This window comes from Pseudomonas sp. Gutcm_11s (assembly GCF_028649395.1).
GTDB lineage: Bacteria > Pseudomonadota > Gammaproteobacteria > Pseudomonadales > Pseudomonadaceae > Aquipseudomonas.
Genome location: NZ_JAQSUW010000014.1, coordinates 412,985 through 469,093, shown reverse-complemented (window position 1 = coordinate 469,093; position 56,109 = coordinate 412,985). Strand labels below are relative to the sequence as shown.

51 protein-coding genes (2 of these 51 only partly in view) are annotated in these 56,109 nt (G+C 65.5%); 40 read left to right on the top strand and 11 right to left on the bottom strand.

The window, feature by feature from the left end:
- From algG to PTT45_RS13040, 7 genes are all read left to right on the top strand, one after another.
- On the top strand, positions 1–1,111 hold the 3' portion of the coding sequence (algG, locus tag PTT45_RS13070) for a mannuronan 5-epimerase AlgG (protein WP_337961741.1). It extends 377 nt beyond the left edge of the window; 1,111 of the gene's 1,488 nt are visible here — the last part of the coding sequence; its start codon lies off the left edge, out of view; the stop codon is at positions 1,109–1,111.
- Complete coding sequence (locus tag PTT45_RS13065) at positions 1,108–2,523, top strand: alginate O-acetyltransferase (RefSeq protein WP_273813719.1); 1,416 nt, start codon at positions 1,108–1,110, stop codon at positions 2,521–2,523. The genes algG and PTT45_RS13065 overlap by 4 nt, the downstream gene beginning before the upstream one ends.
- Before the next feature lie 66 nt (positions 2,524–2,589).
- Positions 2,590–4,083 (top strand): MBOAT family O-acyltransferase, encoded by a 1,494-nt coding sequence (locus PTT45_RS13060; RefSeq protein ID WP_273813718.1) that lies wholly within the window; start codon positions 2,590–2,592, stop codon positions 4,081–4,083.
- Positions 4,084–4,095: 12 nt separating this feature from the next.
- On the top strand, positions 4,096–5,247 hold the full coding sequence (locus tag PTT45_RS13055) for an alginate O-acetyltransferase (protein WP_273813717.1): 1,152 nt from the start codon (positions 4,096–4,098) through the stop codon (positions 5,245–5,247).
- A 17-nt stretch (positions 5,248–5,264) separates the two neighbouring features.
- On the top strand, positions 5,265–5,915 hold the full coding sequence (locus tag PTT45_RS13050) for an alginate O-acetyltransferase AlgF (protein ID WP_273813716.1): 651 nt from the start codon (positions 5,265–5,267) through the stop codon (positions 5,913–5,915).
- 8 nt (positions 5,916–5,923) lie between these two features.
- The gene (locus PTT45_RS13045) at positions 5,924–7,033 is read left to right on the top strand and encodes a mannuronate-specific alginate lyase (protein WP_273813715.1); all 1,110 of its coding nucleotides are present in this window, start codon (positions 5,924–5,926) and stop codon (positions 7,031–7,033) included.
- A 66-nt stretch (positions 7,034–7,099) separates the two neighbouring features.
- Positions 7,100–8,542, top strand: a complete 1,443-nt coding sequence (locus PTT45_RS13040) for a mannose-1-phosphate guanylyltransferase/mannose-6-phosphate isomerase (protein ID WP_273813714.1) — start codon at positions 7,100–7,102, stop codon at positions 8,540–8,542.
- Positions 8,543–8,602: 60 nt separating this feature from the next.
- Here PTT45_RS13040 and acnA read toward each other — a convergent pair whose 3' ends face one another.
- On the bottom strand, positions 8,603–11,344 hold the full coding sequence (gene acnA, locus PTT45_RS13035) for an aconitate hydratase AcnA (RefSeq protein ID WP_273813713.1): 2,742 nt from the start codon (positions 11,342–11,344) through the stop codon (positions 8,603–8,605).
- Between the two features lie 130 nt (positions 11,345–11,474).
- Here acnA and rlmM point away from each other — a divergent pair, with 130 nt between their 5' ends.
- Together rlmM and tusA are read left to right on the top strand one after the other, a co-directional pair.
- Complete coding sequence (gene rlmM, locus PTT45_RS13030) at positions 11,475–12,527, top strand: 23S rRNA (cytidine(2498)-2'-O)-methyltransferase RlmM (protein WP_273813712.1); 1,053 nt, start codon at positions 11,475–11,477, stop codon at positions 12,525–12,527.
- A 124-nt stretch (positions 12,528–12,651) separates the two neighbouring features.
- A complete protein-coding gene (gene tusA / locus PTT45_RS13025) occupies positions 12,652–12,891 on the top strand; it encodes a sulfurtransferase TusA (RefSeq protein ID WP_043307492.1) in 240 nt (79 codons plus the stop codon).
- A gap of 7 nt (positions 12,892–12,898) precedes the next feature.
- On the opposite strand, the gene PTT45_RS13020 is transcribed toward tusA, so the two are convergent.
- Positions 12,899–14,272, bottom strand: coding sequence for an MATE family efflux transporter (locus PTT45_RS13020; RefSeq protein WP_273813711.1), 1,374 nt, complete (start codon positions 14,270–14,272; stop codon positions 12,899–12,901).
- A 128-nt stretch (positions 14,273–14,400) separates the two neighbouring features.
- Between PTT45_RS13020 and pdxB the strand changes: the two genes are divergently transcribed.
- Positions 14,401–15,531 (top strand): 4-phosphoerythronate dehydrogenase PdxB, encoded by a 1,131-nt coding sequence (gene pdxB, locus PTT45_RS13015; RefSeq protein ID WP_273813710.1) that lies wholly within the window; start codon positions 14,401–14,403, stop codon positions 15,529–15,531.
- A gap of 10 nt (positions 15,532–15,541) precedes the next feature.
- Here pdxB and PTT45_RS13010 read toward each other — a convergent pair whose 3' ends face one another.
- Entirely contained in the window at positions 15,542–15,718 is a 177-nt protein-coding gene (locus PTT45_RS13010) for a PA1571 family protein (protein ID WP_273813709.1), read from the bottom strand.
- Positions 15,719–15,833: 115 nt separating this feature from the next.
- On the opposite strand from PTT45_RS13010, the gene PTT45_RS13005 reads away from it, so the two are divergent.
- The 6 genes from PTT45_RS13005 to PTT45_RS12980 are packed head-to-tail and all read left to right on the top strand — an operon-like array spanning position 15,834 to position 21,299.
- A complete protein-coding gene (locus PTT45_RS13005; protein ID WP_273813708.1) occupies positions 15,834–16,946 on the top strand; it encodes an ATP-NAD kinase family protein in 1,113 nt (370 codons plus the stop codon).
- Positions 16,947–16,960: 14 nt separating this feature from the next.
- On the top strand, positions 16,961–17,359 hold the full coding sequence (locus PTT45_RS13000) for a GFA family protein (protein ID WP_273813707.1): 399 nt from the start codon (positions 16,961–16,963) through the stop codon (positions 17,357–17,359).
- 2 nt (positions 17,360–17,361) lie between these two features.
- Entirely contained in the window at positions 17,362–17,934 is a 573-nt protein-coding gene (locus PTT45_RS12995) for a DUF1287 domain-containing protein (RefSeq protein ID WP_273813706.1), read from the top strand.
- Between the two features lie 33 nt (positions 17,935–17,967).
- Positions 17,968–18,408 (top strand): thiol-disulfide oxidoreductase DCC family protein, encoded by a 441-nt coding sequence (locus tag PTT45_RS12990; protein WP_273813705.1) that lies wholly within the window; start codon positions 17,968–17,970, stop codon positions 18,406–18,408.
- A complete protein-coding gene (locus tag PTT45_RS12985) occupies positions 18,405–20,183 on the top strand; it encodes an ABC transporter transmembrane domain-containing protein (RefSeq protein ID WP_273813704.1) in 1,779 nt (592 codons plus the stop codon). The genes PTT45_RS12990 and PTT45_RS12985 overlap by 4 nt, the downstream gene beginning before the upstream one ends.
- A 9-nt stretch (positions 20,184–20,192) precedes the next feature.
- Positions 20,193–21,299, top strand: coding sequence for a saccharopine dehydrogenase family protein (locus PTT45_RS12980; protein WP_273813703.1), 1,107 nt, complete (start codon positions 20,193–20,195; stop codon positions 21,297–21,299).
- A gap of 7 nt (positions 21,300–21,306) precedes the next feature.
- Here PTT45_RS12980 and rhtA read toward each other — a convergent pair whose 3' ends face one another.
- The 3 genes from rhtA to PTT45_RS12965 form a co-directional block, all read right to left on the bottom strand.
- Positions 21,307–22,164 carry a threonine/homoserine exporter RhtA gene (gene rhtA / locus PTT45_RS12975; protein ID WP_273813702.1) on the bottom strand — a complete coding sequence of 286 codons (858 nt, stop codon included), beginning with the start codon at positions 22,162–22,164 and terminating at the stop codon, positions 21,307–21,309.
- 79 nt (positions 22,165–22,243) lie between these two features.
- Positions 22,244–22,525 (bottom strand): pyrimidine/purine nucleoside phosphorylase, encoded by a 282-nt coding sequence (ppnP, locus tag PTT45_RS12970; protein ID WP_273813701.1) that lies wholly within the window; start codon positions 22,523–22,525, stop codon positions 22,244–22,246.
- 67 nt (positions 22,526–22,592) lie between these two features.
- Positions 22,593–23,135: an exonuclease domain-containing protein gene (locus PTT45_RS12965; protein WP_273813700.1), complete on the bottom strand. Its 543-nt coding sequence runs from the start codon at positions 23,133–23,135 to the stop codon at positions 22,593–22,595.
- A gap of 169 nt (positions 23,136–23,304) precedes the next feature.
- Between PTT45_RS12965 and PTT45_RS12960 the strand changes: the two genes are divergently transcribed.
- Complete coding sequence (locus PTT45_RS12960) at positions 23,305–24,177, top strand: NAD(P)-dependent oxidoreductase (protein ID WP_273813699.1); 873 nt, start codon at positions 23,305–23,307, stop codon at positions 24,175–24,177.
- A 76-nt stretch (positions 24,178–24,253) separates the two neighbouring features.
- Here the strand turns inward: PTT45_RS12960 and PTT45_RS12955 are convergent, their stop codons facing one another.
- Positions 24,254–24,595, bottom strand: coding sequence for a DMT family protein (locus tag PTT45_RS12955; protein ID WP_273813698.1), 342 nt, complete (start codon positions 24,593–24,595; stop codon positions 24,254–24,256).
- Between the two features lie 95 nt (positions 24,596–24,690).
- Here PTT45_RS12955 and PTT45_RS12950 point away from each other — a divergent pair, with 95 nt between their 5' ends.
- Genes PTT45_RS12950 through PTT45_RS12940 form a run of 3 tightly spaced genes read left to right on the top strand, consistent with a single transcriptional unit; the run spans position 24,691 to position 27,887 of the window.
- Positions 24,691–26,910, top strand: coding sequence for an alpha-glucosidase (locus PTT45_RS12950; RefSeq protein ID WP_273813697.1), 2,220 nt, complete (start codon positions 24,691–24,693; stop codon positions 26,908–26,910).
- 58 nt (positions 26,911–26,968) lie between these two features.
- Positions 26,969–27,220, top strand: coding sequence for a YkgJ family cysteine cluster protein (locus PTT45_RS12945; protein ID WP_273813696.1), 252 nt, complete (start codon positions 26,969–26,971; stop codon positions 27,218–27,220).
- Positions 27,221–27,278: 58 nt separating this feature from the next.
- The gene (locus tag PTT45_RS12940) at positions 27,279–27,887 is read left to right on the top strand and encodes an START domain-containing protein (RefSeq protein ID WP_273813695.1); all 609 of its coding nucleotides are present in this window, start codon (positions 27,279–27,281) and stop codon (positions 27,885–27,887) included.
- Between the two features lie 90 nt (positions 27,888–27,977).
- On the opposite strand, the gene gltA is transcribed toward PTT45_RS12940, so the two are convergent.
- The gene (gene gltA, locus PTT45_RS12935; RefSeq protein WP_273813694.1) at positions 27,978–29,267 is read right to left on the bottom strand and encodes a citrate synthase; all 1,290 of its coding nucleotides are present in this window, start codon (positions 29,265–29,267) and stop codon (positions 27,978–27,980) included.
- Positions 29,268–29,616: 349 nt separating this feature from the next.
- Between gltA and sdhC the strand changes: the two genes are divergently transcribed.
- The 16 genes from sdhC (at position 29,617) to PTT45_RS12855 (ending at position 48,822) form a co-directional block, all read left to right on the top strand.
- Positions 29,617–30,003, top strand: coding sequence for a succinate dehydrogenase, cytochrome b556 subunit (gene sdhC, locus PTT45_RS12930; RefSeq protein ID WP_192398340.1), 387 nt, complete (start codon positions 29,617–29,619; stop codon positions 30,001–30,003).
- A complete protein-coding gene (gene sdhD, locus PTT45_RS12925; RefSeq protein WP_273813693.1) occupies positions 29,997–30,365 on the top strand; it encodes a succinate dehydrogenase, hydrophobic membrane anchor protein in 369 nt (122 codons plus the stop codon). The genes sdhC and sdhD overlap by 7 nt, the downstream gene beginning before the upstream one ends.
- A 3-nt stretch (positions 30,366–30,368) precedes the next feature.
- On the top strand, positions 30,369–32,144 hold the full coding sequence (gene sdhA, locus PTT45_RS12920; protein ID WP_273813692.1) for a succinate dehydrogenase flavoprotein subunit: 1,776 nt from the start codon (positions 30,369–30,371) through the stop codon (positions 32,142–32,144).
- Between the two features lie 11 nt (positions 32,145–32,155).
- Positions 32,156–32,875: a succinate dehydrogenase iron-sulfur subunit gene (locus PTT45_RS12915; protein ID WP_273813691.1), complete on the top strand. Its 720-nt coding sequence runs from the start codon at positions 32,156–32,158 to the stop codon at positions 32,873–32,875.
- 243 nt (positions 32,876–33,118) lie between these two features.
- The gene (locus tag PTT45_RS12910; protein WP_273813690.1) at positions 33,119–35,950 is read left to right on the top strand and encodes a 2-oxoglutarate dehydrogenase E1 component; all 2,832 of its coding nucleotides are present in this window, start codon (positions 33,119–33,121) and stop codon (positions 35,948–35,950) included.
- A 73-nt stretch (positions 35,951–36,023) separates the two neighbouring features.
- Positions 36,024–37,241 carry a 2-oxoglutarate dehydrogenase complex dihydrolipoyllysine-residue succinyltransferase gene (odhB, locus tag PTT45_RS12905; RefSeq protein ID WP_273813689.1) on the top strand — a complete coding sequence of 406 codons (1,218 nt, stop codon included), beginning with the start codon at positions 36,024–36,026 and terminating at the stop codon, positions 37,239–37,241.
- 69 nt (positions 37,242–37,310) lie between these two features.
- Positions 37,311–38,747 (top strand): dihydrolipoyl dehydrogenase, encoded by a 1,437-nt coding sequence (gene lpdA / locus PTT45_RS12900; protein WP_273813688.1) that lies wholly within the window; start codon positions 37,311–37,313, stop codon positions 38,745–38,747.
- A gap of 182 nt (positions 38,748–38,929) precedes the next feature.
- The gene (gene sucC / locus PTT45_RS12895; protein WP_043307443.1) at positions 38,930–40,096 is read left to right on the top strand and encodes an ADP-forming succinate--CoA ligase subunit beta; all 1,167 of its coding nucleotides are present in this window, start codon (positions 38,930–38,932) and stop codon (positions 40,094–40,096) included.
- The gene (sucD, locus tag PTT45_RS12890) at positions 40,096–40,983 is read left to right on the top strand and encodes a succinate--CoA ligase subunit alpha (protein WP_021699802.1); all 888 of its coding nucleotides are present in this window, start codon (positions 40,096–40,098) and stop codon (positions 40,981–40,983) included. Before sucC ends, sucD begins: the two co-directional genes overlap by 1 nt.
- Positions 40,984–41,272: 289 nt before the next feature.
- Positions 41,273–42,586: a branched-chain amino acid transport system II carrier protein gene (gene brnQ / locus PTT45_RS12885; protein WP_273813687.1), complete on the top strand. Its 1,314-nt coding sequence runs from the start codon at positions 41,273–41,275 to the stop codon at positions 42,584–42,586.
- Positions 42,587–42,745: 159 nt separating this feature from the next.
- The gene (locus PTT45_RS12880; RefSeq protein WP_273813686.1) at positions 42,746–43,552 is read left to right on the top strand and encodes an alpha/beta fold hydrolase; all 807 of its coding nucleotides are present in this window, start codon (positions 42,746–42,748) and stop codon (positions 43,550–43,552) included.
- Positions 43,549–44,412, top strand: coding sequence for an alpha/beta fold hydrolase (locus tag PTT45_RS12875; RefSeq protein ID WP_273813685.1), 864 nt, complete (start codon positions 43,549–43,551; stop codon positions 44,410–44,412). Before PTT45_RS12880 ends, PTT45_RS12875 begins: the two co-directional genes overlap by 4 nt.
- 49 nt (positions 44,413–44,461) lie before the next feature.
- Positions 44,462–45,115 carry a glutathione S-transferase family protein gene (locus PTT45_RS12870; RefSeq protein WP_273813684.1) on the top strand — a complete coding sequence of 218 codons (654 nt, stop codon included), beginning with the start codon at positions 44,462–44,464 and terminating at the stop codon, positions 45,113–45,115.
- An 8-nt stretch (positions 45,116–45,123) separates the two neighbouring features.
- The gene (locus PTT45_RS12865) at positions 45,124–45,927 is read left to right on the top strand and encodes a DUF4892 domain-containing protein (RefSeq protein WP_273813683.1); all 804 of its coding nucleotides are present in this window, start codon (positions 45,124–45,126) and stop codon (positions 45,925–45,927) included.
- A 51-nt stretch (positions 45,928–45,978) separates the two neighbouring features.
- The gene (locus PTT45_RS12860; protein ID WP_273813682.1) at positions 45,979–47,052 is read left to right on the top strand and encodes an AI-2E family transporter; all 1,074 of its coding nucleotides are present in this window, start codon (positions 45,979–45,981) and stop codon (positions 47,050–47,052) included.
- Between the two features lie 192 nt (positions 47,053–47,244).
- Positions 47,245–48,822 (top strand): YdgA family protein, encoded by a 1,578-nt coding sequence (locus tag PTT45_RS12855; protein WP_273813681.1) that lies wholly within the window; start codon positions 47,245–47,247, stop codon positions 48,820–48,822.
- A gap of 56 nt (positions 48,823–48,878) precedes the next feature.
- On the opposite strand, the gene xopAW is transcribed toward PTT45_RS12855, so the two are convergent.
- The 3 genes from xopAW to PTT45_RS12840 all read right to left on the bottom strand — a co-directional run bounded on the left by xopAW (position 48,879) and on the right by PTT45_RS12840 (position 51,509).
- Complete coding sequence (xopAW, locus tag PTT45_RS12850) at positions 48,879–49,643, bottom strand: XopAW family type III secretion system calcium-binding effector (protein ID WP_273813680.1); 765 nt, start codon at positions 49,641–49,643, stop codon at positions 48,879–48,881.
- A gap of 115 nt (positions 49,644–49,758) precedes the next feature.
- Entirely contained in the window at positions 49,759–50,775 is a 1,017-nt protein-coding gene (locus PTT45_RS12845) for an ATP-binding protein (RefSeq protein WP_443218180.1), read from the bottom strand.
- A complete protein-coding gene (locus tag PTT45_RS12840; protein WP_273813679.1) occupies positions 50,775–51,509 on the bottom strand; it encodes a response regulator in 735 nt (244 codons plus the stop codon). The genes PTT45_RS12845 and PTT45_RS12840 overlap by 1 nt, the downstream gene beginning before the upstream one ends.
- Before the next feature lie 269 nt (positions 51,510–51,778).
- On the opposite strand from PTT45_RS12840, the gene kdpF reads away from it, so the two are divergent.
- The 4 genes in view from kdpF to kdpC are tightly spaced (at most 51 nt apart) and all read left to right on the top strand, a layout consistent with a single transcriptional unit that may run on beyond the window.
- Positions 51,779–51,868 carry a K(+)-transporting ATPase subunit F gene (gene kdpF, locus PTT45_RS12835; RefSeq protein ID WP_081963146.1) on the top strand — a complete coding sequence of 30 codons (90 nt, stop codon included), beginning with the start codon at positions 51,779–51,781 and terminating at the stop codon, positions 51,866–51,868.
- Between the two features lie 8 nt (positions 51,869–51,876).
- Positions 51,877–53,565 carry a potassium-transporting ATPase subunit KdpA gene (kdpA, locus tag PTT45_RS12830; RefSeq protein ID WP_273813678.1) on the top strand — a complete coding sequence of 563 codons (1,689 nt, stop codon included), beginning with the start codon at positions 51,877–51,879 and terminating at the stop codon, positions 53,563–53,565.
- Positions 53,566–53,577: 12 nt separating this feature from the next.
- A complete protein-coding gene (kdpB, locus tag PTT45_RS12825) occupies positions 53,578–55,623 on the top strand; it encodes a potassium-transporting ATPase subunit KdpB (RefSeq protein ID WP_273813677.1) in 2,046 nt (681 codons plus the stop codon).
- 51 nt (positions 55,624–55,674) lie between these two features.
- On the top strand, positions 55,675–56,109 hold the 5' portion of the coding sequence (gene kdpC, locus PTT45_RS12820) for a potassium-transporting ATPase subunit KdpC (protein ID WP_273813676.1). 141 nt of this gene lie beyond the right edge of the window; 435 of the gene's 576 nt are visible here — the first part of the coding sequence; its start codon is at positions 55,675–55,677; its stop codon lies off the right edge, out of view.

Sequence of the window (56,109 nt, the reverse complement as noted above, 5' to 3'; positions counted from 1 at the left end):
GCTGGTGGTGATGCCTGGCGCGACCCTGCACATCGATCAGGCGACCAAAGATTTCCGCCTGTCCAAGGATCGCGGCGCGTTTATCGTCAACGACGGCAAGCTGTTCGTCACCGACACCCGCGTCACCGCCTGGAACGAGGCGAAGAAGGAACAGGACTGGTTCGCCAAGAAGGGCGAGTTCCGCCCCTTCATCAACTCCTGGGGCGGCACCGAGACCTACATCGTCGGCTCGACCATCTCCAGCCTCGGTTACACCAAGAGTAAGTCCTACGGCTTCTCGATCTCGCAGTACAGCCCGTCGATGAACCCGAAGATGAAGCGCGGCCATCCCACCGGCTGGCTGCTCAACTCGATGTGGGATGACATGTGGTACGGCTTCTACTGCTACGAGGCCGACGACGTGGTGATTCGCGGCAACACCTACCGCAACAACCTGGTCTACGGCATCGACCCGCACGACCGTTCGCGGCGGCTGATCATTGCCGAGAACACCGCCTACGGCACCAAGCAGAAGCACGGCATCATCATCTCGCGCGAGGTCAACGACAGCTGGATCTTCAACAACCGTTCCTACGAGAACGAGCTGTCCGGCATCGTCATCGACCGTAGCAGCGTGAACAACGTGCTGGCCTACAACGAGACGTACCGCAACAAGTCCGACGGCGTGACCATCTACGAGAGCGGCAACAACCTGCTGTGGGGCAACAAGGCCTACAACAACCAGCGCCACGGCATCCGCGTGCGCAACAGCATGAACGTCAAGCTGTACGAGAACCTGGTGGTTACCAACGGCAAGCTCGGCGTCTACGGCCACGTGAAGGACCTCAGCAATACCGACCGCGACATCCTGCTCGACCCCTTTGAGACCAACATCTCCATGCTCATCGTCGGCGGCAAGCTGGTGGCCAACGCCTCCGGGCCGATGGGGGTGGATTCGCCCCTGAGCCTCGAGCTCTACCGCGTGGAAATGCTCTCACCGACCAAGAGTGCCGGCATCACCCTGCCGGGCATCCTCGGCCCCTTCCAGGACAAGATCCTCGACCTGATGGTGCGCCAGGACAAACCGGTACTGATCGATTACCTCGGCAAGGACATGGAGGCCGCACGATGAGCCTGTTTCCAAGCGTTCGCAGCAGCATGGCGCTGGGCCTGCTGCTGTCCGCATCGACCGCCTTCGCGGCGGAGTTTCCCCAGTACGACATCGAGCTGATCGACGGCCTGTGCCCGGCGGCGCACAACCCGGCCAACTACAACACCAAGGAACTCGACTTCCACAGCATGCTGATCGACGGGCAGAACGGCTGGCTGTTCCGCACCAAGAACGACCTACGCACCGACATCGGCACCACGCCGCAAGGCTACGCCCAGCTCAAGCGCTTCCGCGATGCGCTGAAGGCGCGTGGTACCGAGCTGCTGATCGTGTTCCAGCCGACCAAGGGCCTGGTGGTGCGCAACAAGCTGACGCCGGAGTGGTACTCCAAGTTCGACTACGAGACGGCGAAGGCCAACTACATCAAGACCATCGAGAACTTCCGCAAGGCGGGGATCTGGGCGGCCGACTATTCGCCGCTGTTCGACGAGCAGGGCAAGAAAACTGACTTCTTCTTCAAGGACGACCACCACTGGACCCCGCGCGGCGCCAAGGACACGGCCAGGCTGACGGCCGAGGTGCTGAAGCAGATTCCGGCCTACGCCGACATGCCGAAGAAGGAGTTCGTCACCAAGCGCGTCGGCATCCTCGGCAGCCCGGGCAGCTCCGGCGAGGCGGCGGGCAAGATCTGCAACAACAGCTACGACACCGAGTACGTCGACCGCTTCACTACCGAGCCGGCGGACGAAAGCTCCGGCGACAGCCTGTTCGGCGACGAGTCCAGCGCCGACGTGGTGCTGGTCGGCACCAGTAACAGCGGCGTCGCCTACAACTTCGCCGGCTACCTGGAGCAGTACAGCGGCGTGTCGGTGATGAACATGGCTGTCACCGGTGGCGGCTACGAGGCGGCCATGCTGCAGCTGCTGGCCAGCGAGGAGTTCCAGAAGAAGCCGCCCAAGGTGGTGGTCTGGGAGTTCGCCACCCACTACGACATGTCGCTGCGCGACTTCTACCGCCAGGCCGTGCCCATGGTCGACAACGGCTGCGTCGGCCAGCCGGCGCTGATGACCGGCAAGGTCAAGCTGCACCCGGGCAACAACCAGGTCCTGCTCAATGGCACCAATGGCCTGAAGGAGCTGCGCAGCGCCGACCACATGATCGACGTGCGCTTCAGCGACCCGGCCATCCACGAGGCCAAGAGCACCGTCTGGTACTTCAGCGGGCGCAAGGAGGGCTACAAGCTGGAGCAGAGCGAGCGCATCGATACCGGTGGCCGCTACCTGTTCGAGCTGCGCGACGAAAACGACTGGGCCGACCTGACCCTCATGGGTCTGGAAATGGAAGCGCCCGAGAACATGCCGGAAGGCCTCACGGTGGAAGCCACCGTGTGCAAGCGCCGCACCAGCGGCCAGCACCTCGCCAGCAACCCATGATTCTGCCTTGTTCCGGCCCGGCCGCTGCGGCGGCCGGTGGCAAACCCATTCCCAGGAGAAGCTAGGATGGTTTTCTCGTCGAACGTGTTTCTGTTCCTGTTCCTGCCGATTTTCCTCGGCCTGTACTACCTGAGCGGCAATCGCTACCGCAACCTGCTGTTGCTGGTCGCCAGCTACATCTTCTACGCCTGGTGGCGGGTGGACTTCCTCGCGCTGTTCGCCGCCGTCACCGTGTTCAACTACTGGATCGGCCTGCGCATCGGCGCCGCGGGCGTGCGTACCAAGGCCGCGCAGCGCTGGCTGATTCTCGGGGTGGTGGTCGACCTCTGCGTGCTGGGCTACTTCAAGTACGCCAACTTCGGGGTCGAGAGCTTCAACATGGTGGTCAGCTCGTTCGGCATGGACCCCTTCGTGCTGACGCACATCCTGCTGCCGATCGGCATCTCGTTCTACGTGTTCGAGTCGATCAGCTACATCATCGATGTGTACCGCGGCGATACGCCGGCGACCCACAACCTGATCGACTTCGCGGCCTTCGTGGCGATCTTCCCGCACCTGATCGCCGGCCCGGTGCTGCGCTTCCGCGACCTGGTGGACCAGTTCAACCACCGTACCCACACCGTGGACAAGTTCGCCGAGGGCTGCACGCGCTTCATGCAGGGTTTCATCATGAAGGTGTTCATCGCCGACAGCGTGGCGCCGATTGCCGACCACTGCTTCGCGCTGTCCGACCCGACCACGGGTGAGGCCTGGCTGGGCGCGGTGGCCTACACCGCGCAGCTGTACTTCGACTTCGCCGGCTACAGCAGCATGGCCATCGGCCTGGGCCTGATGATGGGCTTCCGCTTCATGGAGAACTTCAACCAGCCCTACATCAGCCAGTCGATCACCGAGTTCTGGCGGCGCTGGCACATCAGCCTGTCCACCTGGCTGCGCGACTACCTGTACATCAGCCTGGGCGGCAACCGCGGCAGTACCTTCCAGACCTACCGCAACCTGTTCCTGACCATGCTGCTGGGCGGCCTGTGGCACGGCGCCAACTTCACCTACATCATCTGGGGCGCCTGGCACGGCATGTGGTTGGCCATCGAGCGTGCCCTGGGCACGGACGCTGCGCCGCGCACCATCAACCCGCTGAAATGGGCGTTCACCTTCCTGCTGGTGGTGCTCGGCTGGGTGATCTTCCGCGCCGAGAACCTAGATGTGGCCTGGCGTATGTATTCGGCCATGTTCGAGTTCTCCGACTGGGGGCTGTCCGAGCTCACCGTCGCACAGCTCACCAGCCTGCAGATCGCCACCCTGGTGCTGGCCTACGGCGTGATCGCCTTCTTCGGCATCCGCCAGTTCTACGCCAATCCGCTGACCAGCCAGGCGCCCAAGGCCAAGGCCGGCGAGGAGGGCGGTGTGGCTCCGCTGGGCGGTGCCACTGCGGTGGCCGCCGGCGTGGCTCCGGCCTACGCGGTCGCGCTTGGCCGGCTGCTGGTCCTGCTGCTGTTTGTCGCCTCGGTACTGAAGCTGTCGGCGCAAAGCTTTTCACCCTTCCTGTACTTCCAGTTCTGAGGAGGAGCCGACATGCGCACCATCCATATCCTCTACAGCCTGACCTTCGTCGTGGTGCTCGCGGCGCTGTCGCTGGCTTCGCTGCCGAATCTGTTCCGTTTCTCGGCGGCCTCGGAGACCACCTTCCTCAACGGCAAGCTGACCCACGCCATCGAGAAACACTATGACAAGGGCTTCCCGGTCAAGGAGCTCGGTACCAATGCCTGGGCAGCTCTGGAGTACGGCCTGTTCGGCGAGGGCCGTCCCGGCGTGGTGATCGGCCGCGAGGGCTGGCTGTTCACCAGCGAGGAGTTCAAGCCTGCGATCAAGCCGAGCCAGGTCGAAGACAACTGGAAACTGATCAGCGGCGTGCGCGACGAACTGCAGCGCCGTGGCATCCAGCTGCAGGTCGTGCTGCTGCCAGCCAAGGCGCGGCTGTATCCGGAGTTCGTTGCCGGTCAGCGCCCGGTGGCCCAGCAACAGGCGCTGTACGAGCAGGCTCGCCAGCGTCTGGCCGGTCTCGGCCTGCAGGGCGCCAACCTGTACAGCGTGCTGGAGGAGGGCAAGGACCAGGGCCTGGTGTTCCTGCGTACTGACACCCACTGGACCCCGCTGGGCGCCGAACTGGCGGCTCGTGCGGTGGCCGAGGACCTGCTGCAGCGCAACCTGTGGCACAGCGGCGAGCTGACCTACGAGACCCGCCAGGTCGGCAGCGAGACGCACAAGGGCGACCTGCTCAGCTACCTGCCGCTGGACCCGTACTTCGCCGCGATGCAACCGGCGAAGGAACCCTTGGAGAAACGCGTGACCGAACAGAGTGACGAGGGCGGTGGCGATCTGTTCGGCGACAGCGCACCGCAGATAGCTCTGGTCGGTACCAGCTACAGCGCCAATCCCAAGTGGAACTTCCTCGGCGCGCTGCGCCAGGCGCTGGGCGCCGACCTCTACAACTACGCCGAGGATGGCCACGGCCCGCTGGTGCCGATGCTGCGCCTGCTGGCCAAGGGCGAGGAGGAGACCCAGGGCCTCAAACTGGTGCTGTGGGAGGTGCCGGAGCGCTACCTGGCCCTGTCCAGCGACCTCAGCGAATTCGATCCGCAATGGCTGGCCCAGCTGGGCTCCGGCCAGGAACCGGCCGAACGACTGGCCGTGAAAGGCTCCGCCAAACCCGTGGCGGCCCAATGAGTACTCATGAAAGGAAGATGACCATGCAAACCACCCTTCGCAAGCTGGCCCTGGGACTGGGCTGCCTTAGCCTCGCGGCTGCCATGAACGTCGCCCATGCCGACGAGGGCGGCCTCTACGGCCCGACCGCGCCGGCCGGCTCGGCCTTCGTGCGCGCCTATAACGCCGGTTCCTCGGAGCTCAACCTGAGCCTTGGCTCGGTCAACATCAAGGACGTATCGCCGCGCGGCAGCAGCGACTTCTCCTTCCTCCCGGCCGGTAGCTACAGCGCTAGTGCCGCAGGCAAGAGCCTGCCGGTGAACCTCAAGGCAAACCAGTACTACACCCTGGTGCAGATGCCCGGCGGCGACCTCAACCTGGTCGAGGACCCGGCCTTCAAGAACCGCCAGAAGGCCCTGGTGCGGGTGCAGAACCTGTCCGATACCCCGGTCACCCTGAAGACCGCCGACGGCAAGACCGAGGTTGTTCCGGCAGTGGCGGGCAAGGGTCGTGGTGATCGCGAGATCAACCCGGTCAAGGTGCGCCTAGCACTGTTCTCCGGTGACAAGAAGGTCAGCGACCTCAACCAGGTCGTGCTCGAGCGCGGCGAAGTGGCTGCGCTCTACGTCACCGGCAGCGGCTCCAGCCTGACCCCGGTGTGGGTACAGCGTCCGGCGGGCGCAGAGTAATGCGGCCGATGCCGACGCGTCTGGGCCTGTCCGTCGCGGTGCTGAGCGCATTGCTGACGGGCTGCTCGCCGAGCCACACCGGTGGTTCGGCGGGCTCCTCTACGCTGGTGGCGCCGACCGGTTACTACCGGGCCGCGCCCGAGGCGGAGGGCAAGCCGCGCGAATGCGAGAAGCCGCCACAGCCCTATACCGGCAGCCTGAACTTCCCCAGCAAGTACGAAGGCTCTGGCAAGGCGCGTGACCAGCTCAACCGCGGCGCCGAGCAGCGCTATCTCAAGCTCACCGGCGACATGCGCGAGATGGAAATGGGCGTCAACCGCATGGTCGGCCGCTACTTCAAGTACGGCCGCCCGCAGGAAGTCGATTGCGCCATGCAGTGGCTGGAGGCCTGGGCCGATGCCGGCGCGCTGCTCAACGACGAGCACAACCACACCGGCATGTCGGTGCGCAAATGGACCCTGGGCAGCCTGACCGGCGCCTACCTGCAGCTTAAGTTCTCCACCTCGCAGCCGCTGAAGGCCCACGCCGCGCAGAGCCAGAAGGTCGAGGCCTGGTTCGGCAAGCTGGCCGACAAGGTGGTGAGCGACTGGAATGCCTACCCCAAGGAACGCAGCAACAACCACAACTACTGGGCGGCCTGGTCGGTGATGGCGAGTGCCGTGGCACTCGATCGCCGCGATCTGTTCGACTGGTCGGTTGAACAATATCGCCGCGGCGTGGATCAGATAACCAATGACGGCTATCTACCCCGCGAGCTGGTGCGCGAGACCCGCGCGCTGTCCTACCACAACTACAGCATCGCGCCGCTGCTGATGGTTTCCGCCTTCGCCAAGGCCAATGGCCTCGACCTGCGCGGCGAGAACGATGGCGCCATGCTGCGCCTGGTCAAGAACGTGGAGAACGGCCTCCGCGACCCACAGAAATTCCAAGAAAAAACCGGCCATGAGCAGGCAGATGTCGACCTGCAACAGAGCAGCCGGTTTGCCTGGCTGGAGCCTTACTGCGCGCTGTATCCGTGCTCGCAGAGCACCAATGCGTGGCGACGCTCGATCGAGCCACTGAGCACCTACCGGCTCGGTGGCGACCTGACCCAGCTGTTTTCCGGGCAACTGCCTTGAGTTCGGCCCTGATGTTCAACCCCGGGCTTGGCCCGGGAACGACAGAGATTTGAAAGGAGAAACACCATGATTCCGGTAATCCTCTCTGGCGGTAGCGGTTCACGCCTCTGGCCCCTGTCCCGCAAGATGTACCCCAAGCAGTTCCTCGCCCTGACCGGCGAGCAGTCGCTGTTCCAGCAGACGCTGAAGCGGCTGAGCTTCGATGGCATGCAGAAGCCCCTGGTGGTGTGCAACGTCGAGCACCGTTTCATCGTCAACGAGCAGCTGACCAAGATCGGTATCACCACGCAGAGCATGGTGCTCGAACCCTTCGGTCGTAACACCGCGCCGGCGGTGGCCATGGCTGCGCTGCAACTGCTCGCCGAGGGCCGTGACGAGCTGATGCTGGTTCTGCCGGCCGACCATGTGATCGATGACGAGCTGGGCCTGCGCAAAGCGCTGGAGCTGGCGCGCATCGCTGCCGACGAGGGCGAGATGGTGCTGTTCGGCATCCCGGCCAACAGCCCCGAGACCGGCTTCGGCTACATCAAGGCGGCGCGTCTGGAGGAGGGCGACGACCTGGTGCCGGGCGCCTATCGCGTCCAGCAGTTCGTCGAGAAACCCGATCACGAGCGCGCCAGCGAGTTCGTGCGCAGCGGCGGCTACTACTGGAACAGCGGCATGTTCCTGTTCCGCGCCAGCCGCTTCCTCGACGAGCTGCGCAGCCACGAACCGGACATCTACGACACCTGCGTGCTGGCCCTGGAGCGCAGTAAGGCGGTGGACGGTGTGGTCAACATCGACCCCGGTACCTTCGAGTGCTGCCCGGACAACTCCATCGACTACGCGGTGATGGAGAAAACCAGCCGCGCCTGCGTGGTACCGCTGGCCGCTGGCTGGAACGACGTGGGTAGCTGGTCCTCGCTGTGGGACGTGCACGAGAAGGACAGCGACGGCAACGTGCTCAAGGGCGACGTGGTGACCCACTCCAGCCACAACAGCTTCGTGCACGGCACCTCCAAGCTGGTGACCCTGATCGGCATGGACGACGTGGTGGTGGTCGAAACCAAGGACGCGGTGATGATCGCCCACAAGAACGCCGTGCAGGACGTGAAGAAGCTTGTCAACGTGCTGGACTCCCAGGGCCGCCAGGAAACCCAGAGCCATTGCGCTGTGTACCGCCCCTGGGGCAGCTACGACTCGGTGGACAACGGCAACCGCCACCAGGTCAAGCACATCACCGTGCGCCCCGGCGCGCAGTTGTCGCTGCAGATGCACCACCACCGCGCCGAGCACTGGATCGTGGTGTCCGGCACGGCTCAGGTGACCTGTGACGACAAGGTGTTCCTGCTCACCGAGAACCAGTCGACCTACATCCCGATTGCCTCGGTGCATCGCCTGGCCAACCCCGGCAAGATCCCGCTGGAGATCATCGAGGTGCAGTCGGGCAGCTACCTGGGCGAGGACGATATCGAGCGCCTGGAAGACGTCTACGGCCGCACCCAGCTGCAGTCGGCGTCGGTCGGTTGATGTAGTTTGCGTGCATGAAAAAGGGCGGCCAGTGGCCGCCCTTTTTCATGTCTCCCGCGACTACTCCTTGAGCAGCTGGCGCAGCACGTAGTGCAGGATGCCGCCGGCCTTGAAGTACTCCACCTCGTTCTGCGTATCGATGCGGCAGAGCACCTCGACCTGCTGCTGGGCGCCGTTTTCGCCCTGGATATCCAGGGTCAGCTGCATGCGCGGGCGCAGCTCGGCACCTTCCAGGCCACGGATGCTGATCCGCTCGTTGCCGGTGAGGCCCAGGCTCTTGCGATCCTGGCCATCCTGGAACTGCAGCGGCAGCACGCCCATACCCACCAGGTTGGAGCGGTGGATACGCTCGAAGCTCTCGGCGATCACCGCCTTGACCCCCAGCAGGTTGGTGCCCTTGGCTGCCCAGTCGCGCGATGAGCCGGTGCCGTATTCCTTGCCGGCGAAGATCACCAGCGGCACGCCCTCGTCGCGGTAGCGCATGGCGGCATCGTAGATGGCCAGCTTGTCGCCGCTCGGTACATGGCGGGTGTTGCCGCCTTCCTCGCCGCCAAGCATCTCGTTGCGGATGCGGATGTTGGCGAAGGTGCCGCGCATCATCACCTCGTGGTTGCCGCGCCGCGAGCCGTAGGAGTTGAAGTCCACCGGCGCCACGCCGTGCTCGCTGAGGTAGCGGCCGGCGGGGCTGTCCTTCTTGATGTTGCCGGCGGGGGAGATGTGGTCGGTGGTCACCGAGTCGCCGAGCAGGGCCAGGACGCGCGCGCCGTGGATGTCGCCGATATGTGGCGGCGCCCCGGCGATGTTCTCGAAGAACGGCGGGTGCTGGATGTAGGTGGAATCCGCCTGCCACTCGTAGGTGGCGGCCTGTGGCACGGCAATGGACTGCCACTGGGCATCGCCGGCGAACACCTCGGCGTACTCGCGGCGGAACATGGCGGTATCGACCTTGGCCACGGCCTCGGCGATTTCCTGCTGGCTCGGCCAGATGTCCTTGAGGTACACCGGCTGGCCATCCTTGCCGGTGCCGAGCGGGTCCTCGCTGAGGTTGACCCGCACGCTGCCGGCCAGGGCATAGGCGACCACCAGCGGCGGCGAGGCCAGCCAGTTGGTCTTCACCAACGGATGCACGCGGCCCTCGAAGTTGCGGTTGCCGGACAGCACCGAGGCCACGGTCAGGTCGCTCTGCTGGATGGCCTTCTCGATCGGCTCGAGCAGCGGGCCCGAGTTGCCGATGCAGGTGGTGCAGCCATAGCCGACCAGGTCGAAGCCGAGCTGGTCGAGGTAGGTGGTCAGGCCGGCGGCCTTGAAGTATTCGGTGACCACCTTGGAGCCGGGGGCCAGCGAGCTCTTCACCCAGGGTTTGCGCTGCAGGCCTTTCTCCACCGCCTTCTTCGCCAGCAGGCCGGCGGCCATCATCACGCTGGGGTTGGAGGTGTTGGTGCAGGAGGTGATAGCGGCGATCACCACCGCGCCATGCTTGAGCCGGTGGGTGACGCCCTCGTAGTGGTAGTCGGTCTCGCCGACCAGGGCGGCGTTGCCGACCGCGACACCGCCGCCGCCTTCGCTGAGCAGGCGACCTTCCTCCTGGGCTGGCGGCTTGAGCTGCAGGTCGACCAGTTCATCGAAGGCGCGTGGCACGCGGGACAGCAGCACGCGGTCCTGCGGGCGCTTGGGTCCGGCCAGGCTGGCCTCGACCTCGCCGAGGTCCAGTTCCAGGCTGTCGCTGAACACCGGCTCGTGGCCGGGCTCGCGCCACAGGCCCTGGGCCTTGGCGTAGGCCTCCACCAATTGCACGCTGTCCTCGGGGCGGCCGGACAGGCGCAGGTAGCCGAGGGTAATGTCGTCCACCGGGAAGAAGCCGCAGGTGGCGCCGTATTCCGGGGCCATGTTGGCGATGGTGGCGCGGTCGGCCAGCGGCAGGTCGGCCAGGCCGTCGCCATAGAACTCGACGAATTTGCCCACCACGCCCTTCTTGCGCAGCATCTGCGTCACGGTGAGCACCAGGTCGGTGGCGGTGATGCCTTCGCGCAGCTTGCCACTGAGGCGGAAGCCGATCACCTCGGGAATCAGCATCGACACTGGCTGGCCGAGCATGGCCGCCTCGGCCTCGATGCCGCCCACGCCCCAGCCCAGCACGCCGAGGCCGTTGACCATGGTGGTATGCGAGTCGGTGCCGACCAGGGTGTCGGGGAAGGCGAAGGTGACGCCGTCCTCGTCCTTGGTCCACACGGTGCGGGCCAGGTATTCCAGGTTCACCTGGTGGCAGATGCCGGTGCCCGGCGGCACCACGCTGAAGTTGGCGAAGGCGCTCTGGCCCCAGCGCAGGAAGGCGTAGCGCTCGCCGTTGCGCTGCATTTCGATGTCGACGTTCTGTTCGAAGGCGGCGGACGAGGCGTACTTGTCGACCATCACCGAGTGGTCGATGACCAGGTCCACCGGCGACAGCGGGTTGATCTTCTGCGGGTCGCCACCGGCGCCGGCCATGGCCGCGCGCATGGCGGCCAGGTCGACCACCGCTGGCACGCCGGTGAAGTCCTGCATCAGTACCCGCGCCGGGCGGTACTGGATCTCGTGGTCGCTGCGCCGATCCTTGAGCCAGTCGATCATCGCCTTGATGTCGTAGGCGCTGACCGTGGCGTTGTCCTCGAAGCGCAGCAGGTTTTCCAGCAGTACCTTGAGCGACATCGGCAGCTGGCCCATGTCGCCGAGGCTCTTGGCGGCCTCCGGCAGGCTGTAATAGTGGTAGGTCTTGTTGCCTACCTGCAGTTCACGTCGGCATTTCAGGCTATCCAGCGAGGGCATGGTTGCACTCCTGTTCGGTTGAGCTAGTGAAACTAGACCGTCAGGCCAGCTCCTGCCATTGGTCTGGACCGGTTGGGCGCGCCGAGGGTTCCCGACTTCGCTATCATGCGCGGCCTGAGGAGAACCACCGATGAACGTCGTACTACTGCACTGCCGCCCCGGTTTCGAGGGCGAGGTCTGCTCCGAGATCAGCGACCATGCCGCGCGCCTGGGCGTGGCCGGCTACGCCAAGGCCAAGCCGAACAGCGCCCACGCCGAATTCACCTGCATGGAGCCTGGTGGCGCCGAGCGCCTGATGCAGGCGGTGCAGTTCAAGCGCCTGATCTTCCCGCGCCAGTGGGCCCGGGGCAGCTACCTGCCGCTGCCGGAGACGGATCGCATCAGCGTGCTGCTGCAGGCCCTGGCCGACTACCCGGTGTGTGGCGGCCTGTGGCTGGAGGTGTTCGATACCAACGAGGGCAAGGAGCTGTCGAACTTCTGCAAGAAGTTCGAGGGCCCGCTGCGCAAGGCGCTGGAGAAGGCTGGCCGCCTGGTCGAGGACGCGAGCAAGTCGCGCCTGCTGCTGACCTTCGTCAGCGGCCGCGAGGTGTTCCTAGGCCTGGCCGAGGCCAACAACCAGGCGCAATGGCCGATGGGCATTCCGCGCCTGAAATTCCCGCGCGAGGCGCCGAGCCGCTCGACTCTCAAGCTGGAAGAGGCCTGGCACACCTTCATTCCGCGCGAGCAGTGGGACACGCGGCTGTCGGACGAGATGACCGGGGTCGACCTGGGCGCCGCGCCTGGTGGCTGGACCTACCAGCTGGTGCGCCGCGGCATGCTGGTCACCGCCATCGACAACGGGCCGATGGCCGAGAGCCTGATGGACACCGGCCTGGTCACCCACCTGATGGTCGACGGCTTCACCTGGAAGCCCAAGCAGCCGGTGGACTGGATGGTCTGCGACATCGTCGAGAAGCCTGCACGCACCACGGCGATGATTGAGGAGTGGGTTGGCGGGGGGCATTGCCGCGAGGCGGTGGTCAACCTCAAGCTGCCGATGAAGCAGCGCTATGCCGAGGTCTGCAAGTTGCTGCAGCGCCTGGAGGATGCCTTCGCTGCGCGCAAGATCAAGGTTTCCATCGCCTGCAAGCAGCTCTATCACGACCGCGAGGAAGTGACCTGCCACCTGCGCCGGCTGGGCTGAAACGCGCGTGGCCACTGCTGCAGGTCGCAGTGGCTAGCGCCTGGTTCGTCTGGAACCGATGCACCAGGGCAGACCCGGCGGCGCGCTTGGGTAATAATGCCGGCCTGCTTCCGGAGTTAGATTCATGTCCCTGCAACCCGACGCCATCCTCGACGCCACCGGCCTGTTCTGCCCAGAGCCGGTGATGATGCTGCACAACAAGGTGCGCGACCTGCCGGCCGGTGGCCTGCTGCAGGTGCTGGCCACCGACCCCTCGACCAAGCGCGACATTCCCAAGTTCTGCATGTTCCTCGGCCACGAACTGCTGGAGCAGGGCGAGGACGGCGGCACCTACCAGTACTGGATCCGCAAGAAGCTCGACTGAACCAGGCCTAGCGCGCGGCGCGGATGTGCCGGCGCGCGCTGCGGGTCAGGCGCACGGCGAGCAGCACGGCGGCACAGGTCAGACCCACCACCAGACCCTGCCACAGGCCGCTCGGCCCCGACGGCTCGCCCAGCCAGTCGGACAGGCCCAGGGCATAGCCCACCGGCAGGCCGATGCCCCAGTAGGCGACCAGGGTGATCAGCATGGTCGCGCGAGTGTCCTGGTAACCGCGCAGGGCGCCGGCGGCGGTGACCTGCACGGCGTCGGAGAACTGGAACAGCGCCGAGTACACCAGCAGGGTGGCGGCCATGGCGATCACCGCCGGGTCCGGGCTGTAGATATTGGCGATCTGCTCGCGCAGCAGCAGAACCAGACTCGCCGACAGGCAGGCATAGCTCAGCGCCGTACCCATCGCCACCCCGGCGGAGAAGCGTGTATCACGCGGCGTGCCGCGCCCCAGCGACTGGCCGACCCGTACCGTGGCGGCCATGGCCAGGGAGTAGGGGATCATGAAGATCATCGAACTGAAGTTCAGGGCGATCTGGTGCCCGGCCACCACGGTGGCGCCGAGGCCGCCGATCAGCAGGGCGATCACCGAGAAGATGCTCGACTCGGCGAAGATCGATATGCCAATCGGCGCGCCGATCGAGAGCAGGCGGCGGATCACCGGCCACTGCGGCCACTCGAAGTGTTTGAATAGCTCGCTCGGCTTGTAATAGGGCGCGTGGTTCACCCACCACAGCATACCTAGCAGCATGCACCACATCACCGTGCCACTGGCCCAGCCGCAACCCACGCCGCCCATGGCCGGGAAGCCGAGGTGGCCGTAGATCAGGATGTAGTTGAGCGGGATGTTCAGCAGCAGGCCGCCGATGCCCAGCATCATGCTCGGCCGGGTATGGCCGAGGCCGTCGCTGCAACAGCGCAGCACGTGATACAGGGCCACAGCCGGGAAGCCGAAGGCGATGCCGCGCAGGTAACCCATGGACATGGCGGTGAGCTCGGCGTCCACATCCATCAGGTGCAGCAGCGGCTCGGCATTCCACAGCAGGGTGGCGCAGGCCAGGCCCACCGCCAGTGCCAGCCACAGCGCCTGGCGCACCAGTGGGCCGATCTCCTCCTGTTTACCGGCGCCATAGCGCTGCGCCACCTTGGCCGTGGTGGCCAGCAGGGTGCCATTCATCAGCAGGAACACCGGTATCCACAGCGAGTTGCCCAAGGCCACGGCAGCCAGGTCGCGTGCGCTGACCCGGCCCGCCATCACCGCATCGACGAAGCCCATGGAGGTATGGGCCAGCTGGGCAATGATGATGGGGGTGGCCAGTGTCAGCAGGGCGCGAATTTCGGCCAGGGTGCGGGCGTAGCGGGAGAGGGCGAGCATGGGGAGTCCGGCGGGATGGAGCTGGGAAGGCGCGCAAGTCTATACCTGCCCCCGCGGTCAGAAAAGCGCGGCTTACCGCGACAGGTGCTCTGCGCCTAGAATGACGGCTCGTGATTGGAGCCCCGCACATGCAGATTGTCGCCGACGAAAACATCCCGCTGCTCGACGAGTTCTTCGCAAGCTTCGGCCCCATCAGCCGCCACCCCGGTCGCAGCATCGACCGCGCCGCATTGGGTGACGCCGAGGTGTTGCTGGTGCGCTCGGTGACCAAGGTCGACCGCGCGTTGCTGGAAGGCAGCAAGGTGCGCTTCGTCGGCACCTGCACCATCGGCACCGATCATCTCGACCTGGATTACTTCGCCGAGGCCGGCATCGCCTGGTCCAGTGCCCCCGGCTGCAACGCCCGTGGCGTGGTGGACTACGTCCTGGGCTGCCTGCTGGCCCTGGCGGAGACGACGGGACGCAAGCTACCCGAACTCACCTATGGCGTGGTCGGTGCCGGCCAGGTCGGTGGTCGCCTGGTCGAAGTGCTGCGCGGGCTGGGCTGGAACCTGCTGGTCTGCGATCCGCCGCGCCAGGCCGCCGAGGGCGGTGACTTCGTCGACCTGGACACCATCCTGCGCGAGTGCGATGCCATCAGCCTGCACACGCCGCTGGATGCCGGTACCCGCCACCTGCTTGGTGCCGAGCAGCTGCGCCAGCTCAAACCGGGCGCCTGGCTGATCAATGCCAGCCGCGGCCCGGTGGTCGACAACGCGGCGCTCAAGGCTCATCTGCAGAATGGTGCCGACCTGCAGGTGGCGCTGGATGTCTGGGAGGGCGAGCCGCTGGCCGATCCCGAGCTGGCCGCGCTGTGTCGCCTCGCCACCCCGCACATCGCCGGCTACAGCCTGGACGGCAAGCTGCGCGGCACGGCGCAGATTTACCAGGCCTACTGCAAGGCCATGGGGTTGGAGGAGTCGGTACGACTGGACGACCTGCTGCCGCCGGCCTGGCTCGGTGAGCTGCTACTGCACGAGGATGCCGATATCGGCTGGGCGCTGGCTACCCTGTGCCGCGCGGTATACGACCCGCGCCGCGACGATGCCGATTTCCGTCGCAGCCTGGTTGGCGATGCGGCGCAGCGCAAGACGGCTTTCGATGCCCTGCGCAAGCACTATCCGTATCGCCGTGAAATCGATGGCCTGCAGGTGCGTCTGGAAGGGGATGCGCCGCACTTGGCGGCGCTGGCGGCGGCGCTGGGTTGCCACCCGCGCTGAGGCGGGTGCGTCAGTGCCAGTGATGAGGCGTCTGCCAGGACTTGTCCAGCGCCTGGCAAGCCTGCTGGATCATCTGCTCGGTGATGGGCACTTCACGGCCCTGGGCGTCGATGATCGAACCGCCTGCCGGCTGCTGTGGATTGCTCGGGTTGGAACGAGGTTGCGGGGACTGCTGTTGCACTTTCATGACTGTTTCTCCTGGCTATGTGGCAAGTCTAGGCAGGGCAGATGAAGGCGCTGTGACAGCGGGCGCGAGAGGTTTATTCGGGGCACCGAACGGTGCGCCGTGATTTGGAGTGGTTATGAGTGTTTTCCACCTGGGGCTGATCATCAACCCTCTGGCCGGCCTCGGCGGACCAGCGGCGCTCAAGGGCAGCGATGGCGTGGCCGCCGAAGCCCTGGCCCGTGGCGCCGAGCCGCGGGCGGCGGAGCGCACACGCATCGCCTTGGAGTGCCTGCGGCCGGTAGCCGAGCGCCTGGAGTTCGTCACCTTTCCCGGCCCCATGGGGGCGGATCTGCTGCGCGACATGGGCTACGCCCATCGGGTGCTCGGCAGCCTAGCAGAGGGGCCGACTAGCGCCGCCGACACCCAGGCGGCGGTAGGTGCCCTGCAGGATGCCGGCTGCGCGCTGATCCTCTTCGCCGGCGGTGACGGCACGGCCCGTGACGTATGCGCCGCGGCCAGCGAGACGCAGCCGGTGCTGGGCATTCCGGCCGGGGTGAAGATCCATTCCGCGGTCTACGCCATCAGCCCGCGTGCGGCCGGACAGATGGCCCTGCGCCTGATCGAAGGCGGCCTGGTGCGCCTGTCCAGCGGCGAGGTGCGCGATATCGATGAGGCGGCCCTGCGCGATGGCAAGGTCAACGCCCGCCGCTTCGGCGAGCTGTGCGTGCCGGTCGAGGGCGAGTTCATGCAGCACGTCAAGCAGGGCGGCATGGAGTCCGAGGAGCTGGTACTGGTGGACCTGGCCGACTGGCTGCAGGAAAGCTGGGAGGACGACGTGCGCTACGTGTTCGGCCCCGGCTCGACCCTGCATGGCCTGGCGCAGAACCTCAATCTGGAGACCACGCTGCTGGGCGTGGACGTGATCGAGAATGGCGAAGTGATCGCCCGCGACGTCACCGAGGCGCAGCTGTTCGAGCTGATCGACGGCCATCCGACGCGCCTGCTGGTCACCGCCATCGGCGGCCAGGGCCATATCATCGGTCGCGGCAACCAGCAGATCAGCCCGCGGGTGCTGCGTGCCATCGGCCTGGAGCACCTGCGGGTGGTGGCGACCAAGCGCAAGCTCGGCACCCTGGAGGGCCGGCCGCTGCTGGTGGACAGCGGCGACCCGGCGCTTGACGAAGCCTTCCCCGATGCCGTGCGGGTCTGGTCCGGCTACCGGGAAGAGCTGCTCTATCCATTGCGTTGAAACAGGAGAGGGTCATGCATCAGGGAAGCTGCCTGTGTGGCGAGATTCGCTATCAGATCGAGGGTGAGCTTGCGCCCATCCAGCTGTGCCACTGCAGCCAGTGCCGGCGGGCACAAGGTACGCCGTTTGCCAGCAATATCCCGGTCGACGAAGCAGCGTTCCATCTGCTCAGCGGCGCCGAGCGCCTGCAGGTCTTCGAGTCCTCGCCAGGCAAGCAGCGGGTGTTCTGCTCGCGTTGTGGCTCGCCAATCTACAGCCGCACCAGCCGGCTGCCGGGCGTGCTGCGCATCCGTGTCGGCAGCCTGCAGGGAGAGGTGGCGAGCCGGCCAGGCTGGCATATATATGCCGACTCCAAGGCCAACTGGTGGGAGTTGCATGACGACTTGCCCCAGTACGCCGAGCGCAAGGAGTGACGATGCGCCATCTCCTGCTTCTGCTGCTGTTCGCGCTGGCTCCGGCCTGGGCAACGACCATCGACCCGCAACGCCTGATCGTCGCGGCCCGCAGTCAGGTTGGCGTGACCCTGAGCTACGACCCGCTCTACCGGCAGCTCGGTTACCCCGGCGGCGACGTGCCGATGGCGACCGGCGTATGCAGCGACGTGGTCATCCGCGCGCTGCGTGTACAGGGGCTGGACCTGCAGAAGAGCGTGCACGAGGACATGCGTGCGCACTTCTCGGCATACCCGAAGAACTGGGGGCTGAAGCGCCCGGATCGCAACATCGACCATCGCCGCGTGCCCAACCTGATGACCTGGTTCAAGCGCCAGGGCATGGCCTTGCAGGTGAGCGACAAGCCTGCGGACTATCGGGCCGGCGACATCGTCACTTGGGACCTGGGTCGCGGCCTGGGCCATATCGGCATCGTCTCCGACCGGGCCAGTCCGGCCGGCGTGCCGCTGATCCTGCACAACATCGGGCGTGGCACGCAGGAGGAAGACCTGCTGTTCGCCTACCGCATCACCGGCCACTACCGCTTCGGCCAATGAGTTAGCATCGGCGCAGAGTTTCCGGAGATTGCGATGGCCCTACCACCTCATATCCAGGCCGGCGAGCGCGTGGTGCTGTTCGACGGTGTTTGCCGGCTGTGCAACGGCTGGGCGAAGTTCCTGATCCGCCATGACCGCAAGCGGCTCTTCCGCCTCTGCTCGGTGCAGTCCGCCGAGGGGCAGGCCATCCTCGCCTGGTTCGGCTTGCCCACCGACGAGTTCGACACCATGGCCTACGTGGAAGGCGAGACGCTGTTCGTGCGCTCCGACGCTGTGCTGCGTATCGTCGCTCAGCTGCCTGGCGCCTGGCGCCTGCTGGCCTGGCCGCGGGTGCTGCCACGGGCGTTGCGCGACTGGTGCTATGACCGCATCGCCCTGAACCGTTATCGCCTGTTCGGTCGCTACGACAGCTGCCTGCTACCCGATCCCGACCACCAACGTCGCTTCCTCGATACTGCCGAGCCCCGCCCATGAATCCGCTTTCTTCCAGCCGGCGCGACGCACTGCGCCTGGCCTGGCGCTTCGTTGCGCCTTACCGCTGGCGTCTGGCCGGCGCCCTGGCGGCGCTGATGTTCACCGCCGCCATCACCCTGTCCATGGGCCAGGGCATTCGCCTGCTGGTGGACCAGGGCCTGGCCACCCAATCGCAGAGCGCGCTGAACCATTCCATCGCGCTGTTCTTCGTGCTGGTGCTGGCCCTGGCCATCGGCACCTTCACCCGTTTTTACCTGGTCAGCTGGATCGGCGAGCGCTTCGTCGCCGATATCCGCCAGCGCGTGTTCGACCACCTGATCGGCCTGCATCCGGGCTTCTACGAGAGCAACCGCGCCTCGGAGATCCAGTCGCGGCTGACCGCCGACACCACGCTGCTGCAGACGGTGATCGGTTCCTCGCTGTCCATGGCCCTGCGCAACGGCATCATGCTGATCGGCGGGATCGTGCTGCTGTTCGTCACCAACGCCAAGCTCAGCGCCATCGTGCTCTGCTCGTTGCCGTTGGTGGTGGCGCCGATCCTGCTCTTCGGCCGCCGCGTGCGGGCGCTCTCGCGGCAGAGCCAGGACCGGGTCGCCGACGTCGGTAGCTACATCGGCGAGACCCTGGGCCAGATCAAGACGGTGCAGGCCTACAACCACCAGGCGCAGGACAAGGCGCGTTTCGCCGGCACCGTGGAGGCGGCGTTCGCTACCGCCGGCAAGCGCATCCGCCAGCGTGCCTGGCTGATCACCACGGTCATCGTCCTAGTGCTCGGCGCTGTCGGGGTCATGCTCTGGGTCGGTGGCATGGACGTGATCGCCGGGCGCATCAGCGGCGGCGACCTGGCCGCTTTCGTCTTCTACAGCCTGATCGTCGGCATGGCCTTCGGCTCCATCAGCGAAGTGATCGGCGAGCTGCAGAGCGCCGCCGGCGCCGCCGAGCGCATCGCCGAGTTGCTGCGCACGCGCAACCTGATCGGTGCACCGCAGCAGGATCAGCTGTTGCAGCTGCCGGAGCGTATCAGTGGCGCCGTCGAGCTGCGCGGCGTGCGTTTCAACTATCCGAGCCGGCCGGAACATCCGGCTATCGATGGCATCGACCTGACAGTGCGTGCCGGCGAGACGCTGGCTTTGGTCGGCCCGTCCGGTGCCGGCAAGTCGACCCTGTTCGACCTGCTGCTGCGCTTCTTCGACCCGCAGGAGGGCGAGGTGCTGGTCGAGGGCCTGCCGATCCAGCGTCTCGATCCGGCCGATCTGCGGCGCTGCTTCGCCCTGGTGTCGCAGAATCCGGCGCTGTTCTACGGCAGCGTGGCGGACAACCTGCGCTACGGCCGGCCCGAGGCCAGCGATGCGGAGGTCGAGGCGGCGGCGCGGGCGGCGCACGCTCATGAGTTCATCGAGCGCCTGCCGCAGGGTTACCAGACTCACCTGGGCGAGGCAGGTCTCGGCCTTTCCGGTGGTCAGCGCCAGCGCCTGGCGATTTCCCGCGCGCTGCTCACCGATGCGCCGATCCTGCTGCTCGACGAAGCTACCAGCGCCCTGGACGCCGAGAGCGAACACCTGATCCAGCAGGCGCTGCCGGGGCTGATGCGTGGGCGCACCACGCTGGTGATCGCCCACCGCCTGGCCACGGTCAAGCACGCCGACCGCATTGCGGTGATCGATCGCGGCCGTCTGCAGGCCATCGGCACGCATGGCGAACTGGTGCTGAGCAATCCGCTGTACGCCCGGCTGGCCGAGCTGCAGTTCAATACCGAGCGCCGCGAGCGCGACTGAGGACAAAGCGTGGAAAAGGATTTCGGCGTCGTGGTGCTGGGTGGGTACGGCAATTTCGGCCAGGTGATCGTGCGGCGCCTGGCGGCAACCTCGGCCATGCGCGTGTGGGTCGCCGGGCGCGACCTGGCCAAGGCCGAGGCCCTGGCGGCGCAGACCGGCACCCAGGCGCTGCAGCTGGACATGAACGCGCCCGACCTGGCCGAACGCCTGCGCGCCACCGGGGCGCAGATGCTGATCTCCACCGCTGGCCCGTTCCAGGGTCAGGATCACCGGGTTGCGCGCGCCGCCATCGCCGCCGGCATGCACTACGCCGACCTGGCCGATGCGCGGGCCTTCGTCTGCTCCATCGGTGAGCTGGACCAGGCCGCCCGCGAGGCAGGCGTGCTGGTGTGCGCCGGCGCCAGCTCGGTGCCGGCGCTGGCGGCAGCGGTAATCGACGGCCTGCAGTCGCGCTTCTCGCGGCTGGACAACATCTGGCACGGCATCAGTTCCTCGGAGAAGACACCGGGTGCCTCGACCCTGGCGGCGGTGCTGAATTATTGCGGCAAGCCCTTCGCGCAGTGGCGTGACGGCTCCTGGCAGCAGGTGTTCGGCTGGCAGGACCTGGCCCGCCATGACTTTCCGGCGCCGCTCGGCCCGCGCTGGGTGGCCAACTGCGATATTCCCGATCTGGAGCTGTTCCCGGCGCGTTATCCGGGGGTGCGCAGCGTGCGTTTCTCGGCGGGAGTCGGCCTGCGCCTGACCCAGTTCGGCACCTGGGCGCTGTCCTGGCTGGTACGCGCGGGCCTGCTGCGCAGCGCCGTGCCACTGACCGATTTTCTGCATCGCCGCGCCGTGTCGGTAGAACCCTTCGGCGACGGCCGCAGCGGCATGTTCGTGCGCCTCGACGGCCTGGGAAACGACGCTCAGCCGCTGAGCCTGTACTGGGAGCTGCTGGCAGAGAACAACGACGGCCCGAACATCCCGTGCATGGCCGCTGTGGCCCTGGCACGCAAGCTGGCCGCAGGCACCCTGACGACCCGAGGTGCCATGCCGTGCCTGGGGCTGCTGACCCGCGAGGAGTATCTGGCGGAGCTGGAAGGGCTGGCTATCGTCAGCGCCCTGCGCGAGCGCTGATCGATTTTCAGTGGTTGCGTGGCTTGATGGTCACCGCCGCGCCGGTCGAGGCGACGATGATGGCGCCGATCGCCAGCCACTGCGTGGGGCTGAGCAGCTCGCTGAGGAAGATCAGGCCGGAGAGGGCGGCGATGGCCGGCTCCAGGCTCATCAGCACGCTGAAGGTACGCGCCGGCATGCGGGTCAGGGCGAACATCTCCAGGCTGTAGGGTAGGGCTGAGGACAGCACCGCAACGCCTAGCGCCACCGGCAGCAGGTCGAGCGAGAACAGGTCGCCGCCGACCTTGGCCAGGCCGATCGGGAACACCAGCAGCGCCGCGACCAGGGTGCCGAAGGCCACGGTCTGGGCGCCGTGGTCGGCGCCAGCCTTCTGCCCGAAGACGATATACAGCGCCCAGCACACACCGGCACCGAGGGCCAGGGCCATGCCCGTGGGGTCGAGGTGGTCGCTGGCGCTGGTGTTCGGCAGCAGCAGCCAGAGGCCGAGCACGGCCAGGCCGATCCACACGAAGTCCAGCAGGCGCCGCGAGGAGAACAGGGCCAGAGCGAGCGGGCCGGTGAACTCCAGGGCCACGGCGATGCCCAGCGGGATGGTCTTCAGCGACATGTAGAACAGCAGGTTCATCGCGCCCAGCGACAAGCCGTAGCCCAGCAGCGAACGCCAGGCGGCGAAGTTCGGGCGGGTGCGCCAGGGGCGCATGACGATGCACAGGATCAGCGCCGCGAGGCTCAGGCGCAGGGCGGTGGTGCCCTCGGGGCCGATGATCGGGAACAGGCTCTTGGCCAGGGATGCACCGCTCTGGATCGAGGTCATGGCGACCACCAGCAGGGCGATGGGCAGGAGCAGGGTGGTCGAGCGTGACATGGCAGGCCGTTGGTGACGTGTTGGTTTTCAGACTAATAAAAAAACCGGCCATTCGGCCGGTTTTTTCGGCATTGCTCGATCAGCGATATTCGCAGAGGTAAGCGGTCTCGACCGCCACCTGCAGCTGGAACTTGCTGTTGCCCGGCACGGTGAACTTGCTGCCTGCGGCGAAGGTTTCCCAGTTGTCGCTGCCCGGCAGCTTGACGGTCAGGGCGCCGGCGACCACGTGCATGACTTCCAGTTGGGCGGTGCCGAACTCGTACTCGCCCGGGGCCATCACGCCGATGGTGGCCGGGCCTTCAGCCATGCTGAAGCCGATGGATTTGACGGTGCCGTCGAAGTATTCGTTGACCTTGAACATGGCGGGCTCCTCGGATGGGTCAAAAAAGGCCCGCCAGTATGCCCAACCATCCCGCCCCAGTCAGCCCTCAGGGGGCAAATATCAGTGGTAGCAGGCGAGCCGTGTTGCGTGCGTCTTCCAGGGCGCGATGCTGCTGGCCCTGGAACTGCAGGCCGGTCAGCTGCAATGCCGTGTGCAGGCCCACCGCACGTTGTAGCTGGCGGCTGTCGGCGAAGCGCTGCTTGAGGTTGTGATGGGGGATTTCATCCAGGCAGGTACGCAGGCCATGGCGCTGCCACTCCAGTTGCAGCTGGCGATGGTCGTAATCGCCCCAGCTGCCCCAGCCGACCAGATGCGCCAGGTGCGACTCCAGCCAGCGCTCGAACTGCGGCCAGACCACCTCCAGCGATTGGGCGCCGTCGACCTGCGCCTGACTGATATGGGTCAGCTGGCGGCAGAAACTGGTCAGGCAGGGGCGCCGCAGTGGGCGGACGAAGCGCTGGAAGTGCTCCAGTTCATGGCCGTCGGCGGCGACCAGGCTGGCGCCGATCTCGATGATTTCCATGTCTTCTATTGGCCAGCCGCCTTCTTCGGTGGTGGCTTCGAGGTCGATGATCAGCCATTGGCGCATGCGGTTCCTCCTTAGAACCTGTTCGATCCCTGCCGCGTGGCAGGCTCTTCGCCCGCTGCCAGTATGGGTGGCCGTTACGCGGTGTGCACAGTTTTGCCATCCAGCTGTGCTGGCCGGCGCCATTCGGTTCCGGGCTATGCTTGGGCCTCAGTCAGTCAGGAGGTGCGGCATGGCAAAGGTGGCGTTTATCGGTCTGGGTGTGATGGGTTTCCCCATGGCTGGGCATCTGGCCTGCGAGGGACATGAAGTCTGCGTGTACAACCGCACGCCTGGTAAGACACAGCTATGGGAGGACGAGTTCGCCGGTGAGTCGGCAGCGACCCCGCGCGAGGCGGCCTTGGGCGCCGAGTTCGTGATGACCTGCGTCGGCAATGACGACGATCTGCGCAGCGTGGTGCTCGGCCCGGACGGCGCCTTTGCCGGCATGGCGGCGGGCAGCGTGCTGGTCGATCACACCACCGCCTCGGCCAATGTCGCCCGCGAGCTGGCGCTGATCGCGGCCGAACATGAGCTGGGCTTCCTCGATGCGCCGGTATCCGGCGGCCAGGCCGGGGCGGAGAACGGCATGCTGACGGTGATGGTCGGCGGCGAGGAGGCCTTCTACAAGCGCGCCGAACCGGTGATCGACGCCTACGCCAAGATGATCAAGCTGATGGGGCCGGTCGGCAGCGGCCAGCTGACCAAGATGGTCAATCAGATCTGCATCGGCGGCCTGGTCCAGGGGCTGGCTGAGGCATTGCACTTCGCCCAGCGCGCGGGGCTGGACGGCCATGCGGCGATGGAGGTGATCAGCAAGGGCGCGGCGCAGTCCTGGCAGCTGGAGAACCGCCACCAGAGCATGCTGGCCGGCAAGTTCGATTTCGGCTTCGCCGTGGACTGGATGCGCAAGGATCTGTCGATCCTGCTCGACGAGGCCCGCCGCAATGGCGCGCAGCTGCCAGTCACGGCGCTGGTCGACCAGTTCTATGCCGAGGTGCAGGGCATGGGCGGCGGCCGCTGGGATACCTCCAGCCTGATCGCCCGTCTCAACCAGCACTCCTGAACCACGGGCCCGCCGGTCGGCGGGCTGCTGTGGCGCCATTCGCCGCTTCTCTCGACGCTTTTGGTCGTCGTCGGACTCAGGCGCGGAAGATAAAGTACACCGCGCCAAGCAGGCACAGCCCTGCCCACAGGTAGTCCAGCTTCAGTGGCTGCTGCATCACGTAGACGCTGAAGGGCACGAACACCGCCAGGGTGATCACCTCCTGCATGATCTTCAGCTGGCCCACCGACAGCTCGGTGTAACCGATGCGGTTGGCCGGCACCATGATCATGTATTCGAAGAAGGCGATGCCCCAGCTGATCAGCGCGGCGATGAACCAGGGCTTGGCATGCAGCGCCTTCAGATGGCCATACCAGGCGAAGGTCATGAAGACGTTGGACAGGGTCAGCAAGGCAGCGGTTTGCATCCAGACCGGCATGGCGAGATTCCTGTAGTGGAGTAGGGCAAGACTAAAAGAGCCAGGCGCAACCGGCCAGGGGCGTGGGTCGATCATTCGAGTAGTGGGGGAAGGGCGTGGGCAAGTGGACTCGTGGTGCGGTAGTGCTGGGTGTGGCAGCGGTTGTGGCGGGCGCTGCCTGGAGTGGCTGGCAGGCCTGGCAGCAGCGGGCCGTCTGGGTCGATCTCGAGGTGGCGCCTGCGCTGAGAGGGTCGCAGGGCTTCGAGCTTGGTGCTAACCACCTGCAATGGGATGGTCAGCGCCTGCAGTTGCTGGCCGGGCAGCGCGTGCTGTGGGCCAGTGAGGGCGGATTCCTGGCTGCCGGGCGTGGTCGCGAAGAGGTCGAGGAGCACCGCGGCGCCATGTTCGTCGACGAGCATCGCGAGCTGCTGTGCCGCCAGCAACGTCTGGAGAACATCGAGCAGCGCGGCGCACGTGTGATTCTCAGCGGTAGCCTGGGCTGCGCCGATGGCAGCTCGACGGGCTATGTGCTGATTCTCGAGGACGACGGCGAGCGTGGTGTGCGCGTGGCCGTGGCTTTGGACGACGAGCACCTCAACCGCCTCTATCTCAGCTGGCAGCGTGAGCCTGATGAGGGCTTCCATGGCTTCGGCGAGCAGTTCAGCGCCTTCGATCTGGCTGGCCGACGCCTGCCGATCCTGGTGCAGGAGCAGGGCGTCGGGCGGGGCCTGGAGCCGATCACTACCGCTGCCAACCTCACCGCCCGTGCTGGTGGCGACTGGTGGACCAGCTACGCCCCCGTGCCGCATTACCTGAGCAGCAAGGGGCGCAGCTTCTTCAGCGAGTCCGCCGCCTACCAGGTGTTCGATCTGCGTGACGAACACCGTGTGCAGCTGGAGGTGCATGAGGGGAGCCTGGCTGCGCGCATCTACACGGCAGCGAGTGCGCCGGGGCAGATCGCCCAGCACACGGCGGTGGTCGGGCGTATGCCTCCACTGCCGGACTGGACCCAGCGCGGCGCCATCGTCGGCCTGCAGGGTGGCAGCGAGCGGGTGCGCGGCATCCTGCGGCAGCTCGACGAGGTCGGAGTGCCGCTGGCGGGTGTCTGGCTGCAGGATTGGGTCGGCCAGCGCACCACCAGCTTCGGCAAGCAGCTGTGGTGGAACTGGAGCCTGGACGAGCAGCACTATCCGCACTGGGCCGAGCTGAACGGCGAACTCAAGGCGCGGGGAGTGCGCACGCTGGCCTATGTGAACCCCTTCCTGGTGGACATGGCCGACAAGCCGAATGCTGCGCGCAACCTCTATGCCGAGGCGCGCGAGCGCGGCTATCTGCTACGTGATGCCACCGGCCAGCCGCTGTCGTTACTCAACACCAGCTTCAGTGCCGGCATGCTCGACCTGAGCAATCCCGCCGCGTACCAGTGGCTCAAGCAGGTGCTGCGCGAGGAGATGCTGGCCAAGGGTTTTTCCGGCTGGATGGCCGACTTCGGCGAGGCGCTGCCCTACGAGGCGCAGCTGGCCAGCGGCGAGCCGGCGGCGCTGGCACACAACCGCTATCCCGAGGAGTGGGCGCGGCTCAATCGCGAGCTGCTGGAGGAGGCGGGCGGGCAGGGCGAGCTGTTCTTCTTCATGCGCTCGGCCTTCAGTCGCAGCCCGGGGCTGACCACCAGCCTGTGGGCCGGCGATCAGCTGGTCACCTGGGATGTCGATGACGGCCTGCACAGCGCACTGCTGGGCATGCTGTCCGGCGGCCTGTCCGGATTCAGCCTCAACCACAGCGATACCGGTGGCTACACCACCATCACGCATCCCTTGAAGGACTACCACCGCGACGAAGAGCTGCTGCTGCGCTGGATGGAGTTCTCCGCCTTCACCAGCCTGCTGCGCAGCCACGAGGGCAACCGCCCCGACGCCAACCAGCAGATCTACAGTTCGCCCCGCCTGCTGGCCCAGTTTGCCCATAGCGCCAGGCTTTTCGCCGCACTGGCACCTTATCGGCAGCAGCTGATGGAGGAGGCCGCGCGCAGTGGCATGCCGTTGATGCGCCCGCTGTGGCTGCAGTATCCGGACGATCCGGCCGGGCAGCAGGAGCTGCCGCGTAGTTTCATGCTCGGCGACCAGCTGTTGGTGGCGCCGGTGCTGGAGCCGGGCGTCAGCGAGCTGGAAGTGCTGTTGCCGGCCGGCAACTGGGTGCACCTGTGGTCGGGCAAGGTGCTGCAGGTGCGTGCCGGTGAGCCGGTGACGGTGCCGACGCCGATAGGCCAGCCGGCGGTGTTCTATCCAGAAGGCGCCGCGATGGCGACCAGTCTGGCGAAATTGCGCGACGTCAGGTGATGGAAGGCGCGGCGCGCAGGCGTTAAGATCGCGCCCGCCCAGCGCGTGAGAAGCCTTCATGAAGTGTCGTGCCGGCTGCGGTGCCTGCTGCATCGCGCCTTCCATCAGTACTCCGATCCCCGGCATGCCCAACGGCAAGGCCGCGGGTGAGCGCTGCCTGCACCTCACTGCGGAGTTTCTCTGCGCCATTTTCGGCCGCCCGGAGCGGCCGCCAGTCTGTTCGGGTTTCGCTGCAGACATCGAGGTCTGTGGTGCCAGCCGCGAAGACGCCATCCGCTTGATTGGCTGGTTGGAACAAGCGACTGCCTGAGCGGGTCGAATCCCAGGTCCGGTGGCGCCGCCGGCGGACCCTTTCCCAAGGAGCAATGATGATTGCATTGAGTCGAGTGGCCGCCGTTTGTGGCCTGAGTCTGCTGGCGAGTGGCCTGGCCCATGCCGAGGACTGGAAGCTGGCCAAGGACGAGGATGGCATCAAGATCTACCTGAGCGAGGTTCAGGGGTCCAAGTACAAGGCCTACCGCGGCGTGACCACGATCAAGAGCGATGTCGCCAGCCTGCGCGCCCTGCAGGAGGATGTGCAGGGTTCCTGCAAGTGGATTCACGCCTGTGCCGAGCAGAGCCTGCTCAAGCACGAGGGCGCCGAGAGCTGGGTCTACACCCGTTTCGAGATGCCCTGGCCGGTGACCGCGCGTGATTCGGTACTGCATGTGGTGACCGTCGAAAACGCCGACGGCAGCCTGGTGCGCAAGCTCGACGGCCAGCCCGAGTACCGTCCCGCGGACAAGGATCATGTACGCGTAGCCAGCCTGGAGGGCGCCTGGACCTTCGTGCCCAAGGCCGATGGCATGGTCGAGGTGACCTATCAGGTGCACACCGAGCCGGGCGGCAGCGTGCCGTCCTGGCTGGCCAACAGCTTCGTGGTGGATGCGCCGTTCAACACCCTGAATGGCCTGCGCGCGCTGGCCGAGAAACGCTGACAGTCGACTCAGGGCCCGCTGAGGCGGGTTCTGAGACTGTCTGGAAATAAAAAAGGCTGCCAATGGCAGCCTTTTTTATTGCTGGGGCGCTTACTTGCGCTGATCCAGGGCGACGTAGTCGCGCTTGTCGTAGCCGGTGTACAGCTGGCGCGGACGGCCGATCTTGTACGGGCTGGACAGCATTTCCTTCCAGTGCGAGATCCAGCCGACGGTACGCGACAGGGCGAAGATCACGGTGAACATGCTGGTCGGGATGCCGATGGCCTTGAGGATGATGCCCGAGTAGAAGTCCACGTTCGGGTACAGGTTGCGTTCCTTGAAGTACGGATCGGTGAGAGCGATCTCTTCCAGGCGCATGGCCAGTTCCAGCTGCGGGTCGTTCTTGATGCCCAGTTCGGCCAGAACTTCGTCGCAGGTCTTCTTCATCACGGTGGCGCGCGGGTCGCGGTTCTTGTACACGCGGTGGCCGAAGCCCATCAGCTTGAACGGATCGTTCTTGTCCTTCGCCTTGGCGATGAACTTGTCGATGTTCTCGACGCTGCCGATCTCGTCCAGCATGCTCAGTACGGCTTCGTTGGCGCCGCCGTGTGCCGGGCCCCACAGCGCGGCGATGCCGGCGGCGATACAGGCGAACGGGTTGGCACCGGAAGAGCCGGCCAGGCGCACGGTGGAGGTGGAGGCGTTCTGCTCATGGTCGGCGTGCAGGACGAAGATGCGGTCCATTGCCTTGGCCAGTACCGGGCTGATCGGTTTGATCTCGCACGGGGTGTTGAACATCATGTGCAGGAAGTTTTCCGCGTAGTTCAGGTCGTTACGCGGGTACATCATGGGTTGGCCCATGGAGTACTTGTAAGTCATGGCAGCAATGGTCGGCATCTTGGCGATCAGGCGCATGGCCGATACTTCGCGGTGATGCGGATTATTGATGTCCAGAGAGTCATGGTAGAAGGCGGAGAGGGCGCCAACTACGCCGCACATGATGGCCATCGGGTGGGCATCGCGGCGGAAGCCGTTGAAGAAGCTCTTCAACTGCTCGTGCACCATGGTGTGGTTCTTGATGGTGCTGACGAACTGGGCCTTCTGTTCGGCAGTCGGCAGTTCGCCGTTCAGCAGCAGGAAGCAGGTTTCCAGGTAGTCGGATTTATCGGCCAGTTGCTCGATGGGGTAGCCGCGGTGCAGCAGGATGCCCTGGTCACCGTCGATATAGGTGATCTTCGACTCGCAAGAGGCGGTCGACATAAAGCCAGGATCAAAGGTGAAGCGACCCGTGGCGGTCAGGCCCCTCACGTCGACAACATCGGGACCTACGGTGCCGGTCAGTACGGGCAGCTCTACGGGGGCATTGCCCTCGATGATCAACTGCGCTTTTTTGTCAGCCATGTTCGGCCTCCTGTTTATGCTTGGAATCATCAGAAGCCCCCCACGCAGGGCCCGGGACACTATAGAGACATAAATTTGAATGTCAATTTGCGAAAACCCAGACAGCAGAGGGGTTTCAGCCACTTTTCAGTCGCGCGCGCAAGGGCCTAATACGACATTTATATAGGGCGCGCAATCCGCTTTTCGGGGTGGGCATCTGCGTTGTCATTAGTTGCCTAACTGTCTATACTCTGCGCCCGGCCGCCGAAGCCTGAAAGCCTGTAATCAGGCGGCTGGCACTCCCTTTGGTGAGGGGTACCTGACCAGTGCACTTCCCGACAACTTGCCCTGTTTGTTAGGGGCCTCTAGTGTGAAAAAAGCCGTGAATAGCCAACGACCTGTAAACCTAGATCTCAGGACCATAAAACTCCCGATCACAGCTTATACGTCCATTCTGCACCGTATTTCCGGTGTCATCCTCTTCCTGGGAATCATCCTGATGCTGTTTGCTCTGGATAAATCCCTGGCCTCCGAGGAAGGCTTTGCAGAAGTTAAGGCGTGCCTGACCAGTCCGCTGGCCAAGCTGATCGTCTGGGGTCTTCTGTCCGCCCTGCTGTATCACCTGGTGGCCGGTGTACGCCACCTGATCATGGACATGGGTGTCGGCGAGTCGCTGGAAGGCGGCAAGCTGGGCTCGAAGATTGTTCTCGCCGTCTCGGTGGTGATCATTGTTCTGGCGGGGGTCTGGGTATGGTAACCAACGTAACCAATTTCTCGCGCTCTGGCCTCTATGACTGGATGGCCCAGCGTGTATCGGCGGTCGTTCTCGCGGCTTATTTCCTGTTCCTGATCGGCTTCCTGGTGGCTCATCCGGGCCTCACCTACGCCGACTGGCATGGTCTGTTCTCCCACACTGCGATGCGCATCTTCAGCCTGCTGGCTCTGGTTGCTCTCATCGTGCATGCCTGGGTCGGTATGTGGACCATCACCACCGACTACCTGACCCCCATGGCCATTGGCCGTTGGGCGACCGGTGTGCGTTTCCTCGTCCAGGCGGTTTGCGGCGTGCTCCAGTTCGTCGTGTTCGTCTGGGGTGTGCAGATCCTGTGGGGTTTCTGATCCATGTCTAGCATTCGTACTCTTTCCTATGACGCCATCATCGTTGGTGGTGGCGGTGCCGGCATGCGTGCCGCGCTGCAACTGGCTCAAGGTGGTCACAAGACCGCTGTTGTGACCAAAGTCTTCCCGACTCGTTCGCACACTGTTTCCGCCCAGGGTGGCATCACCTGCGCCATCGCCTCGGCCGACCCGAACGACGATTGGCGCTGGCACATGTACGACACCGTCAAGGGCTCCGACTACATCGGTGACCAGGACGCGATCGAATACATGTGTTCCGTGGGTCCGGAGGCCGTGTTCGAGCTCGAGCACATGGGCCTGCCGTTCTCCCGTACCGAGCAAGGCCGCATCTACCAGCGTCCGTTCGGTGGCCAGTCCAAGGGCCCGGATAATCCGTCCGTCCAGGCTGCCCGTACCTGTGCCGCTGCTGACCGTACCGGTCACGCCCTGCTGCACACCCTGTACCAGGCCAACCTGAAGGCCGGCACCTCGTTCCTCAACGAGTGGTACGCCGTAGACCTGGTGAAGAACCAGGACGGCGCCATCGTCGGCATCATCGCCATCTGCATCGAGACTGGCGAAACCGTCTACATCCGCTCCAAGGCCGTGGTTCTGGCCACTGGCGGTGCTGGCCGTATCTACGCATCCACCACCAACGCCCTGATCAACACCGGCGACGGCGTGGGCATGGCCCTGCGTGCTGGCGTGCCAGTGCAGGACATCGAAATGTGGCAGTTCCACCCGACCGGTATCGCCGGCGCTGGTGTACTGGTTACCGAAGGCTGCCGTGGTGAGGGTGGTTACCTGATCAACGCCCATGGCGAGCGCTTCATGGAGCGTTACGCTCCGAACGCCAAAGACCTGGCCGGCCGCGACGTAGTTGCCCGCTCCATGGTCAAGGAAGTGATCGCCGGCAACGGCTGTGGCCCGGACAAGGACCACGTGCTGCTGAAACTCGACCACCTCGGCGAAGAAGTGCTGCACAGCCGCCTGCCGGGCATCTGCGAACTGTCCAAGACCTTCGCTCACGTCGACCCGGTTCTCGCTCCGGTTCCGGTGATCCCGACCTGCCACTACATGATGGGCGGCGTTGCCACCAACATTCATGGCCAGGCCATCACCCAGGACGCCAACGGCAACGACAAGATCATCGAAGGCCTGTTCGCCGTAGGTGAAGTGGCTTGCGTATCGGTACACGGCGCCAACCGTCTGGGCGGCAACTCGCTGCTCGACCTGGTCGTGTTCGGTCGTGCTGCTGGTCTGCACCTGGAAAAAGCGCTGAAAGAAGGCGTGGAAGTCCGTGGCGCCAGCGACACCGACATCGAGGCTTCCCTGAAGCGTCTGTCCGGCGTCAACGAGCGCAGCAGTGGCGAAGACGTGGCTCCGCTGCGTAAAGAGCTGCAGCAGTGCATGCAGAACTACTTCGGCGTATTCCGTACCGGCGAATACATGAAGAAGGGCATCACTCAGCTGGCCGATCTGCGCGAGCGCATCGCCAACGTCAAGATTGCCGACAAGAGCCAGGCCTTCAACACCGCGCGTATCGAAGCGCTGGAGCTGCAGAACCTGCTGGAAGTGGCCGAAGCCACTGCCATCGCCGCCGACACCCGTACCGAGTCCCGTGGCGCCCACGCCCGCGAAGACTTCGAGGATCGCGACGACGAGAACTGGCTGTGCCACTCCCTGTACTTCCCGGGTGAGAAGCGCGTGTCCAAGCGCGCCGTCAACTTCGCGCCGAAGACCGTTCCGGCGTTCGAACCCAAAGTACGTACTTATTAAGGGTGGCCACCATGTCTCTTGGTAACACTTTGCAAGTCAGCGTTTATCGCTACAACCCGGAAAAAGACGCCGCGCCGTTCATGCAGGAATTCACCGTGCAGATCGACGGCAAGGACCTGATGGTTCTCGACGTACTGGCCCTGATCAAGGAACAGGACGAAGGCTTCTCCTACCGTCGTTCCTGCCGTGAAGGCGTGTGCGGTTCCGACGGCATGAACATCAGCGGCAAGAATGGCCTGGCCTGCATCACCCCGATCTCCAGTGTGGTGAAGGGCAACAAGCTGGTCATTCGTCCGCTGCCGGGTCTGCCGGTCATTCGTGACCTGGTCGTCGACATGAGCATCTTCTACAAGCAATACGAGAAGGTGCAGCCGTTCCTGCAGAACGATACTCCGGCCCCGGCCATCGAGCGTCTGCAGAGCCCGGAAGAGCGCGAGAAGCTGGACGGTCTGTACGAGTGCATCCTGTGCGCTTGCTGCTCCACTAGCTGCCCGTCCTTCTGGTGGAACCCGGACAAGTTCCTCGGTCCCGCTGCGCTGCTGCAGGCCTATCGCTTCCTGGCCGACAGCCGCGACACCAAGACCACCGAGCGTCTGGCGTCCCTGGATGACCCGTTCAGCGTGTTCCGCTGCCGCGGCATCATGAACTGCGTGAACGTTTGCCCGAAGGGTCTGAACCCGACCAAGGCAATCGGCCACGTACGCAACATGCTGCTGCAGAGCGGTACCTGATACACAGCTTCACGTTGCACCTGCGTCGGCGGAGCGATTCGTCGGCGCAGTAAAGCCAGAGCCCCAGCTCACAAAGCCAGGGTTCTTATTTGAAAGAAAATGACGACCAGCAGGGGCATCCGGGCTGGTACCCGGACTATCTGCGGGATCCGTAGTGGCTTACCAGGTCGCTGCTTTAGGACTATGAATGGCCCAGCTACGGCTTCCACGCCGGTGGTGTCCCCTTACCGAGGGTGACCAAGCATGCAAGAAAGCGTGATGCAGCGCATGTGGGATAGCGCCCACCTATCAGGTGGTAACGCGGCCTACGTGGAAGAGCTCTATGAGCTCTACCTGCACGATCCCAACGCTGTGCCAGAAGAGTGGCGCACCTACTTCCAGAAGCTGCCGGCCGACGGGAATCCCGCGACCGACGTTTCGCACTCCACTGTCCGCGATCATTTCGTGCTGCTGGCGAAGAACCAGCGCCGCGCTCAACCGGTTTCCGCCGGGAGCGTCAGCAGCGAGCACGAGAAGAAGCAGGTGGAAGTTCTGCGCCTGATCCAGGCATACCGCATGCGCGGCCACCAGGCTTCGACGCTCGACCCGCTGGGTCTGTGGCAGCGTCCGTCTCCGGCTGACCTGGCGGTCCACCACTATGGCCTGACCAACGCCGACCTCGACACTACCTTCCGTACCGGTGAGCTTTACATCGGCAAGGAGGAGGCGACTCTACGGGAAATCCACGAGGCGCTGCAGCAGACATATTGTCGCACCATCGGTGCCGAGTTCACCCACATCGTCGATTCCGAGCAGCGCAAGTGGTTCCAGCAGCGCCTGGAAAGCGTACGCGGCCGTCCGGCCTATTCGCCCGAAGTGCAGGGTCACCTGCTCGAGCGTCTGACCGCGGCCGAGGGTCTGGAAAAGTACCTGGGCACCAAGTACCCGGGCACCAAGCGTTTCGGCCTGGAAGGCGGCGAGAGCCTGATTCCGCTGCTGGACGAGATCATCCAGCGCTCCGGCTCCTACGGCACCCAGGAAATCGTCATCGGCATGGCCCACCGTGGCCGCCTGAACGTACTGGTCAACACCTTCGGCAAGAACCCGCGTGACCTGTTCGACGAGTTCGAAGGCAAGCAGGTAGAAGGTCTGTCCTCCGGTGACGTGAAGTACCACCAGGGCTTCTCCTCCAACGTCATGACTTCGGGTGGCGAAGTGCACCTGGCGCTGGCCTTTAACCCTTCGCACCTGGAGATCGTCTCTCCGGTGGTCGAAGGTTCGGTGCGCGCTCGTCAGGACCGTCGTCAAGACGCGACCGGCGACAAGGTTCTGCCGATTTCCATCCACGGTGACGCGGCATTCGCCGGCCAGGGCGTGGTCATGGAAACCTTCCAGATGTCGCAGACCCGTGCCTACAAGACTGGCGGCACCATTCACCTGGTGATCAACAACCAGGTTGGCTTCACCACCAGCCGTGCCGACGACTCGCGCTCCACCGAGTACGCGACCGACGTGGCGAAGATGATCCAGGCGCCGATCCTGCACGTGAATGGCGACGATCCGGAAGCGGTGCTGTTCGTCACCCAGCTGGCCGTCGACTACCGCATGCAGTTCAAGCGTGACGTGGTCATCGACCTGGTCTGCTACCGCCGTCGCGGCCACAACGAGGCTGACGAGCCGAGCGGCACCCAGCCGCTGATGTACCAGCAGATCGCCAAACAGCGCACCACCCGTGAGCTGTATGCCGAGAGCCTGGTGCAGTCCGGCCGTGTCGCCGAGGACGCGGTGAACGCCCGCATCGAGGAATACCGCAGCGCGCTGGATAACGGTCAGCACGTGGTCAAGAGCCTGGTCAAGGAGCCGAACAAGGAACTGTTCGTCGACTGGAAACCCTACCTGGGCCACGCCTGGACCGCGCGTCACGACACTCGCTTCGAGCTGAAGACCCTGCAGGATCTGGCCGGCAAGCTGCTGGAAATCCCGGAAGGCTTCGTCCTCCAGCGTCAGGTCTCCAAAGTGCTGGAAGACCGCGCCAAGATGACCGCCGGCGCCATGCCGATCAACTGGGGCTACGCCGAGAACCTGGCGTACGCGACCCTGCTGTTCGAAGGCCACCCGGTGCGCATGACCGGCCAGGATGTCGGCCGCGGCACCTTCTCGCACCGCCATGCGGCGCTGCACAACCAGAAGGACGCGACCACCTACCTGCCGCTGCAGAACCTCTATGAGGGTCAGCCGCGCGTCCAGCTGTACGACTCCTTCCTCTCGGAAGAAGCGGTACTGGCCTTCGAATACGGCTACTCCACCACCATGCCGAACGCGCTGGTGATCTGGGAAGCCCAGTTCGGCGACTTCGCCAACGGTGCCCAGGTGGTGTTCGACCAGTTCATCTCCAGCGGCGAGCACAAGTGGGGCCGTCTGTGCGGCCTGACCATGCTGCTGCCGCACGGCTACGAAGGGCAGGGCCCGGAGCACAGCTCTGCGCGTCTGGAGCGTTACCTGCAGCTGTGCGCCGAGCACAACATGCAGGTCTGCGTGCCGACCACCCCGGCGCAGGTCTACCACATGCTGCGTCGTCAGGTGATCCGCCCGCTGCGCAAGCCTCTGGTCGTGCTGACGCCCAAGTCGCTGTTGCGCCACCCGCTGGCCATCTCGACCTTGGAAGAACTGGCCGAAGGCTCGTTCCAGACCGTCATCGGCGAGATCGATCAGGTCGATCCGAAGAAGGTCGAACGTGTCGTGCTGTGTAGCGGCAAGGTGTACTACGACCTGCTGGCCAAGCGCCGTGCGGAAGGTCGTGAAGACATCGCCGTGGTGCGTGTCGAGCAGCTCTATCCGTTCCCGGAAGACGATCTGACCGAGGCTCTGGCACCGTACAAGAACCTCAAGCACATCGTCTGGTGTCAGGAAGAGCCGATGAACCAGGGCGCCTGGTACTGCAGCCAGCACCACATGCGCCGTGTCGCTTCCGCGCACAAGAAGGAGCTCTTCCTTCAGTACGCCGGCCGCGATGCCTCGGCCGCTCCGGCCTGTGGTTATGCATCGATGCACGCCGAACAGCAGGAAAAACTGCTGAACGACGCCTTTACTGTTTAACGCCTTCGCGCACGGAGGCGGCGGCACGGGTCGCCGCCTCTAAGAAGAAACCGAATTTAAGGAAACACACACAATGGCTATCGAGATCAAAGCCCCAACCTTCCCGGAATCGGTCGCCGACGGCACCGTTGCCACCTGGCACAAGAAGCCGGGCGATGCGGTCAAGCGCGATGAGCTGATCGTCGACATCGAAACCGACAAGGTGGTGATGGAAGTACTCGCCGAGGCCGACGGCGTTCTCGCCGAAATCGTCAAGAACGAGGGCGATACCGTCCTGTCCGGCGAGCTGCTGGGCAAACTCGGTGCTCCGGGCGCAGCCGCTGCCGCCCCGGCCGCTGCTCCGGCTGCCGCCGCACCTGCTGCTGCCGCGCCGGCTGCTGGCGATGATGACGCCATCCTGTCGCCTGCTGCACGCAAGATCGCCGAAGAGGGCGGTATCGACCCGAACTCCATCGTCGGTACCGGCAAGGGCGGTCGCGTCACCAAGGAAGACGCCGTTGCTGCCGTCGCTGCCAAGAAGTCCGCTCCGGCCGCTGCCGCCAAGCCGGCCGCTCCGGCTGCCGAGGCGCCGGTGTTCGCTGCTGGTGACCGCGTCGAGAAGCGCGTGCCGATGACCCGCCTGCGTGCCAAGGTTGCCGAGCGTCTGGTCGAAGCCCAGTCCACCATGGCCATGCTGACCACCTTCAACGAAGTCGACATGCATGAAGTCATGGCGCTGCGTTCGAAGTACAAGGACCTGTTCGAGAAGACCCACAACGGCGTGCGCCTGGGCTTCATGTCCTTCTTCGTCAAGGCAGCCGTCGAGGCGCTGAAGCGCTTCCCGGCGGTCAACGCCTCGATCGATGGCAACGACATCGTCTACCACGGCTACCAGGACATCGGCGTAGCCGTATCCAGCGACCGTGGCCTGGTGGTTCCGGTCCTGCGCAACGCCGAGCTGATGAGCCTGGCCGAAGTCGAGAACGGCATCGCCACCTTCGGCAAGAAGGCGCGTGACGGCAAGCTGTCGATCGAAGAAATGACCGGCGGCACCTTCACCATCACCAACGGTGGTACCTTCGGTTCGATGATGTCGACCCCGATCGTCAACCCGCCGCAGGCAGCGATCCTGGGCATGCACAACATCATCCAGCGTCCGGTGGCCATCAATGGCCAGGTCGTGATCCGTCCGATGATGTACCTGGCGCTGTCCTACGATCACCGTCTGATCGATGGCAAGGAAGCGGTCAGCTTCCTGGTGACCATCAAGAACCTGCTGGAAGACCCGGCTCGCCTGCTGCTGGATATCTGATTTCCGCTGCTGTGCTACGCGGTGGTTCCCACAAGGAGCCACCCGGTTTTATTCGAGAAGGAATGAGTTATGACCCAGAAATTCGACGTGGTAGTGATTGGCGCGGGCCCCGGGGGCTACGTGGCCGCCATCAAGGCCGCGCAACTCGGTCTGAAGACCGCCTGCATCGAGAAGTATCAGGACAAGGAAGGCAAGGTTGCCCTGGGCGGTACCTGCCTGAACGTCGGCTGCATTCCATCCAAGGCGCTGCTGGACAGCTCCTACAAGTACCATGAGGCCCACGAAGGCTTCAAAGTTCACGGCATCGAGGCCAAGGGCGTCACCATCGACGTACCGCAGATGGTCGCGCGCAAGAACACCATCATCAAGAACCTGACTGGCGGCGTCGCCGGCCTGTTCAAGTCCAACGGCGTCACCCTGCTGGAAGGCCACGGCAAGCTGCTGTCTGGCAAGAAGGTTGAAGTCACCGGTCTGGACGGCAAGACCCAGATCGTCGAAGCCGAGAACGTGATCCTGGCTTCCGGCTCCCGTCCTGTCGACATCCCGCCGGCCCCGGTCGATCAGGACGTCATCGTCGACTCCACCGGCGCCCTGGAATTCCAGGCCGTGCCGAAGAAGCTGGGCGTTATCGGCGCCGGCGTCATCGGTCTGGAGCTGGGCTCCGTTTGGGCCCGCTTGGGCGCCGAAGTGACCGTGCTGGAAGCCATGGACAAGTTCCTCGCTGCCGCCGATGAGCAGATCTCCAAGGAAGCCCTGAAGATCCTCGGCAAGCAGGGTCTGGACATCCGCCTGGGCGCCCGCGTCACCGGCAGCGAAGTGAAGAAGAAGCAGGTGACTGTGACCTTCACCGACGCCACCGGCGAGCAGAAGCTGACCTTCGACAAGCTGATCGTCGCCGTCGGCCGTCGCCCGGTGACCACCGACCTGCTGGCCGCCGACAGTGGCGTGACCCTGGACGAGCGTGGCTTCATCTTCGTCAACGACCAGTGCGAAACCAGCGTTCCGGGCGTCTACGCCATCGGTGACGTGGTACGTGGCGCGATGCTCGCGCACAAGGCCTCGGAAGAGGGCGTGATGGTTGCCGAGCGCATCAAGGGCCACAAGGCCCAGATGAACTATGACCTGATCCCGTCGGTCATCTACACCCACCCGGAAATCGCGTGGGTCGGCAAGACCGAGCAGCAGCTCAAGGCCGAGGGTGTCGAGATCAACGTCGGTACCTTCCCGTTCGCCGCCAGTGGCCGTGCCATGGCTGCCAACGACACCGCCGGCCTGGTCAAGGTCATCGCCGATGCCAAGACCGACCGCGTACTGGGTGTTCACGTGATCGGCCCAAGCGCTGCCGAGCTGGTCCAGCAGGGCGCCATCGGCATGGAATTCGGCACCAGTGCCGAAGACCTGGGCATGATGGTGTTCTCGCACCCGACCCTGTCTGAAGCGCTTCACGAAGCGGCTCTGGCAGTGAATGGCCACGCCATCCACATCGCCAATCGCAAGAAGCGTTGATGCGTGCAGGCGCCTCGTGGGGCGCCTAACCAGAAAAACCACGGCGGGCGGCCCGTGACGGTTCGCAAGGATCGGTCGCAGGAATGCCCGTCGGACTGCTAACCAGTGCAGTCACAGGTGGCGCGGCGCCTCGAGCGCAGCGCCGAAATGCGCAATACCTAAACGAAGAACGGTAGATAAGCATGAATCTTCACGAGTATCAGGGTAAGCAGCTGTTTGCTGAATACGGCCTGCCGGTTTCCACTGGCTACGCTGTTGACACCCCGGAAGAAGCGGCTGCGGCCTGCGAAAAGATCGGTGGCAGCGAGTGGGTTGTCAAAGCCCAGGTGCACGCCGGTGGCCGCGGTAAAGCGGGCGGCGTCAAGCTGGTCAAGAACAAGGAAGACGCCAAGGCGTTCGCCGCCAACTGGCTGGGCAAGCGTCTGGTGACCTACCAGACAGACGCCAACGGTCAGCCGGTCAGCAAGATCCTGGTTGAGTCCTGCACCGACATCGACAAGGAGCTGTACCTCGGCGCCGTTGTCGACCGTTCCAGCCGCCGTATCGTGTTCATGGCTTCCACCGAAGGTGGCGTGGACATCGAGAAAGTCGCTCACGAGACTCCCGAGAAGATCCTCAAGGCCACTATCGACCCGCTGGTCGGCGCTCAGCCGTACCAGGGCCGCGAGCTGGCCTTCCAGCTGGGCCTGCAGGGCGACCAGATCAAGCAGTTCACCCACATCTTCGTTGGCCTGGCCAAGCTGTTCCAGGACTACGACCTGGCTCTGCTGGAAGTGAACCCGCTGGTGATCAAGAAAGACGGCAACCTGCACTGCCTGGACGCCAAGATCAACATCGACGCCAACGCCATGTACCGTCAGCCCAAGCTGCGCGCCATGCACGACCCGTCCCAGGACGACGCTCGTGAAGCCCATGCGCAGAAGTGGGAACTGAACTACGTCGCGCTGGAAGGCAACATCGGTTGCATGGTCAACGGTGCTGGCCTGGCCATGGGCACCATGGACATCGTCAACCTGCACGGCGGCAAGCCGGCCAACTTCCTCGACGTCGGCGGCGGCGCTACCAAAGAGCGCGTGACCGAAGCCTTCAAGATCATCCTGTCCGACAGCAACGTCGCTGCCGTACTGGTGAACATCTTCGGTGGCATCGTGCGCTGCGACATGATCGCCGAAGGCATCATCGGCGCCGTGAAAGAAGTCGGCGTGAAGATCCCGGTCGTGGTTCGTCTGGAAGGTAACAATGCCGAGCTGGGCGCCAAGGTCCTGGCCGACAGCGGTCTGAACATCATCGCGGCTACCAGCCTCACCGACGCTGCCCAGCAGGTCGTCAAAGCCGCGGAGGGCAAGTAATGAGCGTCCTGATCAATAAAGACACCAAAGTTATCTGCCAGGGCTTCACCGGCTCGCAGGGTACTTTCCACTCCGAACAAGCCATCGCCTACGGCACCAAGATGGTTGGCGGCGTGACTCCGGGCAAGGGCGGCACCACTCACCTGGGCCTGCCGGTGTTCAACACCGTCAAGGAAGCCGTGGAAGCTACCGGCGCTGACGCTTCGGTAATCTACGTTCCGGCTCCGTTCTGCAAAGACTCGATCCTGGAAGCGGCCAACGGCGGCATCAAGCTGATCGTGTGCATCACCGAAGGCATCCCGACCCTCGACATGCTGGACGCCAAGGTCAAGTGTGACGAGCTGGGCGTACGCCTGATCGGCCCGAACTGCCCGGGCGTGATCACTCCCGGCGAGTGCAAGATCGGCATCATGCCGGGTCACATCCACCTGCCGGGCAAAGTAGGCATCGTGTCGCGTTCCGGCACCCTGACCTATGAAGCCGTCAAGCAGACCACCGACGCCGGCTTCGGCCAGTCCACCTGCGTGGGCATCGGCGGTGACCCGATCCCGGGCTCCAACTTCATCGACATCCTGAAGCTGTTCCAGGAAGACCCGAAGACCGAAGCGATCGTCATGATCGGTGAGATCGGCGGTTCCGCTGAAGAAGAAGCCGCTGCCTACATCAAGGCCAACGTCACCAAGCCTGTAGTTTCCTACATCGCTGGTGTGACCGCGCCGCCCGGCAAGCGTATGGGCCACGCTGGCGCCATCATCTCCGGTGGTAAAGGCACTGCGGACGAGAAGTTCGCTGCCCTGCAGGACGCTGGTGTGAAAACCGTGCGTTCGCTGGCCGACATCGGCAAGGCCCTGGCCGAGCTGACCGGCTGGGAAGTCAAGAAAGCCTGAGGCTGACTTGATCTGAGAGAGGCCACCTCCGGGTGGCCTTTTTCATTTCTGTCCAAGCGGCCAGAAAATTTGCCGCCAGGCGACAGATTGTTATCGACGTTCGACAGCCCGACCGCTGTCTACCGCGGCCTGCGGCTAAATTCGTTAGGCTTGCAACTATTTTCCGGTTCGCACCTCACAAGGGCGCGCAGCAGGAGCATTTGGCGATCGGCCCGGACCGGGCAGAAAGCCTATTCCTAACCCAAGGGAACCCTCTGCTTTCCTTCTACTGCCAGTGGTACTTCCTCCTATGACTCGCTTGAAAGGCCCGGACCTGTTGGCTCTGGGTTTCATGACTTTTGCCCTGTTCGTCGGGGCCGGCAACATCATCTTCCCGCCCATCGTCGGCCTGCAGGCCGGGCCGAGCGTGTGGCTCGCCGCCCTGGGCTTCCTGATCACCGCAGTCGGCCTGCCGGTGGTGACCGTGATCGCCCTGGCCAAGGTCGGTGGCGCCATGGATAGCCTGAGCAGCCCGATCGGCAAGACCGCCGGCACCATCCTGGCCGCCGTCTGCTACCTCGCCGTCGGCCCGCTGTTCGCCACCCCGCGCACTGCCACCGTGTCCTTCGAGGTCGGCCTGGCGCCGCTGACCGGCAACACGCCGCTGCCGCTGTTCCTCTACAGCCTGGTGTACTTCGCCGTGGTGCTGGCCGTGTCACTCTACCCGGGCCGCCTGCTCGACAGCGTCGGCCGTGTGCTGGCGCCGCTGAAGATCATCGCCCTGGCCATTCTCGGCGTGGCCGCGTTCATGCTGCCGCTGGGCGACATCGGCGAAGCGACCCCGGCCTACCAGGCCGCACCGTTCTCCCAGGGCTTCATCAATGGCTACCTGACCATGGATACCCTCGGCGCGCTGGTGTTCGGCATTGTCATCGTCAACGCGATCCGCTCGCGTGGCGTCGAATCGCCGCGCTTGATCACCCGCTACGCGATCATCGCGGGCCTGATCGCTGGCGTCGGCCTGGCACTGGTCTACATCAGCCTGTTCCGCCTGGGCGCCGGCAGCCATGACATCGCTGGTGACGCCACCAACGGCGCGGCGGTGCTGCACGCCTACGTGCAACACACCTTCGGCGACCTCGGCAGCACCTTCCTCGCAGCCCTGATCTCGCTGGCCTGCCTGGTCACCGCCGTGGGCCTGACCTGCGCCTGCGCCGAGTACTTCAGCCGCCTGCTGCCGCTGTCCTATCGCACCTTGGTAGTGATCCTGGCCGGCTTCTCGCTGCTGGTGTCCAACCTCGGCTTGTCGACCCTGATCCAGGTCTCGGTGCCGGTGCTCACCGCCATCTACCCGCCGTGCATCGTGCTGGTGGCGCTGAGCTTCTGCTGGAATCTGTGGAACTCGCCGGGCCGCGTGGTCGCGCCAGTGATGCTGGTGGCGCTGCTGTTCGGCCTGGTCGATGCAGTCAACGCCGCCGGTTTTGGTGCGCATCTGCCGATGCTGCTCAAGCATCTGCCGCTGTCCGAGCAGGGCCTCGGCTGGCTGGTACCGTCGGTGTTGACCCTGATCGCCGCCCTGATCTTCGATCGCCTGCGCGGTGAGCCGGCCACCCAGGCCGCCTGATGCGTAGCTCCCGGGCCGTGCAATGCGGCCCGGGACTCTCTGCGACGCGCCTTTTGGCGCGCTGCACCTGCCTTTTGGCGCTTCTGGCATCTTCTGCCGATTGCCGTCCCCCCGGACGTGCCGGACAATCTCCGGGAATTCTTCCGCAGTCTGTCCGCCATGTCGCAAACCATCTTCTTCGCCCACGCCAACGGCTTCCCCTCGGCCACCTACGGCAAGCTGTTCTCCGCCTTGTCGCCCGATTACCAGGTGCAACATCTCGAGCAGCACGGCCATGACCCGCGCTTCCCGGTGGATGACAACTGGAGCAACCTGGTGGATGAGCTGATCCTGCATCTGGAGCAGGGCAGCGAGCCGGTGTGGGGCGTCGGTCATTCCCTCGGCGGCGTGCTGCACTACCACGCGGCGCTGCGCCGGCCCGAGTTGTATCGCGGCGTGGTGATGCTGGATTCGCCGCTGCTCACCGGCGTCGATCGCCTGGTGATCCGTGCGGCCAAGCGCTTCGGCTTCATCGACAAGATCACCCCGGCCGGCCGTACCGTCGGCCGCCGCGAGGCCTTCGGCGATTTCAACGAGGCGCGTGACTACTTCGCCGGCAAAACCCTGTTCCGCCGCTTCGATCCGGATTGCCTGGACGCCTATGTGCGCTACGGTCTGCGCGAGGAGGGCAAGGGCTTGCGCCTGCGCTTCGACCCGGCCACCGAGATCAGCATCTACCGCAGCGTGCCGCACACTGTGCCGGGCAGGCCGCAGCAGCTGGCGGTGCCGCTTGCCGTGGTCCGTGGTCGCCATAGCCGAGTGGTGTTGCCGCACCATGCACGCCAGGTCAACCGCATCCGCCAGGGTGAATACCTGAGTCTGCCCGGCGGGCACATGTTCCCGCTGGAGCGTCCGCAGGACACCGCGCGCCTGCTGCGTGAGCTGTTTGGCCGCTGGCAAGGGCAGGGCATGGAGCGTTCCGCATGAGCCTCAAGGTAGAGGAAACCCGTTTCAGCCTGCCGCATGTGGAGCTGGCGGCGCACCTGTTCGGTCCCGAGGACGGCATCCCGGTCATCGCCCTGCATGGCTGGCTGGACAACGCCATGACCTACGCGCGCCTGGCGCCCAAACTGGAAGGCCTGCGCATCGTCGCCCTGGATTTCCCTGGGCACGGCCATTCCGGCCACTACGCCAGCAACTCCAGCTACAGCATGTGGGAGTACCTGGAGGATGTGCTGCTGGTGGCCGAGCAGCTTGGCTGGCAGCGCTTCTCGCTGCTCGGCCATTCGCTGGGTGGCATCATCTCCACGCTGCTGGCGGCGGCGGTGCCGGAGCGCATCGAGCGCCTGGCCCTGATCGACGGTCTGGTGCCCTATACGGCCGAGGCCGACAGCGCGCCCAAGCGCCTGGGGGATGCGCTGCGCGCGCGCCTGGCGGTGCGCGACAAGCAGAAGCCGGTCTATGCCGACATGGACAAGGCCGCCGAGGCGCGTATGCGCGGCGTGGTCGCGGTCAGCCGCGAGGCAGCCGAGCTGCTGGCCCAGCGTGGCCTGGAGCCGGTACCGGGCGGCTACACCTGGCGCACCGACATCCGCCTGACGCTGCCATCGGTGATGCGCCTGACCTTCGCCCATGTCGAGCAGTTCGTGCAGGCCGTGCAGTGCCCGGTCAGCCTGATCCTCGCCGAGGGCGGGCAGATGAATGTCGAGCCACGCCTGCAGGCGCTGGTTGCCGGCACTTCGTTCGAAACGCATGTGTTGCCGGGCGGCCATCACCTGCACCTCAACGACGAGGTCGGCGCGCAGCAGGTCGCAGACTGTTTCAATCCATTCTTCCGCCGCGCTTGACGCAGCCCCGGCAACTGCCGAGGCTGTGCAGGTCGTATCGGAGATTGCCATGATCGATCTGTACACCGCCGCCACGCCGAACGGACACAAGGTGTCCATCGCACTGGAAGAAATGGGCCTGCCGTATCAGGTGCACGCACTGTCCTTCGACAAGAAGGAGCAGAAGACCCCCGAGTTCCTGCGCATCAACCCCAACGGGCGAATCCCGGCCATCGTCGACGACGGCTTCGCCGTGTTCGAGTCCGGGGCGATCCTCATCTACCTGGCCGAGAAGACCGGCAAGCTGCTGCCCAATGACGTCAAGGGGCGCTCGCTGGCGATCCAGTGGCTGATGTTCCAGATGGGCGGAGTAGGGCCCATGCAGGGCCAGGCCAATGTGTTCTTCCGCTATTTTCCGGAGAAGCTGCAGGGCGCCATCGACCGCTACCAGCACGAGACCCGTCGCCTCTACGAGGTACTCGATAGCCGCCTGGGCGAGGCCGAGTACCTGGCCGGCGACTACAGCATTGCCGATATCGCCACCTACCCGTGGGTACGCATCCACGATTGGGCGGGTGTCTCGGTGGATGGGCTGGAGCATCTGCAGCGCTGGATGGCAGCGCTCTCCGTACGCCCGGCGGTGCAACGCGGCTTGGAAGTGCCGGTGCGCCCGCAGGACGACGCCAAGCTGGTTAAAACCGCGCAAGGCATGCTGACACGCTGAGGAGCCGCATGCGTCACCATTTGATTTTCTGCCTGACCTTCTTCTGTACTCCGCTGCTGGCTGCCGATCTGCCTGGTAGCCAGGACCTGGACAGCGTGCCGCGTTTCCCTCGCGCCGAGATCGTCGATTACCGCGACGCGGCCAACGAGGAGAAACGCTATCCGCAGGACGGCCTGCGCCGCATCAGCGGCCAGCTGCGCGCGTCTGCCGAGGTGCTGACCGAGGGCCGGGTGCGTGCCCTGACTTACCGACTGCCCGACGAGCACTCGCCACGCGAGGCACTGGATGCGGCCCGGCAGCACCTGCTGGAGCAGGGCGCAGAGCTGCTGTTCTGGTGCGAGGGCCGCGACTGCGGATCGTCCAGCCTGTGGGCCAACCAGATATTCGGCAACGCCAAGCTGTACGGCCCGGAGGAGCGGCAGAGCTACCTGCTGCTGCGCCTGGCCGAGCCGCAGCATGACAGCCTGATCGCCCTGTATGGCATCACCCGCGGCAATCGCCGTTCCTACCTGCACGTGGAGCAGCTGGATGCCCGTGCGCCATTGGCGCAGCTGCTGCCTACGCCCGCGACCCTGCAGCGCCAGCTGCGCAGCAGCGGCGAGTTGAAGCTGCCGGCGCTGGGCGAGCCCGACGAGCAGTGGGGCGACCTGCTGGCCCGCACCTTGAGCCTGGACAGCACCATGCGCCTGAGCCTGAATGGCAAGCATGCCGCCGCCTGGCAGGCTGAGCTGGAGCGCCGGGGCGTGCGCAGCGGCCGCCTGCAGCCGGGTTCTGCCGAGGGCGAAGGCCTGCGCCTGCAGCAACTACGCTGAAGTATCATGCGCACCGGGCCGCTTTCTGCCCGGTTCTGGGGATGTCGAACCATGCTGAACAATGACCGCCTGCTGGTGCAGATCCTGCTACTGGCGCTGCTCGGCGCCTGCGCCTGGGTACTGGCACCGTTCTTCTCCGCGCTGTTCTGGGCCGCCGTGCTGGCATTCGCCAGCTGGCCGCTGATGCGACTGCTGACCCGCGCCCTGAATGGCCGGGAAAATACCGCTGCAGGAATACTCACCGCCGGCTGGATGGTGCTGGTGGCCGTACCGCTGGTCTGGCTCGGCTTCAACCTGGCCGACCATATCCGCGATGCCACCGAGCTGTTCAAGGATTTCCAGGTCGATGGCCTGCCCGATCCACCCACCTGGATCGCCGACTTGCCGCTGGTGGGCGAGCGTCTGGTGCACATCTGGACACGGATCGACGAGGAGGGCGCGGCCCTGCTGGCGGCGCTGCGACCCTACCTGGGGCAGGTCGGCAACTGGCTGCTGGCGCGCAGCGCGCAGATCGGTGGCGGCATGCTCGAGCTGGCCCTGAGCCTGGTGCTGGTGTTCTTCTTCTACCGCGACGGCCCGCGCATGGCGGCCTTCGCCCACAGCCTGCTGGAGCGCCTGATCGGCGACCGCGCCGACCACTACCTGGAACTGGTGGCCGGCACCGTACAGCGAGTGGTCAACGGCGTGATCGGTACCGCCGCGGCCCAGGCGCTGCTGGCCCTGATCGGCTTCTATATCGCCGGGGTGCCCGGCGCCCTGGTGCTGGGCCTGATCACCTTCGTCCTCAGCCTGATCCCCATGGGCCCGCCTCTGGTGTGGATTCCGGCCACTGCCTGGCTGGTCAGCCAGGAACAGTACGGCATGGCGGTGTTCCTCGGCGTCTGGGGCATGTTCGTCATCAGCGGCGTGGACAACGTGCTCAAGCCCTACCTGATCAGCCGCGGCGGCAACCTACCGCTGGTGGTGGTGCTGCTCGGCGTATTCGGCGGCATCCTGGCCTTCGGCTTCATGGGCCTGTTCCTCGGCCCGACCCTGCTGGCTGTGGCCTACAGCCTGCTGGGCGACTGGGTGTCGAGCACCCCGCGCGTCGCCGCGGTGGATGCCGAGCGCCGGGACGGGGAGTAGTTGGCATCCCGCGCACAATCCCGCCTGCCGTTCTTGGTGGGCGGGGTGGCGCGGTGGTAGCCTTGCGCGGCTTTCCGGTGCATGCAGCCGGAGCTGGGCGCAGCCCCGCCTCAGGCCGCGGTGTATGAGCCCGCAGAGGCCACACGCGGTTCAGGGAAGAAAGACCAACACTAGATAATGGACATAGCCCCCATGAAAAAATCTGCAGGTATCGCAGTAGGCGCTCTCGTGGCCGTAGCCGCCATCGGCACGGGCGGAGCCTGGTACACCGGCCAACAACTGCCGGCGGTGCTGGATGCATCGATCAAGCAGGCCAACGCCGAGATGGCCAAGACCCTGCCGGCGCTGGGCCTTGATGCTTCCATCGAGCTGCTCTCGCTGGACCGCCAGTTCTTCAGCAGCAACGCCCGCTACCGCATCAAGTTCAACGGCTCGGTCGATGGCGGGGCTCCGCAGCAGCTGGAGTGGGTCATCACCGACCGCATCGAGCACGGCCCGTTCCCGATGTCGCGCCTGAAGGCGCTGAAGCTGATGCCGGTCATGGCCACCAGCAACTACGCGTTGGAGTCCAACCCGGGGCTGGAGAAGTGGTTCGCTGCCAGCAAAGGCGTATCGCCGGTGGAAGGCCAGGCCAGCCTGGGCTACGACCAGTCGGTGAGCGGTACCCTGCGCATCAACCCGCTGCAGTCGGCGCTGGATGAAGACACCAGCCTCGACTTCACCGGCCTCAACGTCGATTTCGATACCAGCGCCGGTGCCAAGGCCATCGAGGCCCAGGGCCTGATGGACAGCTTCAAGCTCAGCACCAAGCTGCCGGAAAGCGGCGAGGTGATGAACATCGAGTTCAAGGGCATGACCCTGGACAGCCAGACCGCCAAGGGCAGCAGCGATTTCTACCTCGGCAAGAACGAGGTCAAGCTGCAGACCGTGCAGATCCAGGTCGGCGAGGGCGCTCCGGTGCAGCTCAGTGGCTTCGTCCAGCGCGACGAGACCAGCGAGACCGACGGCAAGCTGTTCGCCCGCTACAGCTACGACATCGGCATGATCAGCTACCAGGGCCACGATATCGGTGGCTCGCAGATGGTCTGGAGCATGAAGAATCTCGATGCCAGCGCCCTGCAGTCGCTGATCGGCATCTACAGCCAGATCATCAAGGACAGCGGCCAGCTGCAACAGGCCAGCCTGGAAGCGGAAGACGATCTGCCGCAGCTGAGCGAGGAGCAACAGGCGCAGCTGATGGCGGACCTGGACAAACTGCTCGCCGCCAAGCCGGGCATCGCCCTGGAGAAACTGGCGTTCAAGACCGCCAATGGCGAGAGCAGCCTGAGCCTGTCGGTCGACCTGAACAAGCCGGAATCCTTCGAGCTGCCGCCGCCTGAACTGGCCAAGCAGATGATTGCCCAGCTGGACGCCAAGGTGTCGGTATCCAAGGCCATGATCGGTGATGTGATCGGCCTGCAGGCCAGCCTGGGCGGCGAGACCGACAAGGAAGCCGTGGCCCAGCAGGCGTCGATGATGACCGAGATGGCCAGCGGCATGGCCCTGTCCACCGAGCTGGCCCGCCTGGAAGGCGACAGCATCGTCTCCACCCTGCGTTACGCGGACGACAAGGTCGACTTCAACGGCAAGCAGATGACCGTCGAGGAGTTCGTGGCCATGGCGTTCGCCAGTGGTGCCGGCATGGGCGGTATGGGTGCCATGGGCGAGGAAGAGCAGTCCATGGAAGGCCTGGAGTTCGAAGAGCAGAGCGAAGAAACGCTCGTCGAATAACCTCCGCCGCTAAAGAAAAGGGCCCGCACCTCGCAAGAGCTGCGGGCCTTTTCGTTTCAGGCCGAGATGCTCAGCTGGCTGCCGAGGCTCGACTGGTAGCTGGCGCTGTCCTGGTACTGCTTGAGCAGCTTGGCGATCAGCCCCGAGTAGTTCTCTTCCTCGCTGCTGCTGGTCTGCTGCTGGCCGACGGCGTCGAGCAGGCTGCTCAACTCGTCCTGGCTGATGCTGCCGCTGCTGTCGCTGTCCAGCAGACTAAACAGCTCTTCGCTGCTGGAGCCGGACTGCGCTGGAGGCGGGGGCGGTGGCGGCGCCATGGCGGACAGTTCGTCCAGGTTCAGCGCGCCGTCGCCGTCGCTGTCCAGTTTGCTCAGCAACTCGCTGCTGTCATGACCTTCCGGCGCGGGCAGGGCGGCCAGCTCGTCGGCATCGATACTGCCGTCACCGTTGGCGTCCAACTGGGCGAACATCTCTTCCGGGTTGGGACCGCCGGGGCCACCAGGGCCGCCGTGGGGCGGAGGTGGTGGCGCCAGAGCGGCGGTCTCCTCGCTGTCCAGGCTGCCATCGCCGTTGGCATCGAGCTGGCTGAACAGCTCATCGATATCGATGGTCAGGCTGCTGTCGGATTCCTTGGCCGCCGTCAGGGCGGTTTCCAGTTCTTCCTTGGCCACGCTGCCGCTGCCATCGCTGTCCAGCAGGCTGAACAGCTTTTCCTGCACTTGCGCCGGACCACCCGTGCAACCACCTCCGCCGGCGCTGCTGGAGCTGCGCTGGACAGAGGTATAGCTGCTGTAGCCCGAGTAACTGCTGACACCACTGATCATGGGAGTCACTCCTGTTGTTGGCCGGAGTGGGTTCTCCGGTGATGCCAGCATCGGAGCGCTCTGTGTCGCAGGTTTATGGACTTTGTATCAGCCGCCCTACAACTGCCGCAGCGTACTAGCGCGGCAGGCGCAGGATGGCGGTCAGGCCGCCGCCCACGGTTTCCTCCAGGATGATGTCGCCACCCTGGCGGCGGGCCGCCTCGCGGGCGATGGTCAGGCCCAGGCCGACGCCCCCGGAGCTGCGGTTGCGTGAGCCCTCGACGCGGAAGAAGGCCTCGAACACTGCTTCGCGCTGTTCGACGGCGATGCCCGGCCCCTGGTCGACCACTCGTACTTCGACCTGCTCGCGGCTGTCGCTCAGCTCGACCTTGGCATGCCCGGCATAACGCAGCGCGTTCTCCAGCAGGTTGCTGACGCAAGAGCGCAGCGCCAGCGGTTGCGCGCGCAGGGGCGCGCAGTGGCCGTGGAAGCTCACCTGGGCGCCACGGTCCTGGGCGTCCTCGACCATGGACTCCAGCAGCGCCTGCAGGTCCAGCCACTGCAGCGCTTCGGTGCTGCGCTGTTCGTGCAGGTAGCTGAGGGTTGCGTCGAGCATGCCGATCATCTCGCCCAGGTCCTGGCCCATGCGCGCACGCAGGTGGGCGTTGGGGATCTGCTCGACACGCAGCTTGAGGCGCGCCAGCGGCGTGCGCAGGTCGTGGGACACGGCGGCGAGCATGCGCGCACGTTGCTGCACCTGCTCGCGGATGCGCTGTTGCATGAGGTTGAAGGCATGCGCGGCCTGGCGTGCCTCCTGCGGGCCACTTTCCGGCAGCGGCGGGCTGTCGAGGTCGTCGGAGAGCCGCTCGGCTGCCTCGGACAGGCTCTGGATCGGCCGGCTGAGCAGGCGCGCGCCGTACCAGGCAGCGACGATCAGGGTCAGCAGCTGGAAGCCGAGGACGATCAGCGGACCATGAATGTTCGGCCCCGGAGGCGGCGGGCGCATGGCCTCCTGTTGGGCCATCGGCGGCGGAGGAGGCGGCGGCGGACGGCCGTAGTGGCTGAACCAGAGGAAGGCCAGGCCGTGGGCCAGCAGGATGGCCACGAGGAACACGGCGAACAGGCGGGCGAACAGGCTATCCGCGCGGCGCATCAGCGGATCTCGGCGGCGTCGAACAGGTAGCCTTCGCCGCGCACGGTCTTGATCAGCGCCGGGCTGCGCGGATCGTCGCCGAGCTTCTGGCGCAGGCGCGAGACCAGCAGGTCGATGCTGCGGTCGAAGGCCTCGATGGATCGGCCGCGCGCCTCGTCCAGCAGCTGTTCGCGGCTGAGTACCCGGCGCGGGCGTTCGAGGAACACCCAGAGCAGGCGGAACTCGGCGTTCGACAGCGGTACGACCAAACCGTCCGGCGACTGCAGCTGGCGCAGCACGCAATGCAGGGTCCAGCCGTCGAAACGCAGGTTGGCGCGGGGCTCCTCGCGCGGCGCGCTGCGGTCGTCGCGCACGCGCCGCAGGATGGTCTGGATGCGCGCCACCAGTTCGCGCGGCTCGAAGGGCTTGGCCATGTAGTCGTCGGCGCCCAGCTCCAGACCGATGATGCGGTCGGTCGGTTCGCAGCGCGCGGTGAGCATCAGGATCGGAATGTCGGAGCTGGTGCGCAGCTCGCGGCACAGTGCCAGGCCGTCTTCGCCGGGGAGCATGAGGTCGAGGATGATCACGTCGAAGTGGCTGTCGGCCAGCGCACGGCGCATGGCGTTGCCGTCGCCGACGGCCTCGCTGTCGATGTTGAAACGGGTCAGATAGCCGCCCAGCAGCTCGCGCAGCTCCAGGTTGTCATCGACGATCAAGGCGCGGGTCGTGCGCGGGCGCGCTTCGCGGGCGGTCATTGCATGCACCGTAACGGGCTCCAAACTGCGGGCGGGAAGGGGCAGGCGCATTCTAGCCGGGCGACGGCCCTGGCTGGCGCCACCGGTCACCATGTTCGACAGATCAGGTGTCGGCAGCGTGTCGGTCATGTAACGGCGCCGATACAAAGCCGGCGGCGCGATCTTTACGCATTCTTTATAGCCCGCACCCCGTTGTGGAATCGCTCCTTTACGCCCTCCGGGCGAAGAATTCCTCCAAGGCGGCGAAGCCCGCATCACGGAGCTATCACATGAGCATTCTCGACGGGGTGTCCCTGGGCCTGGCCCTGGGGCTGTTTATCTACCTGCTGGTGGCGCTGCTGCGCGCCGAACGCGGCTAGGAGGCCCCATGCAACTTCAAGACTACGGGCTGATCCTGGCCTTCTTCATCCTGGTCCTGGCGCCTGCGCCTTGGCTGGGCCGCTACCTGTACCGCGCCATGGAGGGCGAGCGGACCCTGCTGACGCCACTGCTGCAGCCGATCGAACGGGCCTGCTATCGCATCGCCGGCGTCGACCAGAAGCGCGACCAGGACTGGAAGACCTACAGCCTGGCGCTGTTGGCCTTCAGCCTGGCCAGCCTGGTGCTGCTATTCGCCATCCTGCTGCTGCAGGGCGTGCTGCCGCTCAACCCGCAGCAACTGCCGGGCCTGGAGTGGACCCTGGCGTTCAACACAGCGGTGAGCTTCGTCGCCAACACCAACTGGCAGGCCTACAGCGGCGAGGCGGCGCTGAGCTACTTCAGCCAGATGGTCGGCCTCACCGTGCAGAACTTCGTCAGCCCGGCGGTGGGCCTGGCCATCCTGGTGGCCTTCGCCCGCGGCATCTCGCGCAAGTCGAGCGCCGGCATCGGCAACTTCTGGGTCGACCTGACCCGCGCCACCCTCTACGGGCTGCTGCCGTTCTGCGTGATCCTGGCGCTGCTGCTGGTCTGGCAGGGCGTGCCGCAGACCTTCATGGACTACGCCCAGGCCAAGACCCTGCTGGGCGCGGACCAGACCATCCCGCTCGGCCCGGCAGCCAGTCAGATCGCCATCAAGCAGCTCGGCACCAACGGTGGCGGCTTCTTCGGCGTGAACTCGGCGCACCCGTTCGAGAACCCCACGGCGCTGAGCAACCTGCTGGAGCTGGCAGCGATCATCCTGATCCCGGTGGCGCTGGTGTTCAGCTTCGGTCACTACGTCAAGGACCTGCGCCAGAGCCGCGCAATCCTCGCCTGCATGCTGATCCTGTTCGTCATCGGCCTGGGTGTCACCCTGTGGGCCGAACACCAGCCCAACCCTGCGCTGGCGGCGTTGCCGATCGAGCAGACCGGCTCGATGGAGGGCAAGGAGAGCCGCTTCGGCGTCGCTGCCTCGGCGCTCTGGGCGGTGACCACCACGGCCGCGTCCAACGGCTCGGTCAACGCCATGCACGACAGCTTCAGCGCCATCGGCGGCATGATCCCGATGTTCAACATGATGCTCGGCGAAGTGATCTTCGGCGGCGTCGGCGCCGGCCTCTACGGCATGCTGCTGTTCGTGCTGATCGCCGTGTTCCTCGCCGGCCTGATGATCGGCCGCACTCCGGAATATCTGGGCAAGAAGCTGGAGGCCCGCGAGGTGCGCCTGCTGGTGGCAACGCTGCTGGTGATGCCGGTCGGCGTGCTGGTGTTCTGCGCCCTGGCGGTGAGCCTGCCGGGCCCGGCGGCTTCGATCAGCAACCCCGGCCCGCACGGCTTCAGCCAGGCGCTGTACGCCTACACCTCGGGCACCGCCAACAACGGCTCGGCCTTCGGCGGCTTCGGCGCCAACACGCCGTTCCACAACCTGCTGATCGGCCTGGCCATGCTGCTCGGGCGCTTCGGCTACATCCTGCCGATCCTTGCCATCGCCGGCAGCCTGGCGGCGAAGAAGCGCGCACCGCTGAACGACAACAGCTTCCCCACCCACGGCCCGCTGTTCGTCACCTTGCTGACCCTGACCATCCTGCTGGTCGGCGGCCTGACCTTCCTGCCTGCGCTGGCCCTGGGCCCGCTGGCCGAACACCTGGCGTTCTAAGGGAGAACCATAATGAATGCCCCAACCCGCGCGCCTATTAGTGCGCAAACCTCCAAGACCAGCTTCCAGGCGCTGTGGCAACCGGCGCTCAAGCAGGCCTTCGTCAAACTCGATCCGCGCCAGCTCAGGCGGGCGCCGGTGATGCTGGTGGTTGAGCTGACCGCCATCCTCACCACCGTGCTGTGCTTCATTCCCAACCCTGCGGTGAGCGTCGGCCTGGCCGTGCAGATCGCCCTGTGGCTGTGGTTCACCGTGCTCTTCGCCAACTTCGCCGAGGCCCTGGCCGAGGGGCGTGGCAAGGCCCGCGCCGACAGTCTCAAGGCAGGCAGCCAGGGCCTCACCGCACGGCGCAAGGTCGGCGCGCAGTTCCATGCCGTGGCCGCCAGCCAGTTGCGGCGCGGCGATATCGTCCGCGTCGAGGCCGGCGAGCTGATTCCTGGCGACGGCGAGGTGATCGAGGGCATCGCCGCGGTCAACGAGGCGGCCATCACCGGCGAATCCGCGCCGGTGATCCGCGAGTCCGGCGGCGACCGCTCGGCGGTTACCGGCAACACCCGCGTGGTGTCGGACTGGCTGCTGGTGCAGATCACCGCCAACCCCGGCGAGTCGACCCTGGACCGCATGATCGCCCTGGTCGAAGGCGCCAAGCGGCAGAAGACGCCGAACGAGGTGGCGCTGGACATCCTGCTGATCGGCCTGACCCTGATCTTCCTGCTGGTGGTGGCTACGCTGCAGCCGTTTGCCCGCTACGCCGGTGGCGACCTGCCGCTGGTGTACCTGGTGGCGCTGCTGGTGACGCTGATTCCGACCACCATCGGCGGGCTGCTCTCGGCCATCGGCATCGCCGGCATGGACCGCCTGGTGCGCCTCAACGTGATCGCCAAGTCTGGCCGCGCCGTGGAAGCAGCGGGGGACGTGCATACCCTGTTGCTGGACAAGACCGGCACCATCACCTTCGGCAACCGCCGCTGCAGCGCGCTGGTCAAGGCGCCGGGCGTCAACGGTCGCGACCTGGCCGAGGCGGCGCTGCTGGCCTCGCTGGTCGACGACACGGCCGAGGGCAAGTCCATCGTCGAGTACCTGCGCGGCCTGAGCCCGGTCGAGGCGCCGGAGCGGGGTTCGGTGCGTGGCATCGCCTTCAGCGCCGAGACGCGTCTGTCCGGCGCCGACTGGAACGGCCGCAGCTTCCGCAAGGGCGCGGTGGACGCAGTGCTGCTGTACCTGGGCATGAGCCGCGAGCAGATGCCTGAGCACCTGGCCCGCGAGGTCGACAAGATCGCCCAGAGCGGCGGCACACCGCTGCTGGTGGCCGGCGATAATCGCCTGCTCGGCGCCATCCACCTCAAGGACGTGGTCAAGCCGGGCATCCGCGAGCGCTTCGCCGAGCTGCGCCAACTGGGCATCCGTACCGTGATGGTGACCGGTGACAACCCGCTGACCGCTGCCGCCATCGCCGCCGAGGCGGGCGTCGATGACGTGATCGCCGAGGCCACGCCGGAGAAGAAACTGCAGCGCATTCGCAGCGAGCAGGCCGACGGCAAGCTGGTGGCCATGTGCGGCGACGGCGCCAACGACGCCCCGGCGCTGGCCCAGGCCGACGTCGGCCTGGCGATGAACGACGGCACCCAGGCCGCCCGCGAGGCTGCCAACCTAGTGGACCTGGACAGCGACCCGACCAAGCTGCTGGACGTGGTGCAGGTGGGCAAGGAGCTGCTGGTGACCCGCGGCGCGCTGACCACCTTCTCGGTGGCCAACGATGTGGCCAAGTACTTCGCCATCCTCCCGGCGCTGTTCGCCGGTATCTACCCGCAGCTCGGCATGCTTAACGTCATGCAGCTGCACAGTCCGCAGAGCGCCATCCTCTCGGCCATCGTGTTCAACGCGCTGATCATCATCGCGCTGATCCCCCTGGCCCTGCGCGGCGTGCGCGTGCAGGCGGCGGACGCGGCCAGCCTGCTACGGCGCAACCTGCTGATCTACGGCCTGGGCGGCATCCTCGCGCCCTTCGTGGGCATCAAGCTGATCGACGTGCTGCTGACCACCCTCGGCCTGGTCTGACCCCCGAGCCGCCCCGGCAGCCGGGGCGGCCCCGAATTCTGGAGATACGACATGCTCAAGCAAATCCGTCCGGCCCTCGGCATCCTCGGCCTGATGACCCTGATCACCGGCGTGGCCTATCCGCTGCTGGTCACCACCGTGGCCCAGGTGGCCTTCCCCGAACAGGCCAACGGCAGCCTGCTACGCGATGCCCAGGGCCAGCTGCTCGGCAGCACGCTGCTGGCGCAGAACTTCGAGGGCGCCCAGTGGTTCCAGCCGCGCCCCTCGGCCGCCGGCTTCGCCACCGTGGCCAGCGGTGCCAGCAACCTGGCGCAGAGCAACCCGGCCCTGGCCGAACGCATCGCCAAGGACGCCCAGCGCCTGCTGGGCGAGGGCAGTGCGCCAGTGCCGCTGGAGCTGGTCACCACCTCGGCCAGTGGCCTCGATCCGCATCTATCGCCGGCCGCCGCGCGCTGGCAGGTGGCACGCATCGCCGCCGCCAGGCAC

Excerpts from the sequence above, each read along its gene's own strand:
- PTT45_RS13065 (WP_273813719.1), top strand. The coding sequence starts at position 1,108 with ATGAGCCTGTTTCCAAGCGTTCGCAGCAGCATGGCGCTGGGCCTGCTG.
- PTT45_RS13060 (WP_273813718.1), top strand. The coding sequence starts at position 2,590 with ATGGTTTTCTCGTCGAACGTGTTTCTGTTCCTGTTCCTGCCGATTTTC.
- PTT45_RS13055 (WP_273813717.1), top strand. The coding sequence starts at position 4,096 with ATGCGCACCATCCATATCCTCTACAGCCTGACCTTCGTCGTGGTGCTC.
- PTT45_RS13050 (WP_273813716.1), top strand. The coding sequence starts at position 5,265 with ATGACCATGCAAACCACCCTTCGCAAGCTGGCCCTGGGACTGGGCTGC.
- PTT45_RS13045 (WP_273813715.1), top strand. The coding sequence starts at position 5,924 with ATGCCGACGCGTCTGGGCCTGTCCGTCGCGGTGCTGAGCGCATTGCTG.
- PTT45_RS13040 (WP_273813714.1), top strand. The coding sequence starts at position 7,100 with ATGATTCCGGTAATCCTCTCTGGCGGTAGCGGTTCACGCCTCTGGCCC.
- acnA (WP_273813713.1), bottom strand. The coding sequence starts at position 11,344 with ATGCCCTCGCTGGATAGCCTGAAATGCCGACGTGAACTGCAGGTAGGC.
- rlmM (WP_273813712.1), top strand. The coding sequence starts at position 11,475 with ATGAACGTCGTACTACTGCACTGCCGCCCCGGTTTCGAGGGCGAGGTC.
- tusA (WP_043307492.1), top strand. The coding sequence starts at position 12,652 with ATGTCCCTGCAACCCGACGCCATCCTCGACGCCACCGGCCTGTTCTGC.
- PTT45_RS13020 (WP_273813711.1), bottom strand. The coding sequence starts at position 14,272 with ATGCTCGCCCTCTCCCGCTACGCCCGCACCCTGGCCGAAATTCGCGCC.
- pdxB (WP_273813710.1), top strand. The coding sequence starts at position 14,401 with ATGCAGATTGTCGCCGACGAAAACATCCCGCTGCTCGACGAGTTCTTC.
- PTT45_RS13010 (WP_273813709.1), bottom strand. The coding sequence starts at position 15,718 with ATGAAAGTGCAACAGCAGTCCCCGCAACCTCGTTCCAACCCGAGCAAT.
- PTT45_RS13005 (WP_273813708.1), top strand. The coding sequence starts at position 15,834 with ATGAGTGTTTTCCACCTGGGGCTGATCATCAACCCTCTGGCCGGCCTC.
- PTT45_RS13000 (WP_273813707.1), top strand. The coding sequence starts at position 16,961 with ATGCATCAGGGAAGCTGCCTGTGTGGCGAGATTCGCTATCAGATCGAG.
- PTT45_RS12995 (WP_273813706.1), top strand. The coding sequence starts at position 17,362 with ATGCGCCATCTCCTGCTTCTGCTGCTGTTCGCGCTGGCTCCGGCCTGG.
- PTT45_RS12990 (WP_273813705.1), top strand. The coding sequence starts at position 17,968 with ATGGCCCTACCACCTCATATCCAGGCCGGCGAGCGCGTGGTGCTGTTC.
- PTT45_RS12985 (WP_273813704.1), top strand. The coding sequence starts at position 18,405 with ATGAATCCGCTTTCTTCCAGCCGGCGCGACGCACTGCGCCTGGCCTGG.
- rhtA (WP_273813702.1), bottom strand. The coding sequence starts at position 22,164 with ATGTCACGCTCGACCACCCTGCTCCTGCCCATCGCCCTGCTGGTGGTC.
- ppnP (WP_273813701.1), bottom strand. The coding sequence starts at position 22,525 with ATGTTCAAGGTCAACGAATACTTCGACGGCACCGTCAAATCCATCGGC.
- PTT45_RS12965 (WP_273813700.1), bottom strand. The coding sequence starts at position 23,135 with ATGCGCCAATGGCTGATCATCGACCTCGAAGCCACCACCGAAGAAGGC.
- PTT45_RS12960 (WP_273813699.1), top strand. The coding sequence starts at position 23,305 with ATGGCAAAGGTGGCGTTTATCGGTCTGGGTGTGATGGGTTTCCCCATG.
- PTT45_RS12955 (WP_273813698.1), bottom strand. The coding sequence starts at position 24,595 with ATGCCGGTCTGGATGCAAACCGCTGCCTTGCTGACCCTGTCCAACGTC.
- PTT45_RS12945 (WP_273813696.1), top strand. The coding sequence starts at position 26,969 with ATGAAGTGTCGTGCCGGCTGCGGTGCCTGCTGCATCGCGCCTTCCATC.
- PTT45_RS12940 (WP_273813695.1), top strand. The coding sequence starts at position 27,279 with ATGATTGCATTGAGTCGAGTGGCCGCCGTTTGTGGCCTGAGTCTGCTG.
- gltA (WP_273813694.1), bottom strand. The coding sequence starts at position 29,267 with ATGGCTGACAAAAAAGCGCAGTTGATCATCGAGGGCAATGCCCCCGTA.
- sdhD (WP_273813693.1), top strand. The coding sequence starts at position 29,997 with ATGGTAACCAACGTAACCAATTTCTCGCGCTCTGGCCTCTATGACTGG.
- sdhA (WP_273813692.1), top strand. The coding sequence starts at position 30,369 with ATGTCTAGCATTCGTACTCTTTCCTATGACGCCATCATCGTTGGTGGT.
- PTT45_RS12915 (WP_273813691.1), top strand. The coding sequence starts at position 32,156 with ATGTCTCTTGGTAACACTTTGCAAGTCAGCGTTTATCGCTACAACCCG.
- PTT45_RS12910 (WP_273813690.1), top strand. The coding sequence starts at position 33,119 with ATGCAAGAAAGCGTGATGCAGCGCATGTGGGATAGCGCCCACCTATCA.
- odhB (WP_273813689.1), top strand. The coding sequence starts at position 36,024 with ATGGCTATCGAGATCAAAGCCCCAACCTTCCCGGAATCGGTCGCCGAC.
- lpdA (WP_273813688.1), top strand. The coding sequence starts at position 37,311 with ATGACCCAGAAATTCGACGTGGTAGTGATTGGCGCGGGCCCCGGGGGC.
- sucC (WP_043307443.1), top strand. The coding sequence starts at position 38,930 with ATGAATCTTCACGAGTATCAGGGTAAGCAGCTGTTTGCTGAATACGGC.
- sucD (WP_021699802.1), top strand. The coding sequence starts at position 40,096 with ATGAGCGTCCTGATCAATAAAGACACCAAAGTTATCTGCCAGGGCTTC.
- brnQ (WP_273813687.1), top strand. The coding sequence starts at position 41,273 with ATGACTCGCTTGAAAGGCCCGGACCTGTTGGCTCTGGGTTTCATGACT.
- PTT45_RS12880 (WP_273813686.1), top strand. The coding sequence starts at position 42,746 with ATGTCGCAAACCATCTTCTTCGCCCACGCCAACGGCTTCCCCTCGGCC.
- PTT45_RS12875 (WP_273813685.1), top strand. The coding sequence starts at position 43,549 with ATGAGCCTCAAGGTAGAGGAAACCCGTTTCAGCCTGCCGCATGTGGAG.
- PTT45_RS12870 (WP_273813684.1), top strand. The coding sequence starts at position 44,462 with ATGATCGATCTGTACACCGCCGCCACGCCGAACGGACACAAGGTGTCC.
- PTT45_RS12865 (WP_273813683.1), top strand. The coding sequence starts at position 45,124 with ATGCGTCACCATTTGATTTTCTGCCTGACCTTCTTCTGTACTCCGCTG.
- PTT45_RS12860 (WP_273813682.1), top strand. The coding sequence starts at position 45,979 with ATGCTGAACAATGACCGCCTGCTGGTGCAGATCCTGCTACTGGCGCTG.
- PTT45_RS12855 (WP_273813681.1), top strand. The coding sequence starts at position 47,245 with ATGAAAAAATCTGCAGGTATCGCAGTAGGCGCTCTCGTGGCCGTAGCC.
- xopAW (WP_273813680.1), bottom strand. The coding sequence starts at position 49,643 with ATGATCAGTGGTGTCAGCAGTTACTCGGGCTACAGCAGCTATACCTCT.
- PTT45_RS12845 (WP_443218180.1), bottom strand. The coding sequence starts at position 50,775 with ATGCGCCGCGCGGATAGCCTGTTCGCCCGCCTGTTCGCCGTGTTCCTC.
- PTT45_RS12840 (WP_273813679.1), bottom strand. The coding sequence starts at position 51,509 with ATGACCGCCCGCGAAGCGCGCCCGCGCACGACCCGCGCCTTGATCGTC.
- kdpF (WP_081963146.1), top strand. The coding sequence starts at position 51,779 with ATGAGCATTCTCGACGGGGTGTCCCTGGGCCTGGCCCTGGGGCTGTTT.
- kdpA (WP_273813678.1), top strand. The coding sequence starts at position 51,877 with ATGCAACTTCAAGACTACGGGCTGATCCTGGCCTTCTTCATCCTGGTC.
- kdpB (WP_273813677.1), top strand. The coding sequence starts at position 53,578 with ATGAATGCCCCAACCCGCGCGCCTATTAGTGCGCAAACCTCCAAGACC.